Annotated in this window: 56 protein-coding genes and 1 pseudogene (2 of these 57 cut by a window edge); 29 read left to right on the top strand and 28 right to left on the bottom strand. The window is 73.1% G+C overall.

Annotated features, from left to right (window positions below; all coding sequences use genetic code 11):
• From KDK95_RS05050 to KDK95_RS04990, 13 genes are all read left to right on the top strand, one after another.
• Positions 1-336 carry the 3' portion of a DUF6069 family protein gene (locus tag KDK95_RS05050; protein WP_212516821.1) on the top strand. The gene continues 165 nt to the left of window position 1, outside the view, so the window shows 336 of its 501 coding nt (coding positions 166-501); the start codon falls outside the window, past its left edge; its stop codon occupies positions 334-336.
• A 359-nt stretch (positions 337-695) separates the two neighbouring features.
• Positions 696-872, top strand: a complete 177-nt coding sequence (locus KDK95_RS05045; protein WP_212516820.1) for a hypothetical protein — start codon at positions 696-698, stop codon at positions 870-872.
• Positions 865-1539: a cytochrome b N-terminal domain-containing protein gene (locus KDK95_RS05040; RefSeq protein ID WP_212516819.1), complete on the top strand. Its 675-nt coding sequence runs from the start codon at positions 865-867 to the stop codon at positions 1537-1539. The genes KDK95_RS05045 and KDK95_RS05040 overlap by 8 nt, the downstream gene beginning before the upstream one ends.
• On the top strand, positions 1536-2498 hold the full coding sequence (locus KDK95_RS05035; RefSeq protein WP_212516818.1) for a hypothetical protein: 963 nt from the start codon (positions 1536-1538) through the stop codon (positions 2496-2498). Before KDK95_RS05040 ends, KDK95_RS05035 begins: the two co-directional genes overlap by 4 nt.
• A 104-nt stretch (positions 2499-2602) precedes the next feature.
• The gene (locus tag KDK95_RS05030; protein ID WP_212516817.1) at positions 2603-3295 is read left to right on the top strand and encodes a response regulator transcription factor; all 693 of its coding nucleotides are present in this window, start codon (positions 2603-2605) and stop codon (positions 3293-3295) included.
• 3 nt (positions 3296-3298) lie between these two features.
• On the top strand, positions 3299-4642 hold the full coding sequence (locus KDK95_RS05025) for a sensor histidine kinase (protein WP_212516816.1): 1344 nt from the start codon (positions 3299-3301) through the stop codon (positions 4640-4642).
• Between the two features lie 145 nt (positions 4643-4787).
• Positions 4788-6011 (top strand): phosphodiester glycosidase family protein, encoded by a 1224-nt coding sequence (locus tag KDK95_RS05020; protein ID WP_212516815.1) that lies wholly within the window; start codon positions 4788-4790, stop codon positions 6009-6011.
• Positions 6012-6023: 12 nt separating this feature from the next.
• The gene (locus KDK95_RS05015; RefSeq protein ID WP_212516814.1) at positions 6024-6335 is read left to right on the top strand and encodes a hypothetical protein; all 312 of its coding nucleotides are present in this window, start codon (positions 6024-6026) and stop codon (positions 6333-6335) included.
• A 2-nt stretch (positions 6336-6337) separates the two neighbouring features.
• A complete protein-coding gene (locus tag KDK95_RS05010) occupies positions 6338-7324 on the top strand; it encodes an FAD:protein FMN transferase (RefSeq protein ID WP_212516813.1) in 987 nt (328 codons plus the stop codon).
• Entirely contained in the window at positions 7321-8385 is a 1065-nt protein-coding gene (locus KDK95_RS05005; RefSeq protein ID WP_212516812.1) for a ferric reductase-like transmembrane domain-containing protein, read from the top strand. The genes KDK95_RS05010 and KDK95_RS05005 overlap by 4 nt, the downstream gene beginning before the upstream one ends.
• Positions 8382-9686 (top strand): NADH-ubiquinone oxidoreductase-F iron-sulfur binding region domain-containing protein, encoded by a 1305-nt coding sequence (locus KDK95_RS05000; RefSeq protein WP_212516811.1) that lies wholly within the window; start codon positions 8382-8384, stop codon positions 9684-9686. Before KDK95_RS05005 ends, KDK95_RS05000 begins: the two co-directional genes overlap by 4 nt.
• Complete coding sequence (locus KDK95_RS04995; RefSeq protein WP_212516810.1) at positions 9683-9895, top strand: ferredoxin; 213 nt, start codon at positions 9683-9685, stop codon at positions 9893-9895. The genes KDK95_RS05000 and KDK95_RS04995 overlap by 4 nt, the downstream gene beginning before the upstream one ends.
• 181 nt (positions 9896-10076) lie before the next feature.
• On the top strand, positions 10077-11687 hold the full coding sequence (locus KDK95_RS04990) for an oleate hydratase (RefSeq protein ID WP_212516809.1): 1611 nt from the start codon (positions 10077-10079) through the stop codon (positions 11685-11687).
• A gap of 261 nt (positions 11688-11948) precedes the next feature.
• Here KDK95_RS04990 and KDK95_RS04985 read toward each other — a convergent pair whose 3' ends face one another.
• From KDK95_RS04985 to KDK95_RS04955, 7 genes and pseudogenes are all read right to left on the bottom strand, one after another.
• Positions 11949-12218, bottom strand: a complete 270-nt coding sequence (locus KDK95_RS04985) for a dsRBD fold-containing protein (protein WP_212516808.1) — start codon at positions 12216-12218, stop codon at positions 11949-11951.
• A 41-nt stretch (positions 12219-12259) separates the two neighbouring features.
• Entirely contained in the window at positions 12260-12706 is a 447-nt protein-coding gene (locus KDK95_RS04980; RefSeq protein WP_212516807.1) for an Hsp20/alpha crystallin family protein, read from the bottom strand.
• A 53-nt stretch (positions 12707-12759) separates the two neighbouring features.
• Entirely contained in the window at positions 12760-13536 is a 777-nt protein-coding gene (locus KDK95_RS04975) for a DUF72 domain-containing protein (RefSeq protein ID WP_212516806.1), read from the bottom strand.
• A gap of 30 nt (positions 13537-13566) precedes the next feature.
• Positions 13567-14466, bottom strand: a complete 900-nt coding sequence (locus tag KDK95_RS04970; protein WP_212516805.1) for a universal stress protein — start codon at positions 14464-14466, stop codon at positions 13567-13569.
• Positions 14467-14985: 519 nt separating this feature from the next.
• A pseudogene (locus KDK95_RS38110) lies at positions 14986-15396 on the bottom strand (CBS domain-containing protein); the annotation flags it as partial.
• A gap of 83 nt (positions 15397-15479) precedes the next feature.
• Positions 15480-16685: a site-2 protease family protein gene (locus tag KDK95_RS04960; protein ID WP_212516803.1), complete on the bottom strand. Its 1206-nt coding sequence runs from the start codon at positions 16683-16685 to the stop codon at positions 15480-15482.
• Positions 16686-16784: 99 nt separating this feature from the next.
• Positions 16785-16994 (bottom strand): hypothetical protein, encoded by a 210-nt coding sequence (locus KDK95_RS04955; RefSeq protein WP_212516802.1) that lies wholly within the window; start codon positions 16992-16994, stop codon positions 16785-16787.
• Positions 16995-17224: 230 nt separating this feature from the next.
• On the opposite strand from KDK95_RS04955, the gene KDK95_RS04950 reads away from it, so the two are divergent.
• The 4 genes from KDK95_RS04950 (at position 17225) to KDK95_RS04935 (ending at position 21418) form a co-directional block, all read left to right on the top strand.
• Positions 17225-17920 carry a CBS domain-containing protein gene (locus KDK95_RS04950; protein ID WP_249160349.1) on the top strand — a complete coding sequence of 232 codons (696 nt, stop codon included), beginning with the start codon at positions 17225-17227 and terminating at the stop codon, positions 17918-17920.
• A 216-nt stretch (positions 17921-18136) separates the two neighbouring features.
• Complete coding sequence (locus KDK95_RS04945; RefSeq protein ID WP_212516800.1) at positions 18137-18688, top strand: manganese efflux pump MntP; 552 nt, start codon at positions 18137-18139, stop codon at positions 18686-18688.
• A 49-nt stretch (positions 18689-18737) separates the two neighbouring features.
• Positions 18738-19460: a response regulator gene (locus KDK95_RS04940; RefSeq protein WP_212516799.1), complete on the top strand. Its 723-nt coding sequence runs from the start codon at positions 18738-18740 to the stop codon at positions 19458-19460.
• A 203-nt stretch (positions 19461-19663) separates the two neighbouring features.
• Positions 19664-21418 (top strand): GAF domain-containing sensor histidine kinase, encoded by a 1755-nt coding sequence (locus tag KDK95_RS04935; protein WP_212516798.1) that lies wholly within the window; start codon positions 19664-19666, stop codon positions 21416-21418.
• Positions 21419-21434: 16 nt separating this feature from the next.
• Here KDK95_RS04935 and KDK95_RS04930 read toward each other — a convergent pair whose 3' ends face one another.
• The gene (locus KDK95_RS04930) at positions 21435-22667 is read right to left on the bottom strand and encodes an acetyl-CoA hydrolase/transferase family protein (protein WP_212516797.1); all 1233 of its coding nucleotides are present in this window, start codon (positions 22665-22667) and stop codon (positions 21435-21437) included.
• 85 nt (positions 22668-22752) lie between these two features.
• On the opposite strand from KDK95_RS04930, the gene KDK95_RS04925 reads away from it, so the two are divergent.
• Positions 22753-25008: a GNAT family N-acetyltransferase gene (locus KDK95_RS04925; protein WP_212516796.1), complete on the top strand. Its 2256-nt coding sequence runs from the start codon at positions 22753-22755 to the stop codon at positions 25006-25008.
• A gap of 18 nt (positions 25009-25026) precedes the next feature.
• Here KDK95_RS04925 and KDK95_RS04920 read toward each other — a convergent pair whose 3' ends face one another.
• From KDK95_RS04920 to KDK95_RS04890, 7 genes are all read right to left on the bottom strand, one after another.
• The gene (locus tag KDK95_RS04920) at positions 25027-25890 is read right to left on the bottom strand and encodes a universal stress protein (protein WP_212516795.1); all 864 of its coding nucleotides are present in this window, start codon (positions 25888-25890) and stop codon (positions 25027-25029) included.
• A gap of 45 nt (positions 25891-25935) precedes the next feature.
• Positions 25936-26622, bottom strand: a complete 687-nt coding sequence (locus KDK95_RS04915; RefSeq protein WP_212516794.1) for a CBS domain-containing protein — start codon at positions 26620-26622, stop codon at positions 25936-25938.
• Positions 26619-28283 carry an NAD(P)-binding protein gene (locus tag KDK95_RS04910; RefSeq protein ID WP_212516793.1) on the bottom strand — a complete coding sequence of 555 codons (1665 nt, stop codon included), beginning with the start codon at positions 28281-28283 and terminating at the stop codon, positions 26619-26621. Before KDK95_RS04910 ends, KDK95_RS04915 begins: the two co-directional genes overlap by 4 nt.
• Positions 28280-29275, bottom strand: coding sequence for a thiamine pyrophosphate-dependent enzyme (locus KDK95_RS04905; RefSeq protein ID WP_212516792.1), 996 nt, complete (start codon positions 29273-29275; stop codon positions 28280-28282). The genes KDK95_RS04910 and KDK95_RS04905 overlap by 4 nt, the downstream gene beginning before the upstream one ends.
• Positions 29272-30486 carry a hypothetical protein gene (gene porA / locus KDK95_RS04900; RefSeq protein ID WP_212516791.1) on the bottom strand — a complete coding sequence of 405 codons (1215 nt, stop codon included), beginning with the start codon at positions 30484-30486 and terminating at the stop codon, positions 29272-29274. The genes KDK95_RS04905 and porA overlap by 4 nt, the downstream gene beginning before the upstream one ends.
• Entirely contained in the window at positions 30476-31078 is a 603-nt protein-coding gene (locus KDK95_RS04895) for a 2-oxoacid:acceptor oxidoreductase family protein (protein WP_212516790.1), read from the bottom strand. Before KDK95_RS04895 ends, porA begins: the two co-directional genes overlap by 11 nt.
• Before the next feature lie 111 nt (positions 31079-31189).
• The gene (locus KDK95_RS04890; RefSeq protein ID WP_212516789.1) at positions 31190-31717 is read right to left on the bottom strand and encodes a universal stress protein; all 528 of its coding nucleotides are present in this window, start codon (positions 31715-31717) and stop codon (positions 31190-31192) included.
• A 390-nt stretch (positions 31718-32107) separates the two neighbouring features.
• On the opposite strand from KDK95_RS04890, the gene KDK95_RS04885 reads away from it, so the two are divergent.
• Positions 32108-32710, top strand: a complete 603-nt coding sequence (locus KDK95_RS04885; RefSeq protein ID WP_212516788.1) for a universal stress protein — start codon at positions 32108-32110, stop codon at positions 32708-32710.
• Between the two features lie 12 nt (positions 32711-32722).
• Positions 32723-33406, top strand: coding sequence for a CBS domain-containing protein (locus KDK95_RS04880; protein WP_212516787.1), 684 nt, complete (start codon positions 32723-32725; stop codon positions 33404-33406).
• A 73-nt stretch (positions 33407-33479) separates the two neighbouring features.
• Here the strand turns inward: KDK95_RS04880 and KDK95_RS04875 are convergent, their stop codons facing one another.
• The 4 genes from KDK95_RS04875 to KDK95_RS04860 all read right to left on the bottom strand — a co-directional run bounded on the left by KDK95_RS04875 (position 33480) and on the right by KDK95_RS04860 (position 39534).
• On the bottom strand, positions 33480-34388 hold the full coding sequence (locus KDK95_RS04875; protein WP_212516786.1) for a universal stress protein: 909 nt from the start codon (positions 34386-34388) through the stop codon (positions 33480-33482).
• Between the two features lie 38 nt (positions 34389-34426).
• Positions 34427-35662 (bottom strand): hypothetical protein, encoded by a 1236-nt coding sequence (locus KDK95_RS04870; RefSeq protein WP_212516785.1) that lies wholly within the window; start codon positions 35660-35662, stop codon positions 34427-34429.
• Complete coding sequence (gene ppdK, locus KDK95_RS04865) at positions 35659-38361, bottom strand: pyruvate, phosphate dikinase (RefSeq protein ID WP_212516784.1); 2703 nt, start codon at positions 38359-38361, stop codon at positions 35659-35661. Before ppdK ends, KDK95_RS04870 begins: the two co-directional genes overlap by 4 nt.
• 132 nt (positions 38362-38493) lie before the next feature.
• Positions 38494-39534 carry a zinc-dependent alcohol dehydrogenase family protein gene (locus KDK95_RS04860; RefSeq protein WP_212516783.1) on the bottom strand — a complete coding sequence of 347 codons (1041 nt, stop codon included), beginning with the start codon at positions 39532-39534 and terminating at the stop codon, positions 38494-38496.
• Between the two features lie 136 nt (positions 39535-39670).
• On the opposite strand from KDK95_RS04860, the gene KDK95_RS04855 reads away from it, so the two are divergent.
• The 4 genes from KDK95_RS04855 to KDK95_RS04840 all read left to right on the top strand — a co-directional run bounded on the left by KDK95_RS04855 (position 39671) and on the right by KDK95_RS04840 (position 43187).
• Positions 39671-40135: a CBS domain-containing protein gene (locus KDK95_RS04855; RefSeq protein ID WP_212516782.1), complete on the top strand. Its 465-nt coding sequence runs from the start codon at positions 39671-39673 to the stop codon at positions 40133-40135.
• 66 nt (positions 40136-40201) lie between these two features.
• Positions 40202-41092 (top strand): universal stress protein, encoded by an 891-nt coding sequence (locus KDK95_RS04850; protein ID WP_212516781.1) that lies wholly within the window; start codon positions 40202-40204, stop codon positions 41090-41092.
• Positions 41093-41363: 271 nt separating this feature from the next.
• Positions 41364-41972, top strand: coding sequence for a DoxX family membrane protein (locus tag KDK95_RS04845; RefSeq protein WP_212516780.1), 609 nt, complete (start codon positions 41364-41366; stop codon positions 41970-41972).
• Positions 41973-42176: 204 nt separating this feature from the next.
• A complete protein-coding gene (locus KDK95_RS04840; protein WP_372463264.1) occupies positions 42177-43187 on the top strand; it encodes a zinc-dependent alcohol dehydrogenase in 1011 nt (336 codons plus the stop codon).
• Positions 43188-43267: 80 nt separating this feature from the next.
• On the opposite strand, the gene KDK95_RS04835 is transcribed toward KDK95_RS04840, so the two are convergent.
• The 3 genes from KDK95_RS04835 to KDK95_RS04825 are packed head-to-tail and all read right to left on the bottom strand — an operon-like array spanning position 43268 to position 44744.
• Positions 43268-43537, bottom strand: coding sequence for a DUF1876 domain-containing protein (locus KDK95_RS04835; protein WP_212516778.1), 270 nt, complete (start codon positions 43535-43537; stop codon positions 43268-43270).
• A 39-nt stretch (positions 43538-43576) separates the two neighbouring features.
• Positions 43577-44476, bottom strand: coding sequence for a universal stress protein (locus KDK95_RS04830; protein WP_212516777.1), 900 nt, complete (start codon positions 44474-44476; stop codon positions 43577-43579).
• A gap of 10 nt (positions 44477-44486) precedes the next feature.
• Entirely contained in the window at positions 44487-44744 is a 258-nt protein-coding gene (locus tag KDK95_RS04825) for a hypothetical protein (RefSeq protein WP_212516776.1), read from the bottom strand.
• Between the two features lie 179 nt (positions 44745-44923).
• Between KDK95_RS04825 and KDK95_RS04820 the strand changes: the two genes are divergently transcribed.
• From KDK95_RS04820 to KDK95_RS04805, 4 genes are all read left to right on the top strand, one after another.
• Entirely contained in the window at positions 44924-46111 is a 1188-nt protein-coding gene (locus KDK95_RS04820) for an NAD(P)/FAD-dependent oxidoreductase (RefSeq protein WP_212516775.1), read from the top strand.
• A 135-nt stretch (positions 46112-46246) separates the two neighbouring features.
• Positions 46247-46426 (top strand): hypothetical protein, encoded by a 180-nt coding sequence (locus KDK95_RS04815; protein WP_212516774.1) that lies wholly within the window; start codon positions 46247-46249, stop codon positions 46424-46426.
• Entirely contained in the window at positions 46423-47157 is a 735-nt protein-coding gene (locus KDK95_RS04810) for a cytochrome b N-terminal domain-containing protein (protein ID WP_212516773.1), read from the top strand. The genes KDK95_RS04815 and KDK95_RS04810 overlap by 4 nt, the downstream gene beginning before the upstream one ends.
• Entirely contained in the window at positions 47154-48107 is a 954-nt protein-coding gene (locus tag KDK95_RS04805) for a hypothetical protein (protein WP_212516772.1), read from the top strand. The genes KDK95_RS04810 and KDK95_RS04805 overlap by 4 nt, the downstream gene beginning before the upstream one ends.
• Before the next feature lie 41 nt (positions 48108-48148).
• On the opposite strand, the gene KDK95_RS04800 is transcribed toward KDK95_RS04805, so the two are convergent.
• Positions 48149-49777, bottom strand: a complete 1629-nt coding sequence (locus tag KDK95_RS04800) for an oleate hydratase (protein WP_212516771.1) — start codon at positions 49775-49777, stop codon at positions 48149-48151.
• 118 nt (positions 49778-49895) lie between these two features.
• On the opposite strand from KDK95_RS04800, the gene KDK95_RS04795 reads away from it, so the two are divergent.
• The gene (locus KDK95_RS04795) at positions 49896-52313 is read left to right on the top strand and encodes a glycoside hydrolase family 65 protein (protein ID WP_212516770.1); all 2418 of its coding nucleotides are present in this window, start codon (positions 49896-49898) and stop codon (positions 52311-52313) included.
• Here the strand turns inward: KDK95_RS04795 and KDK95_RS04790 are convergent.
• The 5 genes from KDK95_RS04790 to KDK95_RS04770 form a co-directional block, all read right to left on the bottom strand.
• Positions 52307-52930, bottom strand: a complete 624-nt coding sequence (locus KDK95_RS04790) for a CBS domain-containing protein (protein WP_212516769.1) — start codon at positions 52928-52930, stop codon at positions 52307-52309. The genes KDK95_RS04795 and KDK95_RS04790 overlap by 7 nt on opposite strands.
• A 299-nt stretch (positions 52931-53229) precedes the next feature.
• Entirely contained in the window at positions 53230-53886 is a 657-nt protein-coding gene (locus tag KDK95_RS04785) for a phosphoribosyltransferase (RefSeq protein WP_212516768.1), read from the bottom strand.
• 33 nt (positions 53887-53919) lie between these two features.
• Positions 53920-54123 (bottom strand): DUF1918 domain-containing protein, encoded by a 204-nt coding sequence (locus tag KDK95_RS04780; RefSeq protein WP_212516767.1) that lies wholly within the window; start codon positions 54121-54123, stop codon positions 53920-53922.
• A gap of 80 nt (positions 54124-54203) precedes the next feature.
• Positions 54204-54380 carry a hypothetical protein gene (locus KDK95_RS04775; RefSeq protein WP_212516766.1) on the bottom strand — a complete coding sequence of 59 codons (177 nt, stop codon included), beginning with the start codon at positions 54378-54380 and terminating at the stop codon, positions 54204-54206.
• Between the two features lie 19 nt (positions 54381-54399).
• A protein-coding gene (locus tag KDK95_RS04770; RefSeq protein WP_212516765.1) for a V-type ATP synthase subunit D crosses the window boundary here: on the bottom strand, positions 54400-54641 show its 3' end. Its footprint extends 436 nt past the window's final position; 242 of the gene's 678 nt are visible here — the last part of the coding sequence; the start codon falls outside the window, past its right edge — the gene reads right to left on this strand; the stop codon is at positions 54400-54402.

The raw sequence follows: 54641 nt of genomic DNA, 5'->3' as shown, positions 1-54641 counted from the left end.
GACTACGCGCACTTCAAGTTCGCCGACTACGGCAAGCTCACCGTGGTCGGCGTGGTGATCGCGTGCGTCGCCTGGCCCGTCGTCACCCGGGTGTGCGCCGCCCCGCGCTGGCTGTTCCTGCGGCTCGCGGTGCTGGTCACGCTCGTGTTGCTGCTGCCTGACGTATACATCCTGTACCTGGGTCAGCCGGGGAACGCGGTCGCGGTCCTGATGGTGATGCACCTGGCCATCGGCGCGGTGACCTACGCCTCGCTGGTGGGGATCGCGCCGGTGCGCGAGGCGGCCCGCGGCGCCGGGGCGCGGGCCGAGCGGAACGTCGGGGCCTCGGTCCGGTAGCGGCACCTCTCGCGGATATCCCGCGAATAGGCTCTCGAACGAAATGTTAAGAAGTTGCAAGCCAGTGCATTGATTTATTGACGGACTCTATCCTTCTGGGTATTTTTTCGGGTGTTCCCCCGAATTCCCCGGAGGCCTTCGGGCCTTTTCAGGCGATGCCGGGGGAGTGCCGCCGCGGCCTACCCACATCCGCGCGCGGCCGCCGGCCGGGACTGGTCTGTCCGCGGTCGCGCCGCGCTTCGCCCGAGACGCCGGCCCACCCACACCGCCGCGCCCGGGCTCCCAGAAGGAGCTTTGCCGATGACGAGCGAGACCCGCCCGCCCGCGCACGCGTGCGCGCCCTCCGCGGGAGGCGCCCGATGACGTCCCGCGTCACCGCCGCCCCGATCGACCTCGACGGTCCGGGGCACTACCTGAGCTGGTCCTTCATCCAGATCTCCGCCGCGAACCTGCTCATGATCGTGCTGATCCTGCTGGTCTTCGTCGCGGCGCTGCTGCTGCCGTTCCCCGGCCGGGGCGGTGACGAGGATGACTGACCAGCTCGTCGAGAAGCCGACGGCCCCCGTCTCGCCCGAGGGCGGAGGCTGGACCGGCGCGCTGCGCCGCCGGGTCGAGCGCACGCTGCCGCTGGAGAAGCTGATGGCGGACCGGCAGCCCGCCTACGTCGCCTCGTGGATCTACGTGTTCGGCGTTCTGACGCTCACCGCGCTCTGCGTCGTGATCGCGAGCGGGATCGTGCTCGCGGTCAAGGGCCCGTCCTGGTGGCACGTTTCCGGGTTCGGGCACTACCTCAACAGCGTCCACCTCTGGGCCGTCGAGCTGCTGATGACGTTCATGTCGATCCACCTGGTCGGCAAGTTCTTCATGGCCGCGTGGCGGGGACGGCGCGCGCTGACCTGGATCACCGGGGCCGTCGCCTTCGGCGCGTGCGCCTTCACGGCGCTCACCGGCTATCTGATCCAGCAGAACTTCGAGTCGCAGTGGATTGCGACCCAGGCGAAGGACGGCCTCAACGCCATCGGCGTCGGCGCGTACTTCAACGTGATGAACTTCGGTCAGATGGTGCTGTGGCACGTGGCGCTGCTTCCGCTGGCCGTGGGCGTGGTCGTGCTCGGGCACATCGTTCTCGTGCGCCGGCACGGCGTCGTGCCCCCGCTGGCCCCGCGTGACACCGCCCGGCCGCCGCGGACGGAGGCGTCATGAGGCTACGTGTGCGCACCGCCGCCGAGCCCGATCCGTACAGCTACGGCTCGCGGCACTACGACCTGGTCAAAGAGTTCGTCATCGCCCTCGGAGCCGTCACCGCGCTCGTGCTCGTGCTGGCCGCCGCGTTCTCCTCGCCCGACCGGAAGCCGGTGACGATCGCCGCCTGGGCTCAGGCCGACCCGGCCGACTTCGCCGCCACCGCGCTCGCGGAGCTCGACGGCACGAGCGCGACCGCCGGCTACGGGCCGCCGTACAACACGGCCTCGACCGGCCAGCGGCTCGGCCCGATCGCGCTGGCCGAGGCCGCCGGGGTGACCCATCCGATCGCCACCGCCCAGGCGTTCGTGCTCACGCCGCTCGAAGCCGTGCCGCAGAGCCCGGCGGTGCAGCAGGCGGTGAGCAGCTACGTGTCGGCGTCCGCCGCCCGGCAGGCCGCGTGGACGGGGGCGTACTCCGATGCGCTGACCGCGGCGGGCGGCGATCCCGCGAAGGTCAAGCCCGGCGGCTACGGTCCGGTGCCCACCCTGCTCGGTCGGCTGGCCGACCAGGCGCGCTCAGGCTCGCTCGACAGCCAGCTGATGTCCGAGCAGGGGTTCTACAACACCGACTACACCCTGCCGCTGCTGTTCCTCGCCGACGGCTCGTACCTGGCCGCCGACGCGCGGGGGCAGCACCTGGCAGGTGATCAGTGGGGGATGATGAACGAGGTGGGCGACTATCCCGGCCAGACGTGGCTGGCGCCCTACACGTTCTGGTACCAGATCGCGCCGTACGACTCCTCGGGCAACGGCGACGCGCTGGTCTGGGGAACGATGGGCGTGCTCGGTGCGGCGTTCGTGCTGGTGCCGTTCATCCCCGGCCTGCGCTCGGTCCCGCGCCTGATCCCGGTCTACCGCGTCATCTGGCGCCGCCACTACGCACGCCGGGCCGCCGCTCTGCCGGATCCGCCAGGCTAGCCGTCCGTTCGGAACCTGCAAGCGCGGTGTTCAGATGTTGTGAGGAATAGCGGGCGGCTGCGCGGAGTGATTCGCGCGGCCGCCCGGCGGGCTACCGTGGCAGCGTGAGTCTCAATACGCTTCCGGTCGAGCAGCCGCTGCGCGTTCTCGTGGTGGAGGACGACGACGGGATCGCCTGGCCGCTGCGGCGCGGCCTGTCGCGGTCCGGGTACCAGGTGGAGCTGGTGACCACGGCGGCGGCGGCGCTGGCCGCGGCGCCGGCCGACGTCGTGCTGCTCGATCTGGGCCTGCCGGACATGGACGGGCTCGAGGTGTGCCGCCGGCTGCGCGAGTACAGCGACGCCGCGGTGATCGTGGTGACCGCGCGCAGCGAGGAGGGCGACCGGGTCGCGGCGCTGGACGAGGGCGCGGACGACTACCTGGTCAAGCCGTTCGGGCTGGCGGAGCTCGAGGCGCGGATCCGGGCGGTGCTGCGCCGCGTCCGTCCGACCGGTTCTCAGTCCTACAGCGCGGGCCCGGTCACGCTCGATCCGCGCGCCCGCCGGGTGACCGTGCGCGGGCAGGAGGTCGCGCTCACGCCCAAGGAGTTCGACATCCTCGAGTGCCTGATCGCGGACGCGGGCCGCGCCGTGTCCCGGCACGAGCTGCTCACGCGCGTATGGGATGAGCACTGGTACGGCCCGGGACGCGTGCTGGACGTGCACATCGCCGCGCTGCGCCGCAAGCTCGCCGTCGAGGGGCTGATCGAGACCGTCTACGGGCACGGGTTCCGGGTCAATCCCGACGTCGGGGACTGAGGGATGTCGCGCCGCATCGCGCTGGTGATCTTCGGGCTGCTGACCGCGCTGCTGATCCTCGCCGTCGTGCCGCTCGGGCTGTCGCTGACCGCGAACGAGCAGGCCTCGTTCCGCTTCGGCACCGAGTCCGGCGCCCGGCAGCTCTCCGCCCAGGCCGAGGAGTACCTCGCCGACCACAAACCGCCCACCGAGATGAACCACGCGCTCTCCGAGGCGACCGAGCGCGGCGACTGCGCCGCGGTCTTCCGCCCCTCCGGAGCGGTGGCCGGCTCGACCGCGTGCCCGGCGGACCTGTCCGCGCAGGCCGCCGCGCTCGCCGCGGCGGTCCGGCCCGGCCAGGACGACGCCGTCACCGCGCAGCACGGCGACTGGCTGGTGGCCGCGGTCCCGGTCGGCGACGACGGCAATCTGACCGGCGTCGCGGTGCTCGCCCGCAGCGCGGACCCGGTCGAGGACCGGGCGACGGCCGTCTGGGGATGGCTGGCCGGCACCGCGCTGCTGGTGCTCGTCCTCGGCGCCCTGTTCGCCAGGCGGCTCGGGCAGTGGGTCGCCCGGCCGCTGACCGTGCTCGGGGCCGCCGCCACGGACTTCGGCGAGGGCTACCTCGAAGCGCGCGCACCCGCGAACGGCGGGCCGGAGGAGGTGCGCGAGCTCTCGACGGCGTTCAACCGGATGGCCGAGCGCATCGAGTCTCTGATCGGAAGCCACCGCGACTGGGTGGCCGACGTCTCCCACCAGCTGCGGACGCCGCTGACCGCGCTTCGGCTGCGGGCCGACCTGCTCGCGGAGGAGGCGCCGGAGCCGCTGGCGGCGGAGATGGCCGGGCTGCAGGCCGAGCTGGCGAGGCTGGCCGGACTGGTGGACGGGCTGCTGGCCGTCGCGCGGGCCGAGGGCGACGTCCCGAGCCCGCAGACCGTGCGCGCGGACTCGGTCGCGGCCGATCGCGTGGCCGCCTGGGAGCCGGTCGCCCGCGACCGCGGCCTCGAGCTCGGACTTGAAGCGTCCGGGCCGGTGAAAGCCCGGATCGGGCCCGGCCATCTGGACCAGATGCTGGACAACCTGATCGCCAACGCGCTCGACTCCGTGCCCGACGGCGGTGCCGTCCTGATCTCGCTGTCCGGCGGCCGGGAGACGGTCGTGGTGCGGGTGGCCGACGACGGTCCCGGGATGAGCGAGCAGGCGCGCGCGAACGCGTTCCGGCGGTTCGGCCGCTCGGGCACCGGCGGCAGCGGTCTCGGGCTCGCCATCGTGCACCGGCTGGCCACGGTCAACGGCGGGCGCGTCGCGCTGGAACCGACTCCCGGCGGCGGCCTGACCGTGCTGATCGAACTGCCCGCGGCCCGCTGACGCTCACCCGCTCAGGCGCGGTCCGGGAGCGGGGCCGGAAATCTTTGTACATCCTGAACACGTTCGGAACAGGTCTCCGTCATGCGGCGGCGCACCCTGGAGACAAGGGCCTTCCACCATGGACGGACCGGTTCAGGAGGCACGCATGCGGCTCGGACCACTCTCCACGGAGCGCCACGCTGCCGCGGACGGAGGCCGTCCGGAGTCCGGGCGCCGGCGCCGCGGCGTGCTGCGCCGACTGCCGCCGCGCGTGCGCGGACCCGTGAAGTGGTCGTTCCGCGCCGTCATGGCCGTGGTGCTGGTGATCGCCGTGTACGTCGGCGTGACGATCTACCCGTATCTGAGCGGGCCTGGCACCGACAGCGTCGCGGCCCGCGTCGCGGAATGGGGCCGCGACCACCATCTGAGCTGGGCCGTCTCGTGGCTGGAGAACGAGACCTACACCGCGCCGCCCACCGGCGGGAACCTGAGCGCCGCGCAGCGCAAGGCACTGCTCGGTGTGGGCGCGCCGCACCCGCACCCGACCGCGTCCTCCGCCGCCCCGGCCGACCTGCCGACCGCCATCCCCGCGCAGGCCGCGAACCCGCTTCCGGGCGAAGGGGTCTGGCATCCGGTGACCTACGAGGCCGGCACCCCCGTGATCGAGGAGGCGGCGCTGCGCCCGGACGCCCAGCACACCTCGGAGCTCGCCTACGCCGCGTGGATGAACCAGAAGGCGCTGAGCTTCAACCTCCACCCCGGCTACCAGCAGCCCGGCGGCAGCTGGCCGGTCCCCGACCAGCTGACCGGCTCGGCGCTCAACGGGCTCGTCGCGACCTTCAACGGCGGATTCAAGGTCCACCCGAACGACGCGCTCGGCGGCTACTACGCCGACGGAACCACGGCGAGCCCGCTGGTGACCGGCAAGGCGGCAGAGGTCTTCTACCGGGACGGCTCGCTGAAGATCGGCGTCTGGGGCTCCGGCCTGACGATGACCCCCGACGTCGTCGCCGTCCGCGAGAACCTCAGCCCGCTGGTCGAGGGCGGAGCCGTGCAGGTCGGCTCAGAGGCGGGATCCAGTGCGCAGTGGGGCTACACGATCAACAACGACTACTACATCGCCCGCTCCGGCGTCGGGATCACCGCCTCCGGCGACATCGTCTACGTCAGCGGCGCCGCGCTGTCCGTCCAGACGCTCGCGCAGCTGCTGAAGGCGGCAGGTGCCGTGAACGCGATGGAGCTGGACATCAACCCCGACTGGGTCTCGTTCATGACCTACAGCGGCCACGCGTCCGACCCGAACCCGGCCAAGCTGTGGGACTTCACCCAGCCCGCCGACCGGTACCTCCAGCCGGCCAGCCGCGACTTCGTCTCCGTGCACCTCCGCTGAAGGGCAGATGCCATGGATGCCAGCACGCGCAAGAACATCGCCGCCCGTGACGCGGCCCTGACGAAGACCAGCCGCGTCACGCGCCGTATCGCCGTCGCCGCGACGGCCGGCAGCCTCGTCCTGATGGCCGGGTTCGCCCACCTCATCCCCACCCATCTTCCGCACCTGTCCGACAACGGCACGAGCGGGAACGGCACCAGCGGGACCAGCACGGGAAACGGCGGCGGGTCCGGGACGGGGAGCAGCAACGGCGGGTCCTCGGGGACCGCACCCGGAAGCGGCAGCGGCTCCGGCCCCTCCCAGGTCACGTCCGGCGGATCGTGACCATGCGACCCGCTCTCGACCGCGACGCCGAGCTCGCGCCGAACCCGTTCGGCCGGACGGGCTTCCCGCTGTGGGGCGGCGAGGCGGTGATCCTGACCACCGACCCCGATCCTTCCGCGGTGGAGGCGGCCGGTGGGATCGCGCGCGCGCAGAGTGCCGCCATGGACGAGGCGTGCAGCCGCTTCCGCCCCGACAGCGAGCTCGCGCGCGTGAACGCGCAGGCCGGCCAGCCGGTCGTCGTCGGGCCCTTGTTCGCCGAGGTCGTCGCCGCCGCCCTGCGCGCGGCCGCGGCCACCGAGGGAGACGTCGACCCCACCTGCGGTGCCGGGCTGGAGGCGGTCGGGTACGACCGGGACATCGAACTGCTGCGGGACAACGGCGTGCGGATCACGATGCGCGAGCGCGTCCCGGCGCCCGGATGGCGAAGCGTGGAGTGGGATCCCGGAACCCGCACGCTGCGGACCGTGCCCGGCTGCCACCTGGACTTCGGCGCGGTCGCGAAGGCGCTGTGCGCCGACCGCGCCGCCGCCGCGGCCGCGCGGGCGCTCGGCTGCGGGGTGCTGGTCAGCCTCGGCGGAGACATCGCCATCGCCGGTCCCGCGCCCGACGACGGCTGGCAGGTCAAGATCGCGGACGACCATCGTGCGGCGGCTGACGTGCCCGGGCCGGTGATCAGCGTGCGCGGCGGCGGCCTGGCCACCTCCAGCACCACCACCCGACGCTGGCAGAGTACTGACGGCACGGCTGTGCACCACATCCTCGACCCGCGCACCGGCGCCCCGGCCGAAGCGCCCTGGCGTACCGTCAGCGTCACCGCGGCCACCTGCGTGGACGCCAACACCGCCAGCACCGCCGCACTCGTGCGCGGTCACGGCGCCCTCGCGTGGCTCGGCCGGCAGGGCCTGCCGGCCCGGCTCGTAAGCCACGACGGGCGCGTGCTCACCCTCGGTGGCTGGCCGCCCGACCCGGCCCCGGGCGGCACGGCATGAGCGTCCAGGCCTCGACGATCGTCACCGGCACGACCCCGCTGTGGTACGCCGCCCGCGCCACCGGCGTGATCAGCCTCGTGCTGCTGAGCACGGTCGTCGTGCTCGGCATCGCCCAGCAGACCAGGGCCGCGAGCGAACGGTGGCCGCGCCTGGTCGTCTCAGGCATCCACCGCAACCTCTCGCTGCTGGTGTGCGTGTTCCTCGCCCTGCACATCGTCACGGCCGAGGCCGACACCTTCGCCCCGGTCGGCTGGTGGGCCGTCGTGATCCCGTTCGCGTCGGCGTACCGGCCGCTCTGGCTCGGCTTCGGCACCGTCGCCTTCGACCTCTTCCTCGCCCTGATCGTCACGAGCCTGCTGCGCACCCGGATCAGCCAGCGCCTGTGGCGGGCCGTGCACTGGGCCGCCTACCTGTGCTGGCCCACCGCCGTCGTCCACGGCCTGGGCACCGGCACCGACCCGCGCAGCCCGGCGATCCTGCTGCTCACCCTCGCGTGCATCGCCGCGGTGCTCGCGGCGGCCGCCTGGCGGCTGGCCGCGAACTGGCACGTCCACACCGCGATCCGCGCCACGGCCGGCGCCGCGGGTCTCGCGTCCGTGATCACAGTGGCGTTCTGGGCGCTGTCCGGGCCGCTCGCGCCCGGCTGGTCCGCGAAGGCCGACACCCCGACCCGCCACAGCTCCACGGTGTCCGTGAGCAGCGCGGCCACCGGGATCACGCTGCCGGTCTCCGCCGCGATCACCGGCACCGTCGGGTCCAGCGAGTCCGAGCAGGACCAGCAGACCGTCACCCTCTCCGGCACCGGCGGATCGGACCGCTTCACCATCGCGATCAGCGGACCGCCGCTGGCCGGCGGCGGCGTGCAGATGACCGGCAGCCGCGTCACCTTCGGCACCGCCGCATCCCCGAACCTCTACACCGGAGCGGTCACCGCGCTCGACGGGGACACCATCCAGGCCCGCGTCACCGACGCGTCCGGCGCCACAGCCACGCTGACCGTGGTCGCCACCATCTCCGGAAACCAGCTCAGCGGCAGCCTCCAGGCGACTGCGGGGGGATGACGATGACCAGCACCGCCGACGACGCCCGGCCCACCGCGGCCGATACCGCCCCGAACGCGCCGCGCCTGCTGCTCGGCCACGGCCGCGCACTGACCGAGCACGTGTCCGCGCACGGTCCGCTGCCCGCGCTCACCGGGCCCGAGATCATCGCCCGCACCGAGCAGGCCGGCCTGACCGGGCGCGGCGGAGCGGCGTTCCCCACCGGCCGCAAGCTCGCCGCCGTCGCCCGGGGCGCGGGCCGCAAGGGGACCGTGGTCGTGGCCAACGGCTGCGAAGGCGAGCCGGCGAGCGCGAAAGACCGCACCCTGATTCTGAACGCCCCGCACCTCGTGCTCGACGGCGTCCAGCTCGCCGCCAGGGCCGTGGGAGCGCGACAGGCCCACCTCTGCGTCCACGAGGACGAACACGATATTCGAAACACCCTGACGGCGGCCCTCGCCGAACGCGCCACCGCCCTGCCCGCCGAGGCCCCTATCACGCTGACCCTCGTCCCGCACCGCTACGTCGCGAGTGAGGAGAGCGCGCTCGTGCGCGCGCTGAACGGCGGCCCGTCGCTTCCCGCCCATACGCCGCCACGGCCCTTCGAGCGCGGCGTCGGCGGCCGGCCCACGCTCGTCGACAACGTCGAGACCCTCGCTCACCTGGCCCTGATAGCCCGCCACGGTTCCGCATGGTTTCGCGCCCGTGGCACCGCGACGGCCCCGGGCACCACTCTCGTGACCATCGGCGGCGCCGTGCGCAATCCCGGCGTCTACGAGATCCCGCTCGGCATCACCGGAGCCGACCTGCTCGCCCTGGCCGGCGGGGCCGGCGCGCCCCTGCAGGCGATGCTGTGCGGCGGATACTTCGGCTCCTGGCTGCCCGCCGACACCTTCGCCGGCACCGAGATCTCCGCTCCCGGGCTGGCCGCCGCGGGCTCGGCGATCGGCGCCGGCGTCTTCGTCGCCCTGCCCCGGACCTCCTGCGCGCTCGCCGAGACCGCGAAGATCGCCGCGTACCTCGCCGGGCAGAGCGCGCGCCAATGCGGCCCGTGCCTGCACGGACTGCCCGCGCTCGCCAAAGCCCTGCGCGAACTCGCCGCATCCGGCGGCACCCGGCCCGCCCACAACCTCCAGGCCCTGATGCCCTACATCGAACGACGCGGCGCCTGCCGCCATCCGGACGGAGCAACCCGCCTGATCGCCAGCGCACTGCGCGCCTTCCCCGAGGAAGTCCGCGCCCACGCCGACCGCAAGCGCTGCCCCGCCGTACATCGCGCCGAACAACGCGATCCGCACCAGGGCAGGAGGTACGGCACATGACCCAGGACCAGTCGGGCGGACCCCGCCTGCGGCTCAACCCCATCGCCTGCGACGCGCACGGCCTGTGCCTCCAGGCGTTTCCCGAGATGCTCAGGCCGGATCCCTGGGGCTACCCGATCGTGACCGACGCGCCGGTCCCCCCGCACCTGCTCGCCCACGCGCGCCGCGCCGTCGCAGCCTGCCCCACCCTCGCCCTGAAGCTCGAGTGACGCGTGCCGCGGCGCCGTTCCCGGCCCCGGCGGCCGGGAGAGTCCAACGACCGCGGATTGGGCGGACGTTCGACCCTGTCCTCAGGGGCCCGGCGGGCGGATGACTGAGGTGAGCGGCTGCTCGCGGGAGCGAGCCGGCCGCGCACCCGTCGGGTCGAGTCGAACGGCACGGAGGTCCGCCATGGCCGAGTACACGCACACGCAGCGCCCCGAGGGTTCGGCGGCGTACCTGGTCGGCGGCGGTATCGCCGCCCTCGCCGCGGCGGTGTTCCTGATCCGCGACGCCGGATGGGACGGTTCGCGGATCACGATCCTGGAGCAGTCGCGGGTGGCCGGCGGGTCGCTGGACGGCTCGGGCGGTCCCGGGGTCGACTACGTGACACGCGGCGGGCAGAAGTTCGAGGAGGAGGCGTACACCTGCCTCTGGGACCTGCTCCGCTCGATCCCGACGCTCGACGATCCCGGCCGGTCGGTCAAGGACGAGATCTGGGCGTTCAACGCGAAGTGGCACACCGACGCCGGGGCGCGGCTGATCGGCGCCGGGCACGAGGTGCTCGACGCGAGCGAACTCGGCCTCGACAACCACGACCGCGCGGCCATGGCGCACCTGCTGGCGCTGCCGGAGGCGTCCATCGGCTCGCGGCGGATCGACGAGTTCTTCTCCGAGCACTTCTTCGCCTCGAACTTCTGGGCGATGTGGCGCACCACGTTCGCCTTCCAGAACTGGCACAGCGCGATCGAGCTCAAGCGCTACCTGCTCCGCTTCGCCCAGGAACTCCCGCGGCTCCACACGCTCGCCGGCGTGCGCCGCAGCAGGCTGAACCAGTACGACTCGATCGTGCTGCCCGTCGAGTCCTGGCTCACCGGGCACGGCGTGGCGTTCGAGTACGGCACCCGCGTGACCGACGTGCTCTTCGAGCAGGACGGCGACGGGCGCTCGGTCTCGAAGATCCTGTTCGAGCGCGGCGGCTACCCCGGCTCGTACGCGATCGAGCCGGACGACCTCGTCTTCGTGACGCTGGGCTCGATGACCTCCGACTCGACGTTCGGCGACGGCGAGCACGCCCCGGGGCTCGTGCGCGGGCACGAGGACGGCGCATTCGCGCTGTGGGAGCGGATCGCCGCGGAGAATCCGGGCGCGGGCTTCGGCAACCCCGGCGCGTTCGACCGGGACGTCGACGCGTCGAAGTGGGAGTCGTTCACGATCGCCATGCGCGATCCGCTGCTGCTGCACCGGATCGAGGAGCTCTCCGGCAACCTGCCGGGCACCGGCGGCCTGATGACGTTCAAGGACTCGCCCTGGCTGCTGTCCCTGGCCGTGCCGCACGCCCCGCACTTCGCGCGCCAGGAGGAGGGCCTCTACACGGCGTGGGGCTACGGGCTGCTGCTGGACCGGCCCGGCGAGTACGTCGGCAAGCCGATGCAGGAGGCGACCGGCGAGGAGATCCTGATCGAGCTCCTCGGCCAGCTCGGCTTCGACGACGACCTCGAGCAGATCCTGGCCACCGCGAGCGTCGTCCCGGTGATGATGCCGTACATCACCAGCCAGTTCGCCCCGCGCGCGGTGACGGACCGGCCGGAGGTGATTCCGGCGGGCGCGCGGAACTTCGCCCTCCTCGGCCAGTACGTCGAGATGGCGGAGGACGTCGTGTTCACCGTCGAGTACTCGGTGCGCGCCGCGATGCACGCCGTGTACGGCCTCACCGGCACCGACCGGAAGATCCCGGGTATCTACCACGCGGCGCTGCACCCGGTCGTCGCCCTGCGCACCCTGCACAGCGCGCTCGCCTGAACCGGTTGCCCGGACACCGGATGCCGGGACGTTCGGCCCTGACGCGCGCGGTCCCGGAGCGGTTGTATGGAGTTGACGGCAAGAGCCTGAGACTGAATCGACGCGGAGAAGCGGCACCCCCTCCGCTGCGCACCGCGCGATCGTCAGCCGCGAGCGATGGCGGGGCTCTTGCCGTCGACACGCGCCGGGGGATGTGCGTGAGGGGCTGTCTCTCCCGGGCCCGGACCCGCGGCCGGGGCCCGGACCCGCGGCGGCCGGCGGCTATTCGTGCACGTGCGCGGGACGTCCCTCGACGGCTTCGAGGTCCTCCTCGGTGATGCCGAGCAGGCGCCGGCCGAGGTCGATGAACGCCCGGCCCGTGGCCAGCTCGTCGCCGATGCCCTCGACCTCGGTGTCGGCGGGATTCCGCTTGGCCTTGCCGTACCCGTGGATCGCGGCCACCCCGGTCTCGACGACCGCGTGCGCAGTGGTCTCGGAGTCCTCCTCGACGAGGAAGACGTTGGCGCGCCAGCGCTTCACATGCTCGGTCATGGTCTCCTCCTGTCGTCTCTCCGACGCGATGCCGGGCGGCGTCACGCGCCCTTTCCCGTCGTGACCTCGATCGTGCGCGCGGCCTTCTCGGCGGCCCTGCTCAGCGGCACGTGCACGGTGAGGATCCCGGCGTCGTACGACGCGGTGATCTCGGCCGCCTTCGCGTCCGGGGGCAGCCGCAGCGTGCGGCTGAACGAGCCGTACCGGAACTCGCTGTGGTGCTTCTCCTTCTTCTCCTCGGTCCGCTCGGCGCGCAGGGTGAGCACGTCGCCGGACACGCTCACCTCCACGTCGTGCGCGGGATCGACGCCGGGGAGTTCGGCGCGCAGCACGAAGGCGTCCGGCTCGAAGTGCTCTTCGACCCGGATCGGGTGCGCCGCCACCGCGCTGCGGCCCCACGGGAGGATCGAGGGGAACGAGTCGAACAGGTCCCCGAGGTCCGCCGGGAACGGGATGCTCGGCGTGCTCTTGCGAGCTGACTCGGCCATGATGGGTTCTCCTTCCGGCAAGCGGTCTGCTGGATACCTCAAGCCAAGCACGGTCAGGGCGATGGACTAGGGCCGAAAGGCCCTGATCGAGGGCGCACGGGCAGTCCGCGGCGTTCGGCGATCCGGATGAAGGCCGCCGCGTCGCGGACCGCGGCGGCGCCCGCGTCGTTGTTGAAGTACACGTAGACGTCCGCGCGGGCGGGCCACGCCTCGCGAATCCGCTCGGCCCAGCTCGCCAGGGCCTTCCCGCCGTAGCGGAAGGCCGCGGCCGCCCCCTCGTGCAGCCGCAGGTAGCCCCAATCAGCCGTCTGCCATAGCGGGCTCAGCGGGCGCGAGCGGCGGTCGGCCCAGCAGAGCGCGGCGCCGTGCCGCCGGAGAACGGCGCGCACTTCCGGCCGCCACCACGAGTCGTGCCGCGGTTCGACCGCGACGCGCCGGCCCGGCGGGAAGCAGAGCAGGCACGCATCGAGCGCCGCCGGATCGGCGACGAGGGTCGGCGGCAGCTGGAGCAGGACCGGCCCGAGCCGGTCGCCGAGCCCGGCCGCGGCCTTCAGCAGCCGCTCGACCGGCTCGCGCGGTTCGCGCAGGCGTTTGACATGCGTCAGATAGCGGCTGGCCTTGACCGCCATGACGAAGCCGTCGGGAGTCCGGCTGCGCCAGTCGGTGAACGTCTCGCGGCTCGGCAGCCGGTAGAAGGACGCGTCGAGCTCCAGGGTGGCGAAGGCCGCGCAGTACGTCTCCAGCCACAGCCGCCGCGGAGTCCCGCGCGGATAGAGGACCCCGGCCCAGTCGTCGTACTGCCAGCCCGAGGTGCCGACGATGACGGTCATGGGAACCGGTGATCCGATCGGGGCCGCGGGTCAGTGGATCGGCACGACCGCGACCGGCGCCGGCGAGTGCGCGAGCAGGCCGTCGACGACGTACCCGGCGCCCACGGAGAGCGGCGGGCGGTGCCGGTGCGCGCCGACGACCAGCAGCCCGGCGCCGCGGGCCGACTCGACCAGGATCGGCACCGTGTTCCCGCGCCCGGCCGAGACCTCCGCCTTCACGGTCGGGAAGTCGGCGGCCACCGGCTCGATCAAGCGCTCGGCCGAGCCGGTCTGCTCGTTCCTGGCCTGGCCCGGGTTGACGTCGTACGCGGCGGTGACGCTCGGGTAGAGCGTGCGCGGGTGCCAGACCCGGACGGCTCGCAGCAGCGCGCCGTAGCGCTCGGCCGCGGCGAAGGCGTAGCGGATCGGCGCCTCGGCCTGGTCGGGCTCGACCCCGAGTACGACCTCGTAGATCGTCTCCGGACGGGCGACCTCGCCGCCGTGGACGACGACGAGCGGGCAGCGGGCGTGGGCTGCCAGCTTCCGGCTGACCGAGCCGGCCAGCATCCCGGCGAAGCCGCCGTGACCGCGCGTTCCGGTGACGATGAGCGCCGCCGTCCCGCTCAGCTCGACGAGCGTCTGCGCCGGCGACAGGTCCGAGACCACGACGTACGCTTCGACGTCGGCGAACCGGGCGCGTACCCGTGAGGCCACGCGCTCGACCAGCGCGAGCCCCTCGGCACGGGCCTGCAGCGCGAACTCGCTGGGTTCGAGCACTGACACGTCGGGCACATCGACCGCGTGCGCGAGGACGAGGGGCACGCCGCGGACGGTCGCCTCCCCGGCGGCCCACTCCGCGGCGTTCATCGCGTTCTCCGACGCGTCGACGCCCGCGACCACGGCTCCGGCAGCTACCGCGCCGGGCTCGCCCTGCTCGGGATTTCCTGCCATCGTCGGCTCCTTGGCTCAGGTGGACGTGCGAAGCGCGGTTCCGCCCTACTCGGGCCACGCGTCCCCGCGGGCGTCGGCGCGCGCCAACGCGGCCTCGAGCGCGGCGTACTGGGCTTCCTGGATCGCGGCCGCCGCCAGGGCGGTGGCGAGCGCCGAGTACCTCTCGGCGTACTCCGCGCGGCGCGCGAGCTCCTCGGCGTTCCGCGCCGCCCGCCGGTCACGGGCGTGGGTGCGCATGCTCAGCACGTGGTCCTTCCAGTCGGCCTGGATCTTGCTCCAGCGCTCGACCGCCTCCTGCTCGGCCGCGATCACCCCCGAGTGGAGCCCGTCCGCCATCCGTTCGGCGTCGGTGCGTGCGCGTTCGACCCGGGAGGCCAGCGCGTCGCGGGTCTCGGTCCGCGCCGCCTCGAGAGCCTCGACCGCCACCCGGGCCCGCCGTGCGAGCTCGGCGAGGTAGTCGGACGCGGTGGGCCTGGGCGCGGCGGCCGCGGCGGCCGCCTCCGGCGACGCGGGCTGCTCCGCGCAGATCCGCTCGACGAAGTCCGCGATCTCGTGCTCGGACAGGTGCCGGGCGATGTCCGCCTCGGTGATCATGCCGACCAGCTTCTTGTCCTTGACCACCGGCATCCGCCGGACGCGGTGCGACTCCATGGCGGCCAGCACGCTGCCGACGTCCTCGTCCGCTCCGGCCCAGCGCGGGGTGCCCTCGCACAGTTGGCCGGCGGTGACCTTCGCCGGGTCGTGGCCCATCGCCACGCACTTCACCACGATGTCGCGGTCGGTGACGATCCCGCACATCCGCCCGTCGGCGTCGCTGACCGGCAGCGCGCCGATGTCCGTCTCGCGCATGATCTGGGCGGCGCGGTCCAGGCTCTCGGTCGCCGGGATCCAGCGGACGTCGGTGTGCATGATCTGCTCTGCGGTGGTCATCGGTCGCTCCTCTCGACGCGGTACGCGGCGTGCGCGTCTTCAGCGTCTTGCGCAACAGGGTCGGGAAAAAGGGTCTTTCGTCCTTATTCGTGCCGGGAGACGCGGGCCTCGGATCGGCGCGGGTTCCAGTCGGCGGCCAGCGCCGAACCGTCGCGGGCCGGCGCCGGAGCGCGAAGCCGCTCGCGTTCGACGATCCGCACCAGCCTCGCCCTGGTCACGATGCCGACGATCCGGCGGTCCTCGATCACGACGGCGAGCAGGTCCGCGGCCAGGGGCGGGTGCCTGAGCAGCGGGGCGGCGGGATCGTCGGGCGCGGCCACGTAGGCGGGCGGCACCCTGGCCATCGTCTGGCCCAGTGTCGTGCGCGGCCACCGGTCCCGCGGGATCCGGCCGAGCCCGCCGACGCCGACGACCCCGGCGAGCGACATCTCGGCGTCCACGACGGGGAAGACATCCTGGTCCGATCGCAGCGCGACATGCTGGAAGAACTCGCCGACGGTCATCCAGGTGGCGCCGATCTCGGGGTCCGGCTTCATGACGTCCCGCACCCGGCGGCCGGCCAGCGCGGTACTCGCGCGCTCCGCCGCGCCCTCGGCGCTCGCCGCGTTCGCGACGAACACGCCGATCAGGATGAGCCACAGGCCGCCGGCCTCGCGCCACAGCAGGACCTCGGCGACCCCGGCGGCGGCGAGCACCATGCCGAGGATCCGGCCGGCCTCCGCGGCCGACTGCGCGGCACGTGCGCGGTTCCCGCAGCGCCACCACAGCGCCGCGCGCAGGACGCGGCCCCCGTCCAGCGGCGCGCCCGGAAGCAGGTTGAAGAGGCCGAGCAGCACGTTCATCGCCGCCAGCCACCCGAGCTCGGCGACGGCCACGGCCGGCCACCCCGCCGCGTGAACCGCCGCGGCCACGCCGCCGAAGAGCGCCGCCGCGCCGAAGCTCGCGGCCGGCCCGGCCACGGCGATCCAGAAATCGGACCGGGCGCTCGGCGGCTCGTCGCCGAGCTCGGACACTCCGCCGAGAGCCCAGAGCGTGATCGATCGGACCGGCACCCCGTAGTGCCGGGCCGTGAGCGCGTGCGCGAGTTCGTGGGCGAGCAGGGCGGCGGCGAGCGCGAGGGCGCCGACGATCGCCGCCGTCCAGCGGGCCGTGGCCGGAACATGCGCGACCATCGACGGAAGTACCTGGTCACCCAGAACCCAGCCGAACAGCAGGACCATGATCAGCGCGCTCCAGTGCGCGCCGATCCGGATCCCCGCCACCCGGCCGAGGGGAAAGGTCTGCTTCATCGGCGTGCATCCCTCCGCTCGGCACACCTCCAGCACAGCGCCGTGACGGCCCGCGGTGCAGAGGCGTCGGTCCCGGACGGGAAGGACGTCGGTCCCGGCCTAGAGCCCGGCCGAGACGAGCAGGTCGTGCGCGAGCCGCGCGCCGTCCTCCGCGGCGTCCATCCGGGGCTGGTCGGCGACGGGGTTGGGCGCGAGCCCGTCGGCCAGGGCGCGCACCGCCGCGGCGAGCGTCCTGACCTGGTTTTCGAGTTCTTCGATGCGTCGCGCGGGCTCGAAGCTCTGGCTCGCGCTCATGGTCTCCTCGGACATGGTCCGCTCCTTTCACATCGACTCCGACGATAAATGATCGGCGAGCCCGGCGGCGGGCGGACGGGCCTGTCGTCCACCGCTGCACGGGACTAAAGGCCTTTGTGTGCCGGGCACCTTCCGGGGGACGGTTGAGGGAGCAGGTCAGGAGGGGAATCCGAGCCCGGCCGGAGTGAGCGGGCGATCCCCGAAAGACGTGAACGACCATGCGGCACAGGAAGATCTCGAGTGTGATGACGTCGGCGGACCAGACGGTCGCCGTGCCCGACGACGCGGCCTACCGGGACATCGCGGCGCTGCTGGTCGAGCGCCGGTTCAGCGCGGTGCCCGTCGTCGACCCCCAGGGCCGCGCCATCGGCGTCGTGTCCGAGGACGACCTGCTCGCCAAGGAGACGGAACTCGAGGCCGAGCAGGAGGAACGGCACCGGTTCCCGCTGGGCGGACGGTCCGCGGAGCGTGCCCGGCGCGAGATCGCCGCCACGACGGCCAGGCGGCTGATGACCTCGCCGGCGGTGACGATCGGCGTCGATCAGGACGTCGCGGAGGCCGCCCGGATCATGCTGGACCGGCACGTCAAGCGCCTGGTCGTGACCGATGAGCAGGGTCGGCTGCAGGGCGTGGTCAGCCGGCGGGACTTGCTGAAGGTGCTCGCGCGCAGCGACGAGGAGATCCGGCGGGAGGTTGCGGAGGACGTCCTCCACGGGATGTTCCGGATCGACAAGGCCGCCGTACGCGTACGGGTCGAGGACGGCGTGGTCCACCTCCGCGGACGCGTCGGAACCCGCGGACAGGCCCGGCTGCTGTGCGAGGTGGTCGCCCGGACGGACGGGGTCGTCGCCGTCGCCGACGACCTCTGGCTCGAGGACGACTCGCCCGGCGAGGGCGCACGCACCGGGCCGCGGGGCGTCTTCGAACCGCCGGAGCCGTAGAGCGGCGAGGGTGCGCGCACTCTGGGCCGCGGGGCGTCCTTGAACCGCCGGAGCCGTAGTGCGGCGGGGGTGCGCGCACTCTGGGCCGTTGGGGGTCTTCGAATCGCCGGGACCGTAGTGCGGCGACGGCGGGCACCGGGCCGCTGGGGGTCTTCGAACCGCCGGGGCCGTAGTCGGCGCGGTGCGAGGGCGGGAGCGGACCTCTAAGGTGGCCTGGTGCTCGCGCTGCTGCTGTCGGCCTTCGCCCTGGGGTTGGACAACTTCGCCGTCGCGATCGGCATCGGCATCGCCGGGGTCGACGCGCGTACGCGGTGGCGGGTCGGAGTGGTGTTCGGCGTCTTCGAGGCGGGGATGCCGATTCTCGGGGTGGTCGTCGGCCGAAGTCTCGCGACCGCGCTCGGCGCGAATGCGCACTGGCTGGGTGCGGCGCTGCTGATCGCCACCGGCGCGTACGGCGTCTACGGGACGCTGCGCGGCGACGACGATGAGGAAGAGGCGGCGAGCGCGGCCGGCCAGCCGCTCGGTCGGCTCCTGCTGACGGGACTCGCCCTGAGCATCGACAACCTCGCGGTCGGTTTCTCGCTCGGTGCCCGCCACGAGTCGCTCGCCGCCGCCGCGATCGTCATCGGGGCGGTGAGCGTCACCCTGAGCCTGGTCGGCCTGGAGCTCGGGAACCGGATCGGCTCCGCGGTCGGGCGCCGCGGTGAGCTGCTCGGCGGCTGTGTCCTGATCGTCGTCGGCGTACTGGTGGCCGCCGACGTCATCTGAGTCCCGGCCGTCGAGTGCCTCGCGGGCTCGGCGGTCGTACCGTGGGGTTATGACGGAGTCTCCGAGCACGCCAACGCAGCAGCGCGGTTCGTCCGACGCCCCGGCGCGGATCTTCCTGTTGGATGATCACGAGGTGGTTCGCCGGGGTATCAAGGATCTGTTGGAGGTTGAGGGGGAGTTCGAGGTGGTGGGTGAGGCGTCGACGGCGGCTGAGGCGTTGGCGCGGGTTCCGGCGCTTCGGCCGCAGGTGGCGGTGTTGGATGTGCGGTTGCCGGATGGGGACGGGGTTTCGGTGTGCCGGGATCTGCGGTCGCGGATGCCGGAGTTGGCGTGTCTGATGTTGACGTCGTTCGCGGATGATGAGGCGTTGTTCGATGCGATCATGGCGGGGGCTTCGGGGTATCTGCTGAAGCAGGTTTCGGGGACGGATCTGGTGGGGGCGGTGCGTACGGTTGCGGCGGGTGGTTCGCTGCTGGATCCGAAGCTGACGGCGGCGGTGATGACGCGGTTGCGGGCGGGGGATCGGAAGGATCCGCTTGCGGCGTTGACGGCGCAGGAGCGGCGGATCCTCGATCTGATCGGGGACGGGTTGACCAATCGGCAGATCGGGGAGCGGATGTTTCTGGCCGAGAAGACGGTGAAGAACTATGTCTCCTCGCTGATGGCCAAGCTCGGGGTGGAGCGCCGGGTGCAGGCCGCCGTGCTCGTCTCCGAGCTGCACGGGGAGCCGGGGCACGGTCGGCACCCCGGTTCGGGCGGCGCCCAGCGCTGACGATCCTGGCACGTACGGAGGCGTACGCGGGCGAACTGGGCGCGGAACCTGGCACGTACGGAGGGGTATGCGGGCGCCGGCCCGAGCCGGGCGATTCACGTCTCGCGGGATCCGCAGCGCCAAGGTTAGTGTGGAGACACGGGGCGGCCCTACCGCGCGCAAGCTTCCATCGTCTGCACGCGGCCGCGCCGGTGGAGCGGAGGGTGTCGGTGGACGATCGGTTCGGCGACGAGGTCTCCCGGGTGCTGCCTCAGTTGCGCATCGATGAGTTGCTGGACGAGTTGCAGACCCGGTTGGCGGCGGTGCGTTCCTCGCGGGATCGGGTGCGCCAGTTGCTGGAGGCCGTGGTCGGTATCGGCAGTGGCCTGGATCTGGAGACGGCGCTGACCCGGATCGTGCAGGCCGCGGCGACTCTGGTGGATGCGCAGTACGGCGCGTTGGGTGTGCTCGGGGGTGATGAGCGTCTGGCGCGGTTCATCACGGTGGGGGTCAGTGAGGAGCAGATCGCGAGGATCGGGCCGTATCCGGAGGGTCATGGGCTGCTGGGTGAGTTGATCCGGCGTCCTGAGCCGTTGCGTACGGAGGATTTGGCCACGCATCCGCGTTCGTATGGTTTCCCGGCGAATCATCCGCCGATGCATTCGTTTTTGGGTGTGCCGATCCGGGTGCGTGATGAGGTGTTCGGCAACCTGTACATGACCGAGAAGCACGGGGGTGCGCCGTTCGACGCGGATGACGAGGCGGTGTTGGCCGCGTTGGCCGCGGCGGCGGGTGTGGCGATCGACAACGCCCGGCTCTACGACGAGGCGCGCCGGCGCCAGGCGTGGCTGGAGGCGACCAACGAGCTGACCCGCAGCCTGCTCTCCGGCAGCGACCCGAGTTCCGCGCTCGCCGAGTTCGTGAGCCAGGCGGGTGCGATCGCCCAAGCGGACTTGACGCTCGTAGCCCTGCCGGACTCCGAGGGCGAGGACCTGGTCCTCGTGGCTGCGAACGGCCTCGGTGCGGAGAGCCTCCGCGACACCGCACTGGACATCGAACATTCGCTGTTCGGCTCCGTGTTCAAGTCCGGGCGGGTCGAGAACGTCGCCGACGCGGCCGCCGATCCGCGGTCCAAGTCCGATATCGCGCCGGACACGCCGCTCGGGCCCATGATCATCGTGCCGCTCGGCGACGCCGGCCAGGTGCGCGGGGTGCTGGCCGTGGCCCGCGCGGAGGGCGGCACGGCCTTCGACGACGCGGTCGTCCAGCTCGTATCCGGTCTCGCGGTGCAGGCGGCTGTCGTGCTCGAACTCGCCGACCGCCGCCGTGACAGCGAACTGCTCTCCCTGTACGCCGACCGCGACCGGATCGGCCGCGACCTGCACGACCTCGCGATCCAGCGGCTGTTCGCCACCTCGATGTCGCTGCAGGGCGCCTACAAGATCACCCAGAAGCCGGCCGTCGCGAAGAGGGTCGCCCAGGCGATCGGCGATCTCGACGACACCATCAAGGTGATCCGCTCGACGATCTTCGCCCTGCACGCTCATGAGCTGGCGGAGGAGGATGCTCCGAGCGTGCGGGCGCAGACGATCGAGGCCTGCGAGCGCGTCGCCGAGCAGCTCGGCTTCAGCCCCTCGGTCCGCTTCACCGGACCGGTCGACACGCTGGTGCCCGAGGACGTCGCCGAGCACCTGCTCGCCGTCCTGCGCGAGGCGCTGTCCAACGCCGCCCGGCACGCGCGGGCCGGGAAGGTCGACGTCGAGGTCGCCGCCGACGGCACCCATGTCACCCTCACCGTGATCGACGACGGCGTCGGCATCCCGGCCGGCGGCCGCCGCAGCGGCCTGGCCAACCTCGCCGAACGCGCCCAGCAGCTCGGCGGCCGCTTCAGCGCCGAACCGGGTGTGGATGGCGGGACGGTGCTGGTGTGGGATGTGCCGGTCGAGCGGAACGCGACCGGGGATCAGCTCTCGCTGTAGTGCGTGGGCCCCTGGCCTAGAGCCCGAGGCGGGCGGCCTGCTCGCGCAGATGGCCGCGGGCGTCGCGGTGCGCGGCGTGTTCGATCAGGTTCGCCGCCTGCTCGCGCTGGGAGTGGCCGATCAGGTCGGCGCAGCCGTTCTCGGTGACGATCGCGGTGTGCTGGAAGGAGGTGACCGGGGCGGCCAGCTGGCCGACGATGGTTGAGGCGCCGGACTTCGCGTGCCAGGAGGGGAGCGCGATCACGGCCTGGCCGCCGGGGGAGTGCAGCGCGCCGACGACGAAGTCGGTCTGGCCGCCGAAGCCGGAGTGGATCCGGCCGTGCGCGTAGGAGGCGTTGGCCTGCGCGTAGAGGTCGACCTGGAGCGCGGTGTTGACGGAGGTCATCGCGTATTGCGCGCTGATGGAGGAGGGGTCGTTGACCGTCTCGGTCCGCAGCAGCCGGATCCGCGGGTTGCGGTCGACCCACGCGTAGAGCTCGGCCGAGCCGAACAGGAAGGACGTGGTCAGCTCCGTGCCGCGCTCCAGCGCCCCGGCCCGCTCCAGCCCGAGGATGCCGTCGCTGATCATCTCGGACCAGATGCGCAGGTGCCGGTGGCGGCCGAGCGCGCTGAGCACGGCGTCGGGCACGGCGCCGATCCCGGCCTGCAGCGTCGCGCCGTCGCGGACCATCGCGGCGACCCGCTCGCCGATCAGCGCGGACGTCTCGGGCTGCCTGCCGGCCTGCGGATCCGATACCGCCAGCGGTTCCTCGGCCTCGATGGCGATGTCCACGGCGTCAAGCGGGATCTGCGCGTCGCCGTACGTGTAGGGCATCAGGGGATTGATCTGCGCGATGACCAGGCCGCCGCGCCTGCGGCACTGCTCGATCGCGGCGGGCAGCACGTTCACCTCGATGCCGAGCGAGAGCTGTCCGTCCCGGGGCGGGGCGACGTGCAGCAGCACGAGGTCCGGGCGGTGCGCGGTGGCCAGCATGCGCGGGACCAGCGAGAGCCGTGCGGGCAGGTAGTCGAGGTCGGGCAGGGCGCGCATTCCGGGACCGACGAAAGGGGTTTCGTGGCGCACGCCGTCCCGGGTCGGTATGCCCGCCTGGGCGCCCAGCATGAACAGGCGGTACTCGGGCACGGCCTTGTCCACGGCCTCCAGCAGCCGCCACGGGGTCGCGTGGTTTCCCGCGGCGACGACGCGCGGCCGCAGGGAGGCGTGCACGTCGAGGTGGGCGGCGAGCTGCGCGGGGTCAACGATCCTCATACCTTGAAACCTAGGGGCCGGCCGCGCGGCCCGGCAGGGACCAAAGACCCTCCCCATCAGGGCTGAGCGGCATGAGCCTGGGGGTATGGAGACCGAGATCGACCGCGCGGACGCCTACGCACTTCTGACCGACGGACGCTGTGTCCATGTGCGCTCGGTGACTCCGGACGACTGGCAGGCCGTGTACGACTTCGCCGCCACGCTCGGACGGCAGAGCCTGTCCCGCCGCTTCTTCACCGTGCCGAGCCATCCCGGCGAGACCCTGGCCGACGTGCTGTGCTCGCCGCGCGTCGAGCAGAACCCGCCGACGCAGGGCGCGCTGATCGCGCTGCTGGACGGGACGCCCGTGGGCGTGGCCGAGTGGTACCGCACTCGCGGCCAGGACGAGGCGGAGATCGCCTTCGAGGTCTCCGATGTGCTGCACGGGCACGGCGTGGCGACGCTGCTGGTCGAACACCTGATGCTGGCAGCGCGCCGGGCCGGCATCCGCCACTTGACCGCCGTCACGGTGGGCGAGAACCAGCCGATGGCCGACGTGTTCGTCGGTCTGCACGTGCCGGTCGGCCGGAGCTGGGACCACGGCGAGTGCACGTGGACGATCCCGCTGGACCATGTGGCGCTCGACGGCGAGCCCGCGCTGGAGGCGATGGCGCGGCGCGAGTCGGTGGCCGACGAGGCCAGCCTGCGGCATCTGTTCGCGCCCGCCGCGATCGCGGTCTGCGGGGCGCAGGACGACCCGACGGCCGCGATGGTGCTGCGCAACCTGGAGGGGTTCGACGGGACCGTGTCACGCGGCGGCGCGCGCGGCGAACTGCTGACCGCCGAGGTCGGAGCCGACCTCGGCGTCGTCACCTCCCCGCCGGAAGACGCGGTCGCGGCGGCCCGGCGGTGCGCCGGGATCGGCGCGAAGGCACTGATCGTGACCGCGGTGGGCTTCCCGCCGGCACTCGGCCGCGAACTGCTGAGCGTCTGCCGCGAGTCGGGTATGCGGCTCGTCGGACCCGGAAGCCTGGGCGTCGCGTCCTTGCACGGAGAGCGACGTTTCAGTGCCCTGCTGTCAGGGCTCGTGCCGGAGCCGGGCGACGCGGGTGCGGCCGTTCAGTCGGGCGGAGTCGGTCTGGCCATGCTCAGCCATCTGCGGCGGCTCGGCATCGGTGTGAGCACCTTCGCGGCCGTCGGCGAGAAATACGACGTGAGCGCCAACGACGTGCTGATGCGCTGGGAGCGGGACGAGCGGACGCGGTTCGGGCTGCTGCACGTCGAGTCGTTCGGGAATCCGCGCAAGCTCGCCCGCACCGCCCGGCGGGTCTCGCGGCGCATCCCGCTGCTGGCGGTCGATCCCGAGCAGGCGCCGAGCCAGGCTCGCACCGCGCTCTACGCCCAGGCCGGGATCATCGCGTTGCCTTCGCTCGGCGCGCTGGTGAACGCCGCCGCGCTCGCGGAGCACCAGCCGCTGCCGAGCGGGCCCCGCGTGGCAGTGGTCGGCACCACGCACGGCATGGTCACGCTCTCCGTGCAGGCCTGCGTCAAGGCCGGCCTCGACATCGCGGAATCGGTGAACCTCACCCCGGCGGCGGACAGCACCGCACTCCAGGACGCCGTCGTCCGCGTCGCGGCGAAAGGTACGGCGGACGCGGTGCTCGTGGCCGTGGCGCCGACGGTTCCGCACGAACTCGACCCGCTGACCGCCGCGACCGCCGTCCGGTCGGCGAGCGCGGAGACGGTCGTTCTGGCGGTTCGGACCGATCAGCCCGAGTCCGTCGCGGTCCTCGGATCGGACGTGCGCATGCCCTCGTACGACGATGCCGCCGCGGCCGCGCAGGCGCTGGCGGCGCTGGCCCGCGCGCATGAGGCCATGGGCCGGCCGCCGCACGAGGCGACCGTTCCGGAAGGCGCAGACCCCGAGGCGGCCGAATCGCTCATCGAGGACTGGCTGCGCGACGCTCCGCTCGGCCGCGAGCTGGATCCGGCCGAGTGCGCGCGACTGCTCGACGCGGTCGCAGTCCCGGTCGGGACGGCGGGAGCGCGGCCGTCCATCGTGACGGTGTGGCAGGACCCTGTCTTCGGGCCGCTGCTGTCCGCCGACGCCCGGGACGGCCGGGAGGCGATGACGGTCCTCGTACCGTTCGACGCCGCGGTTTCGGCGGCCGTGGCGTCGCACGTCCATGTCGGTGAGGATCTGCTGTCGAGGCTTTCCGCGCTGCTCGAAGCATGCCCCGAGCTCGCCGCGCTGCGACTGGAGCTCAGCGGCGGGAGCGCCGTGCCGACTTCGGGCGCGGTGGGACCGGCGCCGAACGACAGCCCGTATCTGCGGAGGCTGCGTAGGGCGCCGGTCGAGTGAGTGCGCGTGCCGACTCCGTCAGCTGATCGGGACGACGGCGACCGGGGTGTCCGCGTGGGAGAGCAGTCCGTGGACGATGTGTCCGGGTCCGAAGGAGAGCGGTCCGCGTCGGCGGTGCGATCCGACGACGATGAGTCGGGCGCCGCGTGCCGCTTGGGCGAGCGCGGGGACGGGCACGCCCAAGCGGGGGTCGATGGTCACCTCGTTGTCGGGGTGGTTCTCGCGGACCGGCTTGAGCAGTGCCTCGACGTCCTCGCTGACGGTCTGCCGCGTCGGCTCGTACTGCCCGCTGCCGGTCATCAACGGATCGAAGGCGCGCACGGCGCGGACGGAGAGGCCGAGCAGTGTCGCGAGGCGGAAGGCGTATTCGATGGGTGTGGGGTCCTCGTCTTTGCCGATGCCGAGCACGAGTTCGGGCCGGGTTTCGAAGGGTACGTCGATGCCGATGACGACGATCGGGCACGGGGCGTGGGCGGCGAGCTTGTTGCTGACCGAGCCGAGCAGCATGCCGGTGAAGCCGCCGTGTCCGCGGGTGCCGGTGACCAGCAGGTCGGCGTCGAGCGCGAGTGCGGCCAGTGCCTGCGCGGGCTCGCGTTCGGACATTTCGGCCACGACCTGCAGGCCCGGGTGCCGTTCGCGGGCGCGCTTCGTGGTCCGTGCGAGGATGCGCTCGCCCTCGCGGTGGCGCCGCGCGCGGTGTCCGGTGGTCTCGGTGCTCCGCGGTGCCTGGATCGGATCGGGCAGGTCGAGGGCGTGTGCCACGGTCAGCCGGGCGTCGAGCGAGGCGGCCAGCGACGCGGCCCAGTCGAGGGCGCGCACGGCGTTCTCCGAGGCGTCGACACCGACCAGGATCCGGCCGATCTTCTCAGTGCTCGTGCTCATCGTCGGCTCGCCTCCCCGACCGGTACCCGGCCGTCGTGCGCGCGCTCAGTCGTTCCAGGCACCTTCGACTCCTTCCGCGCCTTCCGCGGCGTACACGAGTTCGTCCTCGACCGCCACGACGCCGTCGATCCGCCGGACGCAGGCGCGGATCGCGTGCGCGTCGCCTCGGGTGCGCAGCTCGCCGCGAAGGCTGACCACGCCGTCGCGCACGGCCACGGTCCAGCGGTCCGGCACGTAGCCGAACTGGTCGCCCAGCAGGGCATTGACGTCGTCGCGGATCTCCTCGTCGCGGCGCAGGTAGGGCTGGAGCAGATCACTGCGGCTGACGATGCCGAGCAGCAGTCCGCTCTCGTCGACCACCGGCATCCGCCGGATCCCGCGCATCTCCATCCGTGCGGCGGCCGTGGCGGCGCCCTCGCGCGGCCCGGCGGTGATCGCCGGCGAGGTCATCAGCTGCACGGCGGTCAGCGCCCGCGCCTTGTCCAGGTCCTCCGGCGGCTTGCGGTGCAGTGCGGATGTGCCGGGGATCGGGCCGTTGGCCCGGATCTCCTTGGCCAGCAGGTCGGATTCGGTGACCACGCCGATCACGCGGCCGGTGGGGCCGAGCACCGGCACCCCGCTGATCCGGTGCAGGCTCAGCAGTTCGGCGACGGCCTTGTACGAGGTGTCGGGGCGGACGGTGACGACCCGGTCGGCCGGTGTCATCACATCGCGCACGATGCGGTTCTTCATGATCGGGCCTCCTCGGCCTCGGTTGGCTCGGGAACCATGGCGATGGCTCCGGCGGGACACTCGGCGGCGCACAGGCCGCAGCCCTTGCAGTGGTCGAGATCGATCTCGTAGAGCGGCCGGCCCTCCGCGTCGAAGCCGAGCTTGCTGATCGCGTTGTCCGGGCACACGCCGTAGCAGTTGTCGCAGCCGAAGCAGTTGCCGCAGGACAGGCAGCGGCGCGCCTCGAAGAGCGCGTCCGCCTCGCTCAGCCCGTGCACCACCTCGGCGAAGGTGTCGGCCCGCCGTGCCGCCTCCAGCCGCGGGCGGACGGTGGCGGGGGCGTCGCTGTAGTACCAGCTGTTGAGGCTGTCCAGGGGCACGGGCCGCTCGTCGGCCGCGTGCGTCGGAGGAGTCAGGCCCCGCAGGTACCGGTCGATGGCGCGTGCGGCCCGGGCGCCGTGCCCGATCGCGTGCGTGGCGGTGCGCTCCCCGCCGATCGCGTCGCCGCCCGCGTAGACGCCGGGCCGGCCGGTGGCCAGCGTGTCCGGGTCGACGGCGACGGTGCCGCGCTCGACGCGGACGTCCGCCGCGGGCGCGAGCCAGTCGAGCCGGCTGTCCTGGCCGAGCGCGAGGATCACGGCGTCGGCGCGGAGGGTCTCGTGCTCGCCCGTCGGCTGCGGGAATCCGCTCTCATCGAGCTCCATCCGCTCGACGGTGACGACGCCCGCCTCGGCCCGCGTGATGGTGCTCAGCCAGCGCACCCGGATGCCCTCGGCGAGCGCGTCTTCGAGTTCTTCCTCGTGCGCGGGCATGCGGTCGCGGGTGCGCCGGTAGATGATGACCGGGTCGCTCGAACCGAGCCGGCGGACCGTGCGCGCGACGTCCATCGCGGTGTTCCCGCCGCCGTAGACGGCCACTCGGCCGAGCGCGATCGGTTCGCCGTCCTCGACCCCCGCGAGCACGCCCAACGCGTCGAGGACGCGGGCGCCGTCGCCGGCCGGGATCTCGGCGTGCTTGCCGACGGGAGCGCCGACGGCGAGGAAGACGGCGTCGAAGCCCTCCTCGTCGAGCGCGGAATCCAGGTCGCGCACCGATCGATCGGTCTCGAAGGTGACGCCGAGGCCGGCGATGCGCGCGATCTCGGCGTCCAGCACCTCGCGCGGCAGCCGGTAGCGCGGGATGCCGTAGCGCAGCATGCCGCCGACCTTGCCCTCGGCCTCGCGCACGGTCACCTCGTGGCCCAGCAGCGCCAGCTGATAGGCGGCGGACAGGCCGGCCGGCCCCGAACCGACGATCAGGACCCTGCGGCCGGTCGGCGCGGCGGCGGGCCCGGCGCTCCAGCCCTGCCGGATCGCCTCGTCGCCGAGGAAGCGCTCGACCGAGTTGATGCCCACGGCCTCGTCGAGCTGCCCGCGGTTGCACGCGCTCTCGCAGGGGTGGTAGCAGATCCGGCCCATGACGGCGGGCAGCGGATTGTCCCGCATCAGCCGCCGCCACGCGGCCTCGTAGGAGCCGTCCTCGGCTGCGTAGAGCCAGTCGCGCACGGCCTCGCCGGCCGGGCAGGAGGCCTGGCAGGGCGGCAGCGCCTGCCGGTAGACCGGCTGCTCGACCCGCCAGGCGCCGGTCTCGTTCGGGCCGCTGCTGCCGGGATCCAGCGTGATCGCGAAGGGACGAGTGGTCATGAGACTGGCTCCAGCCCGTAGACGCGGATGTTGCGGTCGGCGATCTCCTGGATGCGCGCGACGAGGTCCGGCCTGCCGGGCTCGCCGAACAGGTGCGCGTACCGGCCCTGCGCGCGCAGGTACTCCTCGACCGGGACCCGCCGCCGGATCGGGCTCGCCGCGACCAGCTCGCCGTCCATCGCCTCGATCAGCGGGAACAGGCCCGATTCCGTGGCCAGCCGGGCCAGCCGGACGGTCTGCGAGCCGGGTGCCCCCCAGCCGAGCGGGCAGGGCACCAGCACGTGCAGGTAGCGGGGGCCGTGCAGGCTCATCGCCCGCTCGACCTTGGCCTCCAGGTCGCGCAGGTCGGCGACGGTGGCCGTGGCGACGTAGGGGATCCGGTGCGCCATCGCGATGGCGGGCACGTCCTTGCCGTGGCCGAACTCGTTGCCGGGGTGCCCGGGGGCGACCGGCGTGGTCGCGGTGCGCGCGGCCGGGGGAGTGGCGCCGGAGCGCTGCACTCCGGTGTTCATGTAAGCCTCGTTGTCGTAGCACACGAACAGCACGTCGTCGCCGCGTTCGAACATGCCGGACAGGCAGCCGAGGCCGATGTCCACGGTCCCGCCGTCCCCGGCCTGGCCCAGCACCCTGACATCGGTGCGCCCCTGCGCCCTGAGCGCGGCGGCCACCCCGGACGCGACGGCCGGGGCGTTGCCGAACAGGGAGTGCAGCCACGGCACCCGCCACGCGCTCTCCGGGAACGGGGTGGTGGTCACCTCCAGGCAGCCGGTGGCGTTGACCACGACGAGCTTGCCCTCGGCGGCGCGCATCGCGGTGTCGAGCACGTAGCGCGCGCCGAGCAGCTCGCCGCAGCCCTGGCAGGCGCGGTGTCCGGAGACGATGCTGTCGGCGCGGTGGGCGTCGGACTGGTTCGAGCGGGCCGAGGACGGCAGCAGCCGGTTGCCCACCGCGAACGATCCGACCTGGTAGAACTTCACCTTCGTGGCGCTCATCGCCCGTTCTCCCTGGCGTGGACCCTGCGCAGCAGGTCGTGGTCGAGGTCGAGGAACTCCATCGGCGGCAGGCGCCGGGCCGTCGCGTCGGCGATCAGCTTGCGCAGCGCCTTCGCGGTCACCGGCCGTCCGCCGAGTCCGGCGATGACGGTCGTGATCCGGGCGTGCGCGCCGACGCCCGCCGCGGCCAGCTCCGCGGTCAGGATGCCGCCGGAGCCGACGGAGAGGGCGCGTTCGAGTACGACCACGTGCTCGGCGTCCACCAGCAGTTCGCGCAGTTTGCCCGCCGGGAAGGGCCGGAAGCAGGTCAGCTCGACGGCGCCGACCGCGAGCCCGCGTCCGCGCGCCTCGTCGACGACGTCCTCGAGCGTGCCGAGCACCGAGCCCATCGCGACCACGACGGTCCGCGCGTCCTCCAGCCGGTAGCCGCGCGCCAGATCCTCCGCGGGCCGGCCGACGAGCTTCGCGTACCGCCGGGCGAGCTCCGGGAAGCGCTGGACCGCCGTCTCCATCCGGTGGTGCGCCAGGTAGCGCACCTCGGTGAATGCCTCGGGCCCGACCATCGCGCCGATCGAGAGCGGGGCCGCCGGGTCCAGCACCTGGCAGGGGGCGTAAGGGGGCAGAAACCCGTCGACGACCTCCTGGCCCGGCACGTCGAGCGGCTCCACGGCGTGCGTGAGTACGAACCCGTCCATGCACACCATCACCGGCACGGACAGCTCCTCGGCCAGCCGGAACGCGATCGGGTGCAGGTCGCACGCGGCCTGGCTGTCCCGCGCGTACAGCTGGATCCAGCCGCTGTCGCGCTGCGAGAGCGAGTCGCTCTGGTCGTTCCAGATGTTGATCGGCGCGCCGAGCGCCCGGTTCGCGACCGTCATCACGATCGGCAGCCCGAGGCCCGAGGCGTTGTACAGCGCCTCGGCCATGAACAGCAGCCCCTGGCTGGAGGTCGCGGTGTACGTGCGCGCCCCGGCGGCGCTCGCCCCGATGCACACCGACATCGCGCCGAACTCCGACTCCACGGTGACGAACTCGCAGTGTTCCAACTCTCCGCCGCGCACCAGGGCGCCGACGCCCTCGACGATGTGCGTCTGCGGGGAGATCGGGTAGGCGGGCACGACCTGCGGCCGGCAGCGCGCCACGGTCTCGGCGACCGCGCGCGAGCCCTCGAGTGGCCTGCGCGCCGCGGCCAGGGTCGGCTCAGGCGACATGGTGGACCTCCCGTGAGGCGGTGGTGGCGTTCGGCGCATCGACCTCGTCGGCCTCGCGCGCGGCTTCGGTCAGGTACGTGTAGGCCTCGTCGACGGCGTCCCGGTTGGCCTGGGACACCGGCCCGGAGAAGCGCTTCCCGACGGCGGTGTGCACGGCCTCGAGGCTGACGATCCCGGAGGCCGCGGCGAATGCGCCGAGCATGGGGACGTTCGCCATCGCGCGGCCGGTCCGGGCCAGCGCGATCCGGGCGGCCGGCACCGTGCGCAGCTGTGGAACCCCGGGAACGGCCAGCGGCGCCGTGCTGTCGACCAGCACCAGCCCGCCCGGCCGTAGTCCGGTGAAGATCCTCGGCCGGTTCAGCAGTGTCGCGTCCAGCACCAGCACGGCGTCCGGAGCCTCGACGGGCTCGCGGCTGCGGATCGGCGCGTCGCCGATGCTGCAGTACGCCTCGACCGGCGCGCCGGTGCGCTCGGAGCCGAAGCTCGGGAACGCGAGGGCGTAACGCCCGTCGTAGATCGCGGCCCACGCGATCAGCTCGGCGGCGGTGACGACACCCTGGCCGCCGCGCCCGTGCACTCTGATCCGGTACATCGCCGTCTCCGCTCCTCGACTCCCGTCACTGCGATCCTCTGCCGCGCCGGGCCGCCGGAGCAGAGTCGTCGGGTCCGGCCTCCGCGGGACCTTCGGCCCGTCCGGCGGGACTCAGGCGCCCTGGAACGGCCGGCCGCGCAGCTGCGGCACCTCGGTCTCGAACCGGTCCCAGACGTCGGCCCGGTGCCTGCGCAGCTTGCGCAGGGAGCGGCGGGTGGCCCGCTGCATCTCCGGCGGCGGCACGACCAGGACCTGGCAGCGCGCGTGCTTGAGCAGCGAGCGCGCGACGGATCCGAACCACGCGGCCCGCAGCCTTCCCCTGCCGTCGTTGCCGACCACGATCAGGTCGCGCGGGTCCGACGCGTGCCGGGCGAGCGCGCCGCTCGTCGAGTCGAACGCCACGATCCGGGTGACCTCGACGCCCGCCGGGTAGCCGCCGAGCGCCTCCTCGAACGCCGCGTCGACGTACTCCATGTCGACTATGCCGATCCCGGGCATCGCCCGGACCGCCTGAAGCGGCACGTTCCTACTCCGCGCCTCGCCCGCCGCGACGCGCAAGGCCGCGTAGCCGGAGAGCGATTGGTCGACGCTGACGACGACCCGCGGGTGCTTCGAATTGTCCTGTTCCGGCTTCTCCATGGCTGCCGCGCTCCTTCCGAGAGTCCGTTCGGCGCCGCATGCGCGTCGGCCGAGGGGGGGTTCGGCTCGATGTGACTTCAGGCAAACACCGCCGCGGCCGCCCGGGCAGGGCCGAGGGTCCCGGCTTCGGCGGGTCGGACGGCCGCAGGGCGGCCGTGCCCGACGTACCCGGCCCGATCCCTCGGCCGGGCAACCGTTTCCCCGCCGGACCGGCCATGGACCCTGGAGCCGTGTGCCGTCGGCGGTGGCAGGGTCCTTCGTCCCGCGTCGGCGGTGCGCGGATCGCCGACGGCCGGGCAGCCGCGCCGCGCGCAGAGCTGCCCTCAGGCCCCCGCCGCGGCGGGACGAAGGACTCTGTCCTCCCCGTCGCCGCGGCGCCACGTTTGAGGTGTGAGGCAGCGGTCCGCCGGCGCGGCGGACGTGAAGGAGTTGATCACGGTGACCACGATTCACCCGGCCCCGGTCGTCGTCGGGCTCGACCTGACCGGCGCCTCCGCGGACGCCCTCGTGTGGGCGGCGCGGGAGGCGGCGGCGCACGACGCCCCGCTGACGGCGGTGTACGTCATCGATCCGCGCGGCGCCGACGCGGTGTACTCGGATTCCGGCGCGCGCTCCGTGGTACCGCCCGACGAGGCCGTCGAGCGTATTAAGGAGCTGATCAGGCAGTCGGGTGTCGGCCCGGTGGAGCGGGTCTTCGAGGTCGGCGTGCCCGGCCGGGTGCTGGTGCACCGGTCACGCGGCGCGCGGATGCTCGTGCTCGGCCAGGCAAGCGGCCACCACCATGGGCTCGGCGACGCCTACCGGCCGGCGCCGGAACTCGGCCCGGTGGCGCGGGCCTGCGTCGCCTCCGCCGAATGCCCGGTCGTGATCGTGTCCGAGCATTCCGTCGGCGCGGCGACCGTGTACCGCGGCGCGCCGGCGGAGCGCGAACCCCTGATCGGCGGCCGGGCGCTCTACCCGTACCAGGGCCGCATCCCGGTGGTCCACCACTGAAGGAGGATTTCGATGAAGACCCACCTGGTGCGCGAGATCATGACGAAGGACGTCGTGAGCGTGCGCACCTACACCCCGTTCCGGCTCGTCGCCTCGGCCATGCTCGGCCACGACGTCGGCGCCGTGCCGGTGGTCGACGCCCTCGGGCATCCGGTCGGCATGGTCTCCCGCACCGATCTGCTGGCCAAGCGCGCCCACCTGGGCCACGGGCCGCTCGGCTCGGTCTGGGAGCGGATCACCGCGCGCGGCCGGCGCACCGAGGCCGCCGCGCAGGGGGCCACGGCGGCGCGGCTGATGTCGCACCGCGCGGTCACCGTCACGCCGGAGGACACCGTCTTCCGCGCCGCCTACCTGATGCGCCGGCACGACGTCTCGCACCTGCCCGTCGTGGACAAGCGGGGGATCGTGGTCGGCATCGTCTCGCGCGGAGACCTGATCGGCGAATTCATGCGCGAGGACAAGCCGATCCGCGAGGACGTGCTCACCGAGGTCCTCGCGGGGCGCATCGAGGATCCGGACGAGGTCGAGGTGACGGTCGAGAGCGGCGTGGTGACGCTGGAGGGCCGGGTCCGGATGGCCTCGGACGCGCTCTACCTCGTCGAGGCCTCGCGGCGGATCGCGGGGGTGGTCGACGTCGTCGACCTGCTGCGCTGGACCACCGACGACCGCAGGCCGCAGGTCAGTCCGCTGTTCTGAATCCGACACGGCGACGCGTCGAGGGGCGGGTCCTTCGGACCCGCCCCTCAGCGCTGCGCGCCGTGTTCACTGTTCACTGCGCTGCCGTCGAGGTGATCGGGACGACGGCGACCGGCGTCGGCGAGTGGGCGAGCAGCCCGTCGACGACGTAGCCGGCGCCGACGGCGAGCGGTCCGCGGCGGCGGTGCGAGCCGACGACGATCAGCCGCGTGTTGCGGGCGGTCTCGACGAGCACGGGGACCGGGTTGCCGCGCGCCGCGGTGATCTGCACGTGCACCTCGGGATACGAGCTGTGGAACGGGGCGAGCAGTTGCTCGACCGCCTTGCGCTCGTCGGCCTGGAACTCCTCGTACTCGGCGAAGAACGGCCCGGCCGGCGCGGCGTAGGTCGGGCGCGGGGACCAGGCGCGCACCGCGTGCAGGCTCGATCCGTAGCGCTGGGCCGCTTCGAACGCGAACCGGATCGCCGCCGCGGACTCGGCGTCCTCGACACCGAGCACGACCTCGTCGATCAGGTCCTCCGACTCGTAGCCGCGCACCACGACGAGGGGGGTGTGCGCGTGCGCGGCGAGCCTGCGGCTGACCGAGCCGAGCAGCATCCCGGAGAACCCGCCGTGACCGCGGGTGCCGGTGACCAGGAGCGCGGCGTCCGAACTCAGGGTGTTGAGCGTCCGGGCGGGCGCCAGGTCGGAGACCTCGGCAACGATCTCCAGGCCGGGGAACTCGGCGCGCAGGTCGGCCGCGGCGGATTCGGCGAACTCGACCCCGGCCTTGCGTTCCTTCAGCGCGAACTCCGGCGGTTCGAGGGGGAGTGAAGCGTCGGTCGGCAGGTCCAGCGCGTTCACCACGGTCAGCGGCGCGTGCCGGGCCAGCGCCTCGCGCGCGGCCCACCGCGCGGCGCGGGCGGCGTTCTCCGAGCGGTCCACACCGACCACCACCGGTCGGCGCGGCTCCTCCTCTTCTCTGATCTCGTTCTCGGTCATGGCAGGCTCCAGGCATCTCGAGTGAGTACTTCTCACCTCTACGGTCTCGCCGGGTGAGCCCTCCGGTCAGGGCCGATGGTCCCGCCCTGGGCGGGACTCGCGTCAGCGAGGTCGTAGGTGTGGGCCAGCTCGGTGCGCAGCGTCGCGAGCGCCTCCGGCCCGATGTCCGGGTCGCGGCGCCGGGCGGTGCGTTCGGCCCGCCGCAGGTCCAGTTCGACGGCGGTCCGGTTCAGCTCCTCGGGCCGGATCAGCCTGACCGCGCCGACGGTTCCGTCGGGCAGCACGTCGAAGCGCTGGTAGAGCAGTCCGGAGGGGCTCTCGACGGCGGCGAAACCGCGGCCCGCGCGTGCCTGCTCCGGCGGCTGCGGGCGCGGCGGATCCGGCACCTGGTAGCCGTCGATCAGCACGACCGCCTCCTCGATCGCGTGCACCAGTTCCACGGCGCGGATCAGCGCGGAGCGGTACGGGTTGCGCTCGGCCGCCGTCAGGCCGGCCAGGTCGGCGGCGGCTCGGGCGGCCGGATGCAGGAAGCGGCCGCAGAGCGCGTTGCGCGCCAGCGGGCCGGTGAGCGAGGCCTTGGCGCCGCGCAGAGCGGCCCGTCCGGCGCGTGGCGGCCCGCTGCGCGGACGGCTGATGTACGACTCGAACTCGCTGAGCGGGAAGCCGAGCCCGGTACTGGTCAGCACGCCGACCCCGCCGTCGAGCGGATAGCGGGCGCGGCCGTGCGCGACCGGGCCGGGGACCGGATCGTCGAGCACCAGCAGGGGGATGTCGAGCATCGACGCCGGCACGTCGATTCCGGCGATCCAGCCGACGGTGCGCAGGGCCGCGTCGACCGTGTCCTCGAGCCGCCCGCGCACCACGGTCAGCGCGGCGGGTTCCGGCGGGTGCGCGGGACCGCCGACGCGCAGCGCGTCCTCGCCGACCGCCTCCGCCAGCTCCAGCCCGGCGAGGTGCAGGTCGAGCCCGCGGCGCACGGCGGCGGCTTCGCGGTCGACCAGGTCGGCGGCGCCCGAGTGGCCGAGCAGGTCGGGGATCTGCACGCGGTGCAGGTGCGTCGTGTGGCCCTCGATCCAGGCCGCGCAGCCCAGCAGCCGCCGGAGCACGTCGACGGATACGGCGGCCTCCCGGCGGTCGGCGGCCTCCAGCGCGCGGCAGGCGCACGTCCGGTACGCCGTCCGCTCGTGCCCTTCCTCCATCCCGTCGAACAGCGCGACGACCTGGGCCGGCCGGCGCCCGCGCACGGCGGCCTCGATCGCCCGGGACGTGGTCATCGTGTGCCGTCCCCGTCCGGGTCCTGCCGGTGCAGGACGGCGGCGCGTCCGGACTCGAGCCTGGCCACCGGGACGCGGAAGGGCGAGCAGGACACGTAGTCGAGCCCGAGCGCGTGGAACAGCCGGATCGAGGCGGGGTCGCCGCCGTGCTCGCCGCACACCCCGATCTCCAGGCCGGGCCGCACGGAGCGGCCGAGCCGCACCGCCGTCTCGATCAGCGATCCGACGCCTTCGCGGTCGACGGACTCGAACGGCGAGACGGTGAACACCCGCCGGGAGAGGTACTCGGGGAAGAACGCGCCCTCGGCGTCGTCCCGGCTCATGCCCCAGGTCGTCTGCGTCAGGTCGTTGGTGCCGAACGAGAAGAACTCGGCGTGCTCGGCGATCTTGTCGGCGGTCAGCGCGGCGCGGGGCAGCTCGATCATCACGCCGACCTCGACGGCCAGCGACGGATCGACGTGCCGCAGCACGCCGACGGCCTCCGCGCGCGCCAGCTCGAGCTCGCGCGCGTCCGCCACCAGGGGGATCATCAGGTGCGCGATCGGGCTGCCGCCCTCGCGCCTGCGCAGCACCATCGCCTCGGCGAGCGCGCGCACCTGCATCGCGTACAGGCCGGGCACGACCAGGCCGAGGCGCACGCCGCGCAGGCCCAGCATCGGGTTCTGCTCGTGCCAGCGGCGCACGGCCGCCAGCAGCCTCTCGCGCTCGGGACCGGCCCCGCCCGCCGCGACCTCGACGGCCAGCTCGGTCAGGTCGGGCAGGAATTCGTGCAGCGGCGGGTCGAGCAGCCGGATGGTGACCGGCAGCCCGTCCATGGCGGCCAGCAGGCCGGCGAAGTCGGCGCGCTGCAGCGCCAGCAGCTCGCCGAGGCGCTGCGCGCGCTCGTCCGGGTCCTCGGCCAGGATCAGCCGCTCCACGATCGGCCGCCGCGTGCCGAGGAACATGTGCTCGGTGCGGGCCAGTCCGATGCCGCGCGCGCCGAACCGCCGGGCCCGGGCCGCGTCCTCGGGGGTGTCCGCGTTGGCGCGCACGCCGAGCCGGCCGCGCCGGTCGGCGATCGCCAGGATCCGGGCGACGGCGCCGACCACCGGGTCCGTCAGGGCGCTGTCGTGGTCGCCCTCGAAGTAGCGCACCAGCGGGGAGCCGATCACCGGGACCTCGGCCGGGTAGAGCGCGCCGCTCGCCCCGTCGACCGAGATCAGCTGGCCGGAGCGGATCTGCGCGCCGCTGTTCGGCCCGGCCACGACGCGGGCGAGCCCGGCGCCCTCGTCGATCTCCAGCTCCTCGACGCCGCACACGCAGACCCGGCCCATGCCGCGCGCGACGACCGCCGCGTGCGAGGTCTTGCCGCCGCGTCCGGTGACGATGCCGGCCGCGGCGATCATCCCGGGCAGGTCGTCCGGGTTGGTCTCGCGGCGGATCAGCACGCACGCCTGGCCCCGCGCGGCGAGCGCCACCGCTCCGGCCGAGTCGAAGACCGCGCGCCCGACGGCGGCGCCGGGGGAGGCGGGCACGCCGGTGACCAGCGGGGCGAACGCGGTGCCGGCGTCCAGGCAGGGGAACATCAGCTGGGCGAGCTGCTCGCCGGAGACCCGGCGCAGCGCCTCGTCCTCGCCGATCGCGCCCTCGTCCAGCAGGGTCGCGGCGATCCGGAACGCGGCGGCCGGGGTGCGCTTGCCGACGCGCGTCTGCAGCATCCACAGCCGGCCGCGCTCGACGGTGAATTCGAGGTCGCACATGTCGCGGTAGCGCTCCTCGAGCCGGTCGGCGACGCTCAGCAGCTCGGCGTGCGAACCGGGGTCGATCTCGCCGAAGCGTTCCAGGCTCAGGGTGTTGCGCGTGCCGGAGACGACGTCCTCGCCCTCGGCGTCCGTCAGGTAGTCCCCGTACACGCCGGCGGCGCCGGTGGCCGGATCGCGGGTGAACGCCACGCCCGTGCCGCTGTCCGGCCCGAGGTTGCCGAACACCATCCGCATCACGGTGACGGCGGTGCCGAGATCCTCCGGGATCCGCTCGCGCCGCCGGTAGACCCGGGCGCGCTCGCCGTTCCAGGACTCGAACACGGCGCGCACCGCGCCGATCAGCTGCTCGTGCGGGTTCTGCGGCACCTCGCGGCCGCTGCGCTGCCTGGTCAGCTGCTGGAATCGCCGGGTCAGGGCCCGCATGCCGCCGGCGCCGAGCACGCTGTCCGGCGCCGAGGGCGGGGCCTGCGCGTTCCGCTTGGCTTCGGCGAGCGCGCGCTCGTAGACCTCGCCGGGCACGCCGTAGACCGTGCGCCCGTACATCTGCACCAGGCGCCGGTAGCAGTCCCACGCGAAGCGCTCGTCCTCGTAGAGCTTGCCGAGCCCGTCCACGGTGGCGTCGCAGACCCCGATGTTGAGGATCGTCTCCATCATGCCGGGCATCGAGAACCTCGCGCCCGAGCGCACGGACAGCAGCAGCGGCTCGTCCGGGTCGCCGAGGCGGCGCCCGGCCCGCTCCTCCAGCATGCTCAGGTGGGCGTCGATCTGCTCGGGCAGCCCGGCCGGCATCAGCCCGGTGCGCAGGTAGCCGCGGCACGCGTCGGTGCTCACCGTGAATCCGGGCGGCACCGGCAGGCCGAGCCTGGTCATCTCGGCCAGGTTGGCTCCCTTGCCGCCGAGCAGGTCGGCCATCTCGGCGCGGCCCTGGGAGAAGTCGTACACGTAGACGCGGTTCATGGCGCGTCTCCTCTCGATGCGGCTCGATGCGGTGGACGGGGCGTACGGCCACCAGCGTGGTGCGGGAACGGCGGGCCGGTCAGAGCGGACCGGCCCGCCGCGGCCGGGACGAAGGTCGCCCGGCCGCCCGCCTCACGTGCGGAACAGCGCGACCTTCAGCGCGCCGGTCTCCGCGGCCCGGTCGAACACGTCGTACGCGTCCTGCATCTCGTCGAGGCCGAAGCGGTGAGTGACGAACGCGCCGGAGTCGAAGCGCCCGGCCGCGGTCATCCGCAGCAGCGTCGCGGTCGAGAAGGTGTCGACCAGGCCGGTGGTGATCGTCACGTCCTTGATCCACAGGTCTTCCAGGTGCAGCACGGCCGGCTTGCCGTGCACGCCGATGTTCGCCACGTGCCCGCCCGGCCGCACCAGCCGGGTGGCCAGCTCGAAGGTCTCCGGGATGCCGACCGCCTCGATCGCCACGTCGACGCCGAGCCCGTCGGTCATGGCCATGACCTGCTCGGCGCAGCGCTCGTCCGGCGGCAGCGAGGCGTCCGCGCCGAAGTCCTTGGCGGCGTCGCAGCGAGCCTGCGCCTTGTCGATCGCGATGATCCGGCTCGGACTGAACAGCTTCGCGGTGGTGATCGCGGCCAGGCCGATCGGGCCGGCGCCCACCACGGCCACGCTCTGACCCGGGCTGACCCGCCCGGCCAGCACGCCGACCTCGTACGAGGTGGGCAGGATGTCGGCCAGCAGCAGCGCCGCCTCGTCGGTCACCGAGTCCGGCAGCCGGTACGTCGAGGTGTCGGCGAACGGGACCCGGACGTACTCGGCCTGCACGCCGTCGATCGTGTGGCCGAGGATCCAGCCCCCGCCGCCCAGGCACTGCCCGTAGCGCCCGACGCGGCAGTACCCGCAGCGGCCGCACGCGCTGATGCAGGAGGCCAGGACCCGGTCGCCGACGCGCACGCCGGCGACCCCGGTGCCGGCCTCCACGACGGTGCCGACCGCCTCGTGGCCGAGCACCCGGCCCGGCGTGGTCTCGGGCACGTCGCCCTTGAGGATGTGCAGGTCGGTGCCGCAGATGGTGACGGCGTCCACCCGGACGATCGCGTCGGTCGGGTCGATCAGGGCGGGGTCGGGGAACTCCTGCCAGGAGCGCTTGCCCGGCCCGTGGTAAACCAAGGCCTTCATGTCGTCCTCCATGGATATAGGGGCCTCTCCCGTCCACGCTCGCCCGCACCGGCGCGATCGCCCAGGGACCAACGTCCCAGCCTTTGAAGGCTGCTCGTCACTGCTGCCGCGGGATCCGCCGCCGCACGCTGAAGGCATGACCGCGACGAAGACTCCCGGAATCGGCGACGCGACCGCCCTCCCCGCCGGCCCGACCGCCCGCGACGTGATGAGCCCGGTGGACGGCGTGATCGGCGAGGACGCCACGCTGCGCGAGGTCGTGCGCGGCTTTCTGGACGGCCAGGGACGGCATCTGATCGTGGTGGACCGCGACGGCCGCTGTACCGGCGTGCTCGGCCCGCGGCACATCGCCCAGGCCCATCGCTTCGACCTGCTGCGGGACGAGGAGATCCCGATCTCCGAGCTCTGCGGCGAGCCCTGGGTGGCCCTCTCGCCGCCCGACTCGCTGGAGACCTGCGCGCAGATGCTCGTCGAGTACGACCTCGACGCCATCCCCGTGCTCGACGAGGACCGGCGCGTGCTCGGCGTGGTCACCGCGCACGACGTCGTCCGGGCGGGCGTGGGCCGGCCAACGAGCCGCCGCCCGCGCCGACGCGGGTGACGGATACGCGGGTGACGGATACGACGCGGCGGGCGCGTCCCACCGGTAGCGGCGAAGGAGGAAGCCATGTCGGAGATCCGAACGGCGGCGGGCGCCCGGAGGCGTCCGGTCGTCGTCGCCGTCGACGGGTCCGCATACGCGCAGACCGCGGCTTTGTGGGCGGCCGAGGAGGCGCTGAGACGCGGTACGTCGCTGAGCGTGGTGACCGTGGTCGAGTCCATGGCGGAGAGCGGCCGGCTCATGGCCGAAGCGCTGGCGGTCGGCGCGGGCCACCCGGCGGCGCCGGCGCTCGCGCTGCTCGACGACACCGCGACGGGGCTGATGAAGGCGCACCCCGGGCTCGTCGTCGAGCAGGTCGGCCGCATGGGCGAAGCCGTGCTCGCGCTCGAGGCGCTCTCCGAGGACGCAGCGGTACTGGTGGTCGGGTCGCGCGGGCGCGGCGGATTCGCCGGGCTGGCCGTCGGCTCGGTCAGCATGCACCTGGCGCTCCGGTCGCGTTGCCCGCTCGTGGTCGTACCGCAGGGGCATCGCGCGGCCGACCACCCAGGCCCGACGGTCGTCGGCATCGACGCCCACCTGAGCCCGGATGTTCTGCGCTACGGCGCCGGGCACGTCAGGCGCACGGGAGGCCGCCTGCGGGTGGTGCACGCGTGGCACCCGTATCCGGCGCGGTCCGCGGCCTACGTGAGCGACACCGACATCACCGCGCGCCGTGCTCAGGAACGCATCGCGGAACGCCTCGCCGCCGAGAGCCGGGGGCGGCGCGCCCTCCGCGCCGAGATCAAGGTGCTGCGAGGCCGCCCGGCCGACGTGCTGATCGCGCAGTCGGCCGACGCCGACCTGGCCGTGGTCGGCTCGCATCACAGGCGGCTGACGCTGCCCGGAGCGGTCGGACCCGTTCTGCACGAACTGCTGCTGCATGCCGAGTGCCCCGTCGCCGTGGTGCCCGTGCGCTGATCGTCCCGCCCCCCGGACGGGAAGCATCGAGCAGCAAGCTCGGCCGCCTCTGCGCAATCGACCACCGGCTGCCGGACGCCGCGCTCCTGTCCCACCTCGACGCCGCCTTCCGCCGCCGCGATCTCGTCGGCTCCTGAAGAGCGCCGCGCGAGTGACTCAGGGCCCGTCGACCCGTGACCTTCGGCCCGCTGCGCCGGACCCGCGCCGGCGCGACGCTGATATCGGAAAACGAATCAATCATCAATCCCCTTCTCCGAGGAGCGTGAGTGAGATGGCGACGCACATGCCGCACGTCCGCATCGCCCACCCCCGGCAGGCTGAGAGCGACCAGGCGTCCGCCGGCACCGCAGTCCTGACCGACACCTTCGTGCGCGACGCGTCCATCGCCCTGATCCGCGTCGGCACCGGCTTCCTGTTCCTGTGGGCCTTCCTGGACAAGACCTTCGGGCTCGGCTACTCCACCCCGTCCGGCAAGGCCTGGATCCACGGCGGCTCGCCCACCAAGGGCTTCCTGGCCAGCGTGAACGCCGGTCCGTTCCAGTCCTGGTTCAACGCCTGGGCCGGCCACATGTGGGCCGACTACCTGTTCATGATCGCCCTGGCCGGCATCGGCGTCGCGCTGATCCTCGGCATCGGGGTCCGCTTCGCGTCGCTGTGCGGGATCGTGCTCGTGACGTTCATGTGGTTCGCGGTCTTCCCGCCGGCCAAGTACGGCGCGGGCGGCGTGGCCACCGGATCCACCAACCCGATCGTGGACGAGCACGTGATGGACGCGTTCGCCCTGCTGGCGATCGCCGTGTTCGGCGCGGCCAACCGCTTCGGACTGGGCGCCTGGTGGGCCAGGCTCCCCCTGGTCTCCCGGCACCGCAGCCTGCTGTGAGCCGCGAACGGCGGCGGGGTCCGGGCCGCGACGGCCCGGACCCCTTCGCGTGACCGGAACCCCTGCCGGAGGAGCACAGAACCACTCCGCGGCGGACTTCGAACCCTGTCAGGGCACGCGCCGCCGCGAATTCGCCGCTCCGCCACGGCGAACAGCCGGCGGAGCCGATCTGAGAGGACGGAATTCGTCATGACCACGACAACCATGCAGGCGGCCGTCGTCCCCGCGCTCGGCGCTCCGCTGGAGATCCGGCGGGTGCCGGTCCCGGAGCCCGGTCGCGGCCAGGTGCTGGTGCGGATGGAGGCCTCGGGCCTGTGCCACACCGACATCCACGCCGCGAACGGCGACTGGCCGGTCAAGCCGGCCGCGCCGTTCATCCCCGGCCACGAGGGCGTCGGCACCGTCGAGGCGCTCGGCCCCGGCGCGGACATGCACCTGATCGGCGAGCGCGTCGCGATCGCCTGGCTCGGCTCCGCGTGCGGGGCCTGCTCCTACTGCCTGTCCGGCTGGGAGACGCTGTGCGAGAAGCAGCAGAACAGCGGCTACTCCGTCGACGGCGCGTACGCCGAGTACGCGGTCGCCGACGACAGGTACGTCGTCTCCGTCCCGGACGGCATCACCCCGTTCGACGCGGCCCCGCTCACCTGCGCCGGGGTCACGACGTACAAGGCCCTGAAGGTCTCCGGGCTACGCCCGGCCGAGACCGCCGTGATCTACGGGATCGGCGGCCTCGGGCACCTCGCGCTGCAGTACGCCAAGATCTTCGGCGGCCGGGCTATCGCCGTGGACGTCGACGACGAGAAGCTCCGGCTCGCCGCGCACCTCGGCGCGGACGAGCTGATCGACGCGCGCGCCGAGGACGCGGCCGCCATGGTGCACAAGCTCGGCGGCGCGGACGTGGCCATCGCCCTCGCCACCTCCCCGCGCGCCTTCGAGCAGGCCTACGGCTCGCTCCGCCGCGGCGGGCGCCTGGTGTGCGTCGCCCTGCCGGCCGACGACCGGATGACGGTCCCGATCTTCGACACCGTGATCAACGGCAAATCGATCATCGGATCGATCGTCGGCACCCGCCAGGACCTCGCCGAGGTCTTCGCCCTGCACGCCGCCGGGCGTACCGAGGTGGTCGCCGAACCGCGCCGGCTCGATCAGGTCAACGAGTGCTTCGAGGCCGTGCTCGGCGGCAAGGTCCCGGCCCGGCTCGTCTTCGAGTTCTGATTCCGGCCCAGCGCGAGAACCCGTGCCCGCCGACATTCGCCGGCGGGCACGGGTTCTCGCACCGGTCCGATGCCACGCCGCTACTCGCTCACGTGCACCGGGTGTCCCTCGACCTGCGCGATGTCCTCCTCGGTGATTCCCAGCAGCCGACGGCCAAGCGCGATCAGCGCCCGGCCCGCGGCGAGCTCGTCGCCGATGCCCTCGACGTCGAAGTCGGCCGGGTTCCGCTTGGCGCTCCCGACGCCGTGGATCGTGTTCGCACCGGTCTCGAGCACCGCGGTGGCCGCGGTCTCGCCGTCCTCCTCGAACAGGAAGACGTTGGCGCGCCAGCGTTTGACGTTCAGGTCCATGATCTTTCCTTTCTCGCTCGGATCCTCCGCATCGAGGTCTCAGGGCTCCGGCACGACGGCGACCGGGGTGGGGCAGTGGGCGAGTACGCCCTCGACGACGTAGCCGGGGCCGACCGAGAGCGGGCCTCGGCGGCGGTGCGCGCCGACCACGACCAGCCGCGCGGCGCGGGCCGCGTCGACGAGCACGGGGACGGAGTTGCCCTCGCTGACCGTCATCCGCAGCCGCACGTCCGGGAACTCGGCCCGGTGCGGCTTGACGGCGGCCTCGATCTCGGCGATCGCCTCGCGCCGGGAGCGCTCGGGGTCGCCGACGTACATGGCGCCCAGCCCGGCGACGCCGGTGTACATGGCGTTCGGCCACCAGGCGCGCACGGCGACGAGATCGACACCCTCCCGGCGTGCGGTCTCGAAAGCGAAGCGGGCGGCGGCCGGGACGGGATTGCGCCCGATGCCGAGCACGATGACGTCGCCGGCCTCGGGCAGCGCAGGCTCCTCGCGTACCACGACGACCGGGCAGTGCGCGTGCTCGGCCAGTTTGCGGCTGACCGACCCGAGCAGCATGCCGCTGAAGCCGCCGTGCCCGCGGCTGCCGGTGACCAGCAGCGCGGCGGTCCGGCTGAACTCGACGAGCGCGTGAGCGGGGTCGAGGTCGGTGAGCTCGACGTCGAGTTGCAGGTCCGGGAAGTGCGCGCGCACCCCGACCACGGCCTTGTCCAGCAGCGTGGTCCCCTCGGCGCGGCGGCGCTGCGCGTAGCCGGTGGGCTCGATCGGCGGGACGGCCGAGTCCGGCAGGTGCAGCGCGTGCACGAGGGCGAGCGTCGTCTTGCGCCGTTCGGCTTCGCCGGCGGCCCAGAGCGCGGCGCGGGCGGAGTTCTCCGAACCGTCCACGCCGGCCACGACCGGTCGCGGGTTCTGCGTGTCATCGGTGGACGCGGTCATCGCGGTCTCCTCAGTCGGATTCCCAGGAACGGGGCATGATCAGGCGGCCGTCGGCGCCGAACACGACGGCGCCGGCCGCGCGCAGCGCGCCTCGGCGCTGCAGGAAGTGCTCGTCGCACAGCAGCAGCTTCTCCGTCGCGCCGGGCATGCCGGGCCGCGGCACCGAGGCCTCGACGGTCGGCCGGGCCGCGCAGCAGGACGCGTGCTTCGCCCCGACCTGGGGCGCGCAGGTCAGCCAAGGACCCGAGGAGGACGTCGAAGCAGCCATGCCTTCACCCTGCGCCGGCCCGGCGAAGGCGCTCAGAGCCGAAGGTCCTGAGCCCGCGGGGACCAGCGGTCCGACTTCGGCCGCCCGCCGCGCGTCACGCCGGAGGCAGGACGAAGGGCCTCGATCCGACGTGCCGCACGCCCCTGCGCACCCGGCGTCCGCCGACGCACGCTGGCCGCATGAAGAAGCGCATCGTCATCCTCGGCGGAGGCACCGGCGGAACGCTCGTCGCCAACCGCCTGCGCCGCGCGCTGAGCCCGCAGGACGCGGAGATCGTCGTCGTCGATCTGGACGACGAGCACGTCTACCAGCCCGGCCTGCTCTTCGCGCCGTTCGGCCCGTTCACCGTGCACACCCGCCGCCGGCTGGTGCACGCGCGGCACGGCGCGCTGCACCCGGGCATCGAGTTCCGCAAGGCCCTGATCGACCATGTCGACCTCGACCGGAACCGGGTACTGCTCGACAACTGCGTCTGGCTCGACTACGACGTGCTCGTCGTGGCCACCGGCGCCCGCCCGGTGCCGGAGCGGACCGAGGGGCTGAGCGCGGACGGCGCGGCGGAGCGGGTGCACGGCTTCTACACGCTGCGCGCCGCGGAGCGGCTCAGCCGCGCGCTGCGGGAGTTCGCGGGCGGGCGGCTGGTCGTCGACGTCGCCGCGATGCCGATCAAGGGCCCGGTCGCCCCGCTCGAATTCTGCTTCCTCGCGGACGAGTACTTCCGGCACCGCAAGCTCCGCGAGAAGGTCGAGCTGACCTTCGTGACGCCGCTCGACGGCGCGTTCGCCAAGCCGGTCCTCTCCCGCACGCTGGAAGGCCTGCTGCGGGACAAGGGAATCGAGCTGGTCACGGGGTTCGCCGCGGGCGAGGTGGACGGCGGCGGCGAGGGACCGGGCCGCCTGGTCGCCCGCGACGGCCGCGAGGTTCCGTTCGACCTGGCGGTCGTGGTCCCGCAGCACGCGGGCGCCGCGTACGTGCAGCGGTCCGGCGACCTCGGCGACGAACTGGGGTTCGTCCGCGTCGACCCGGAGACGCTGCGCTCGCTCGCCAAGCCCGACGTCTTCGCGCTCGGCGACGCCACCGACGTCCCGACCGCGAAGACCGCCTCCGTGGCGCAATCCGAGGGCGAGGTCGTCGCGGCCAACGTGGGCGCCCACCTCGCCGGCCGTGAGCTGCCGGCCCGCTTCGACGGCCACGCGAACTTCCTTGTGGACGCGGGTTCCGGCCCCGCGTCGCCGCCCGGCCACCTGGAGAAGCTCGCGGCGCGGCGCCTGTACTGGCACGAGATGCTGGCCGGCCGCCGGACCGCGGGCATCGACGTCGGGGCGCTCCCGCACACGGCCCCCTCGGGACAGGACCTTCGGCCCTGACCGTCGGCGGCGGACGGACGCAACCTGAAGGCGTTCGGCGGTCAGTGCCCACCGCTCGGCGCTTGCAGTGCCAGGCACTCGAAGCATTCAATGCCCGCTCCCCGCTCGGGAGCTCGACGAAAGGCGGGTCCGGCAATGTCGGCAGTCACGCAGGGCGCCCTCGCGGCCGCGGTGGACCTCAACGGTCCCGGCCACTATCTGAACTGGGGCGTCATCCAGATCTCAGCGGCGAACCTCGTGATCATCGGCGTGATGATCGTGGTTTTCGTGCTCGCGCTGCTCCTGCCCTTCCCGAAGGGTCGTGGCCGCAGATGAGCATCCGCGACCGAGCAGATCTCGTCCAGCCGGGCGAGTCGACCGAGCCGGACGAGGCAGCCGGCTGGACCGCGGCGGTGCGCCGCAGGCTGGTTCGTGAGCTGCCGCCGGACACGATGCTGCCCGACACGCAGCCGAAGTACGTCGCCTCGTGGATCTACGTGTTCGGCGTGCTGACCCTCGCCGCCTTCCTGGTGGTGCTCGGCAGCGGCGCGGTGCTCGCGATCCAGGGGCCGTCCTGGTGGCATACCTCGGACATCGGCCACTTCTTCAACAGCCTGCACCTGTGGAGCGTCGAGCTGTTCATGGCGTTCATGGTGATCCACCTGTGGGGCAAGTTCTTCATGGCCGCCTGGCGCGGCCGGCGCGCACTGACCTGGATCACCGGCGCCGTCGCGTTCCTCGGGTCGATCGGCACGGCGTTCACCGGCTACCTGACCCAGCAGAACCTCGACTCGCAGTGGATCGCGGTGCAGTCCAAGGACGCGCTCAACGCGGTCGGGATCGGCGCCTACTTCAGCCCGATGAACTTCGGCCAGATGCTCATGTGGCACATCGTGCTGCTGCCGGCGTTCGTCGGGATCCTCGTCGTGCTGCACGTCCTGATGGTCCGCCGCCGCGGCGTGGTCCCGCCGCTGCCGCTGCGCGACAGGCCCGCCGAGGCCGAGCCCGGGACCGCGTCCGAGGCCGGCCGCGAGGCCGAAGCCGCCGAAACCGAGGAGCAGCCGTGAGCCGCAGATCACGCGCCGCCGAGCCGGACCCGTACAGCTTCGGCTCGCGCCCCTACGACCTCGTCAAGGAGTTCACGATCGCGCTGGTGGCGGTTCTCGCCCTGTCGATCGCGCTCGCCGCCGTCTTCTCCTCCCCGGACAAGCGGCCGGTCACGATCGCGACGTGGGCCAAGGCCGACAGTGCCGACTTCACCGCGACCGCGCTCGCCGAACTGGACGGCACCAGCGGAACCGCGCAGTACGGGCCGCCGTACAACAACGCGTCCGAGGGCCAGAAGCTCGGGCCGGTCGGCCTGGCGAACCTGATGGGTGTCACCAGGCCGATCGACACCGCCCAGGACTTCGTCATCCGTCCGCTCCGGTCCGCCGCGCAGACGGCGATCGTCTCCTCGGCCGTGGCGCGGTACACGGCCGCGAGCGGCGCGCAGCAGAACACGTGGACCGGCAACTACTCGAACGCCCTCGACAAGGCGAACGGCGACCCGACCAAGATCGCGCCCGGCGACTACGGACCCGTCCCCACGATGCTGACCGCACTGCTCGCGCAGGCGCGGGCCGGATCGCTCGACGGCCAGCTGCTGACCGAATCGGGCGTCTTCTACCAGACCGACTACACCCTGCCGCTGCTCTTCCTCGCCGACGGCTCGTACCTCGCCAACCTCGCCGGCCAGGACCACCTCGCGGGTACGCAGTGGGGCATGATGAACGAGACCGGCAACTACCCGGGCCAGGCGTGGCTGTGGCTCTACACGTTCTGGTACCAGATCTCGCCCTACAACAACTCGACCAACGGCGACGCGCTGGTCTGGGGCACGATGGCGGTGCTCAGCCTGGTGTTCGTGTTCCTGCCGTTCATCCCCGGCCTGCGCTCGATCCCGCGCTACATCCCGGTGTACCGGCTGATCTGGCGCGAGCACTACCGCGACCTGCGAGCGCGCGGAGGCACCTGACGGACCGGCCCGGTGGAAGGAGGGGCCCGGTGAAGCGCCGTTCAACGCGGCTGCGGCGCCGGGCCTCCGGCGGTTGCGAGCGTCGCGAGCGCGTCGTCCAGGTCGCCCGCCCTGCCCGTGTCCGCCCCGAGCTCGTCGGCGCCCGGCAGTTCGCGGTCGATACCGAGAAGCGCGTAGACCGCCCGCATCGCGGAGCGCACGGAGTACTCCATGCTGAACGCGAGCGCGCCCGGGATCTCGACGTACTGGCCGAGGAAGGCGAAGTTGCGCGCTCCGGGCGGAATCTGCTCGGGCCGGTCGCCGGGACGGCGCGTCGCGAGCGGGCTTCCCGCGTAGGGCAGCATGATCGAGCGGACGTTGGTGTTCATGCGCACCGGCAGCGCGCGGCGTTCGAGGCCGAGTTGGCCGATCGTCTCGTCGAGCAGTTGGCGCCCCGTCGCGCGGAGCATGGTGGCCGACGTGTGCGCGCCGGGCGTGGCCAGGCGCATTCCGTAGCCGAGCACGGTGTGCGTGTGCGGCAGTTGCCCGGTGAAGTGCGGTTGGCGCGGCACGGTCAGGGTCAGCAGCCACGGCGAATCGCGGAAGGTGACCGGACCTCCGCCGCCGTCCGGATCGCCGGTGAGGTGGCTGATGAACCAGGTCAGATCCGAGGTGGTCGTCGTCAGCGTGAACGAGAGCCACGCGGTGTCCTCGACGTGCGAGGTGAACGCTTCGGGCCGGCCGAGATCCGGCTGGTGGCGAGCGACGGACTCCCACAGCCGCCAGGTCGGGTCACGGCGGGTCGCGTCGAAGGCGGGCGGGTTCTCGTCGTCGCCGTGGGAGGCGTTCGCGGCCATGGACCCGAGGGTGACCAGGACGCGATCGCGTCCGCCGAGTTCGATGGTGTGCTCTCTGCCGCGGGTGGAGCACGTCAGGGCGGTGGCGCGGCGCCCTCCGCCCGGCTCGCTCGCGATGGGCATGTCGGTGACGGTGGTGCCGAAGGTGAAGGCGACGCCCTCGCAGCGCAGCCAGTCGTAGAGCGGTCGGACGATCGAGTCGTACTCGCTGCGCCGCGTGCGGTGCACGGTGGGCAGGACGGGCAGCCGGCGCAGATCGGGCAGGTGGAGCAGCAGGGCGCGCTTGAGATCCAGCGCGCTGGATGCCGGCCGCAGCCGGAAAACCGTCGTGCACAGCAGCCAGAAGTCCCCGGCGAGCAGGTGGGCGGGCACCGCCTGGTCGATGCGCGTCTCCGCGAGCCGCGCATCGGATCGGTCGAGCAGGCCGCGCAGCGCGGCGCGGTCGGCGGCGCCGAGCCGGAGATCGGGACGGGCGACCCGGTGATCGGCGTCGACGAGTCTGGCTTCGAGCGCGGTACGCGGCCTGCGCTCGGCCGCGCGCATCTCGTCGAGCGGAGTCCGGCTCGGGTCGGCGAGGGTGGGAACGGATCCCAGCAGGTTCCACAGGCACGCGTGCTCCCTTTCGTCCACGCCGCGCACGGCGGCGCCCACGTAGAGCGTCGGGTGCCCGGGCGCGTGGCCGGACACGAGCGCGCCGCCCGGCCGGTCCGCCGCCTCGAGGATTCTGATGTGCCGCCCCGGCACCCCGCCGTCCCGGATCAGGAACGCGGCGGCCGCGAGGGACGCGATGCCGCCGCCGACGAGCAGGAAGCGGTCCGCGGGTCGTCCGTCCATGGCAAGCCTCCCGAACCGCGGCGAGAATGTCCTATAAGTTCGATATTTCCATTCTTGGCAGCGGGCGGACCACGCCGTAGGGCCGTTGGTCCCGCGCCCGCCGGAGCGGGAGGCCGCGATGCCCGGCTGGTCCGTGGCTTACGACGGGATCGATCCGGAGAAGGAGAGGATCCGGGAGACGCTGTGCACGGTCGGCAACGGCTACTTCGCCACCCGCGGGTCCGCGCCGGAGGCCGTGGCCGACGCCGTCCACTACCCGGGCACCTACGCCGCCGGCTGCTACAACGCGCTCACCGACACGGTCGCCGGACGCGAGGTCGTCAACGAGAGCATGGTGAACCTGCCGGACTGGCTGGCCACGCGGCTGCGGTTCGGCGACGGCCCGTGGTTCGACGCCGGCTCGGCGCCGCTGACCAGCTACCGGCAGACGCTCGACCTGCGCCGCGGCGTGCTGGTGCGCGATCTGGCCTTCCGCGACGCGGACGGGCGCTCGACGCGGATCGTGCAGCGCCGGTTCGCGCACATGGAGTTCGAGCACGTCGGCGCGCTGCAGACCACCGTCCTGGCCGAGGACTGGAGCGGCACCCTGACCGTGCGCTCGGTGCTGGACGGCGAGAGCGCCAACGCCGGGGTCGAGCGGTACCGCGAGCTGTCCGGGCGGCACCTGCGCGTCGAACGGGCCGAGGTGCTCGACGGGGACACGGCGCTGGTGGAGACCGAGACCGTGCAGTCGCGCCTGCGCATCGCCCAGGCGATCCGCACCCGCGTCGCCCGGGACGGCGACGGGAGGGCGCCCGAGTTCCGGCCGGTCGCCGACGGGAGCCTGGTGGGCCACGACCTGATCGTGCCGCTCGAAGCGGGCCGCCCGGTCACCGTCGAGAAGACCGCCACCCTGTTCACCGGCCACGACCGGGCGATCAGCGAGCCCGCCGAGGCCGCGATGGACTGGCTCGGCCGCCTCGACGGTTTCGACGCGCTCCTCGTCCGGCACACGCGGGCCTGGCGGCACCTGTGGCAGCGCTGCCGCGTCGATCTCGGCAGGGACGAGGAGGCGGCCGAGGCGCTGCGCCTGCACGTCTTCCACCTGCTGCAGACCGTCTCCCCGAACACCGTCGGCCTGGACGCGGGTGTGCCGGCCCGCGGCCTGCACGGCGAGGCCTACCGCGGGCACGTCTTCTGGGACGAGCTGTTCGTGCTGCCCGCCCTGACCACGCGGCTGCCGCACGTGGCCCGCTCGCTGCTCGGCTACCGGCACCGCCGGCTGCCGGCCGCGCGCTGGGCCGCCCGCGACATCGGGGCGCGCGGCGCGATGTACCCCTGGCAGTCCGGCGCGGACGGGGCCGAGACCAGCCAGTCAGTGCATCTGAACCCTGATTCCGGGCGCTGGCTGCCCGACGCGACCCACCTGCAGCGCCACGTGGGTCTCGCGGTCGCGTACAACGTCTGGCAGTACTACCAGGCCAGCGGCGACCGCGAGTTCCTCGTCGAGCGCGGCGCGGAGATGGTGCTCGAGATCGCCCGCTTCTTCGGCTCCATCGCGTGCTACGACCACGCCCGCGACCGGTTCACGCTGCGCGGGGTCGTCGGACCCGACGAGTTCCACACCCGCTATCCCGGAGCGGAGACGCCGGGCATCGACGACAACGCCTACACGAACGTGATGACCGCCTGGCTGCTCGAACGGGCCGGAGCCCTGCTGAAGATGCTGCCGACCGCCCGGCACGCGGAGCTGTCCGAGGCGCTCGGCCTGACCGCCGAGGAGATCGAGCTCTGGGGGCACGTCGCGCAGCGGCTCTACGTGCCCTTCCACGACGACGGGGTGATCAGCCAGTTCGCCGGCTACGACAAGCTGGACGAGCTCGACTGGGCCGGCCTGCGCGCCCGGCACGGCGACATCCGGCGGCTCGACCGCGTCCTGGAGGCCGAGGGCGACGACGTCAACCGGTACAAGGCGTCGAAGCAGGCTGACGTGCTCATGCTGTTCTACCTGCTGTCCGCGGACGAGCTGCACGGCCTGATGCGGCGGCTCGGCTATCCCTGGGAGCCGTCCTCGATTCCCCGGACCATCGAGTACTACCTGGCGCGCACCTCGCACGGATCGACCCTCAGCACCGTGGTCCACGCCTCCGTGCTGGCCCGGTCGCACCGCCGCGAGGCGCTGCGCTACTTCCTGGAGGTTCTGCGCAGCGACGTCGCCGACGTGCAGGGCGGCACCACCGCGGAGGGCGTGCACCTGGCCGCGATGGCCGGGTCGCTCGACGTGCTCCAGCGCTGCTTCGCCGGAGTCGAGACCCGCGGGGACGCACTGCACCTGGACCCGTTCTGGCCCGCGGAGCTCGGCCACCTCGAATTCACCATGAACTACCGCGAGCACGCGCTGACCGTGCGCATCAACGGCGACCGCGTGCTCGTGGACGCGGTGCCCGGCGGCCATGCGCCGATCCGCGTGCGCTGCCGCGGCGAGTCGGCGCTCCTGGCGCCCGGCGGCCGCGTCGCGTTCCCCGGCTCGGCCGAGGGCGCGCTCGCCGGTCAATAGGCGGCGCCCGCGGGGTCGGGGCTCTGTCCGCCGAGCTCTCCGCCCCATTCCGTCGTCGGAATCAGCACGCGGACTCCCGGTGCCGCGTTCACGCGCTGCTCGAGGGTCCGGGCCGCCTGGATGTCCGGGACGCGGGCGTGCAGGCGGACGACGCCGTCGTGCACGTCGAGAGCCAGGATGGATCCGCCGCAGGCGTGCACGATGCCGACGATCTCGGTGCGCAGCTCGGACTCGTCCTCGCCGAGGGCGCTCGCCACACCGTCGCGGGCGACCATGCCGACCACGTGGCCCGAGCGGTCGACGACCGGCAGGTGGTGGACGCGGTGGCCGAGCATCAGCGCCTCCGCCTCGGCCGCCGTCTGGTCGGCCCCGACGGCCACCAGCGGGGCGCTCATCACCGCCGCGGCCACCGGCTCGCGGGGGCCGGGATCGCGCAGCAGGTCGCCCTCGGTGACCAGGCCGAGCAGCAGCCCGTCCGCGTCGACGACCGGGACCGCGCCGGTGCTCCCGTCGGCGAGCAGCTCGGCGACCTGCTCGAGCGGGGCCCCGGGCGGGGTCGCCTGCGCCGGGCACGTCATGAAATCGCGTACGCGCGTCTGCAGCCGGGTTCGCTTCATGCTCCAAGTCGAACCCCGGCGGCGCCGGAAATCCAGAGCCGTTGGGCCCTAGGACGCGTCAGGGCGTTCGCCGAGCCTGGGATGTGGCCGCACCCGAACCCGTGCGAACGGAGCCAGCCCATGCCGCGCGCGATCGCCAGGCCGCGGCACCCGCCGCGCAGGTCGGTCCCCGTCCAGCGGACGACCGCCGATCCCCGCGAGCCGCTTGGCGCCGTTCCCGTTCATCGTGTGGGGCGCCGACGAGCTGCGCCGGGCGTATCTGAGGTCGCGTTAGATGCCGCCAGCCGACCGACGCCGGCCTAGGGCGCGACGCGGTCGAGCGCCTCCCCGGCCTGGCGCAGGATGCCGCGGACCTCTTCGTCGGTCGTGGCCGGGAAGTCGTCGTAGAACTGGCCGACGGCGTAGAAGCGCCGCGGTTCGTCGAGGCAGATCAGGTCGTCGGCGACCTCCCGAAGCCGGCGCGTCCACCCGCGCGGTGCGACCGGCACGGCCAGCACCACGCTCTCCGCTCCGCGCTGCCGGGCGATCAGGCAGGCGGCGTGCGCCGTCGCGCCGGTGGAGACGCCGTCGTCCACGATGACCGCGGTCCGGCCTTCGAGCGACAGGGGTGCGCCGCCGTCCCGGTACCGGTGCGAGAGCCGGACGAGTTCCGCGCGCTCGCGGACCTCGACCGCCGCGATCTCCTCGGGGTTCAGGCGCAGCGAGCGCACGGCGGCTCGATTGATCACGCGAAGCCCGTCCTCGCCGATCGCGCCGAAGGCGAGCTCCGGACGGGACGGGACGGTGAGCCGGCGAACCGGGAGCACGTCGAGCGGGGCGCGCAGCACCGCGGCGACCTCGGCCGCGACCGGCATGCCGCCGCGCGGCAGGCCGAGTACGACCACGTCCTCGAGGCACCGGCGCGCGACGAGCGCGGCCAGCCGCCTGCCCGCCTCGGCGCGGTGGGCGAACGTCATGATCCTCATCTCCCGGCTTCGCCGCGCCGCCGCTCAGGCGGGCGCGGGGTGCTCATAGGGCACGACGTGCGCGTCCGGGCCGGGGAAGACGAGCGCCTCGTGGCCGTTCTCCTCCCAGCGCACCAGGAACGGCGGCTCCCCGTCCGCGCCGCGCACCTCGAGGATCTCGCCCTCGCTCACCCGCTCGTCGAGGTGCTGGGACATGATCACCAGCCTGTCTCCGACCTTCGCCTTCACCGTCGTCTCCCGTCTCGTCTCAGCGTCCTTCCATCACCCTCATGCAATCACCGCCCTGAGGGTCCGGCCAGGGTCGAAGGTCATGTGTCCTTCCGGCGCGTGCTCTCCTTCGAGCTCCGGCTGTAGAGCCCGCGCATGTAGCGCAGCAGGGCCTCGTAGCGGCGCTCCGCCGCGTCGCTCGCCCGCCCGGCGCGGCTCACGACGTCGTTCTTGGCTTCCCGTCCGGCCTTGCCGGAGTCCGCCGGCGTCCCGTTCATGGCATTCTCCTTGCTCCGATTACAACCGATTGCCTTGACTGTTCGCATTCTCGCGCCGATCGGGCGCGTCCACCCGGGTCCTTCGTCCCGTGTCCGCGCCGAGGTGCCGGCGCCGCAGGCCGTCCTCGAAGTCGGCCTGCTCGAGGCTCAGCTCGAGCAGGGCGAGGCTCTCGCGCAGCGCGGGGATCCAGTGCCGCTGGAGGGTTCGGACCTGGCGGCGCGTCGCGGTGACCGCGTCGTCCACGATGCGCACCGCCGCCT

Source organism: Actinospica acidithermotolerans (assembly GCF_018139625.1).
In the GTDB taxonomy this organism is placed as follows: domain Bacteria; phylum Actinomycetota; class Actinomycetes; order Streptomycetales; family Catenulisporaceae; genus Actinospica; species Actinospica acidithermotolerans.
Note: the sequence above shows the minus strand (reverse complement) of the source record. Positions and strands in the feature narration are given on the sequence as shown.

What these genes read in the sequence shown, in the direction of transcription:
- KDK95_RS05045 (WP_212516820.1), top strand. Translation starts at nt 696, where the DNA reads ATGACGTCCCGCGTCACCGCCGCCCCGATCGACCTCGACGGTCCGGGG.
- KDK95_RS05040 (WP_212516819.1), top strand. Translation starts at nt 865, where the DNA reads ATGACTGACCAGCTCGTCGAGAAGCCGACGGCCCCCGTCTCGCCCGAG.
- KDK95_RS05035 (WP_212516818.1), top strand. Translation starts at nt 1,536, where the DNA reads ATGAGGCTACGTGTGCGCACCGCCGCCGAGCCCGATCCGTACAGCTAC.
- KDK95_RS05025 (WP_212516816.1), top strand. Translation starts at nt 3,299, where the DNA reads ATGTCGCGCCGCATCGCGCTGGTGATCTTCGGGCTGCTGACCGCGCTG.
- KDK95_RS05020 (WP_212516815.1), top strand. Translation starts at nt 4,788, where the DNA reads ATGCGGCTCGGACCACTCTCCACGGAGCGCCACGCTGCCGCGGACGGA.
- KDK95_RS05015 (WP_212516814.1), top strand. Translation starts at nt 6,024, where the DNA reads ATGGATGCCAGCACGCGCAAGAACATCGCCGCCCGTGACGCGGCCCTG.
- KDK95_RS05010 (WP_212516813.1), top strand. Translation starts at nt 6,338, where the DNA reads ATGCGACCCGCTCTCGACCGCGACGCCGAGCTCGCGCCGAACCCGTTC.
- KDK95_RS05005 (WP_212516812.1), top strand. Translation starts at nt 7,321, where the DNA reads ATGAGCGTCCAGGCCTCGACGATCGTCACCGGCACGACCCCGCTGTGG.
- KDK95_RS05000 (WP_212516811.1), top strand. Translation starts at nt 8,382, where the DNA reads ATGACGATGACCAGCACCGCCGACGACGCCCGGCCCACCGCGGCCGAT.
- KDK95_RS04995 (WP_212516810.1), top strand. Translation starts at nt 9,683, where the DNA reads ATGACCCAGGACCAGTCGGGCGGACCCCGCCTGCGGCTCAACCCCATC.
- KDK95_RS04990 (WP_212516809.1), top strand. Translation starts at nt 10,077, where the DNA reads ATGGCCGAGTACACGCACACGCAGCGCCCCGAGGGTTCGGCGGCGTAC.
- KDK95_RS04985 (WP_212516808.1), bottom strand. Translation starts at nt 12,218, where the DNA reads ATGACCGAGCATGTGAAGCGCTGGCGCGCCAACGTCTTCCTCGTCGAG.
- KDK95_RS04980 (WP_212516807.1), bottom strand. Translation starts at nt 12,706, where the DNA reads ATGGCCGAGTCAGCTCGCAAGAGCACGCCGAGCATCCCGTTCCCGGCG.
- KDK95_RS04975 (WP_212516806.1), bottom strand. Translation starts at nt 13,536, where the DNA reads ATGACCGTCATCGTCGGCACCTCGGGCTGGCAGTACGACGACTGGGCC.
- KDK95_RS04970 (WP_212516805.1), bottom strand. Translation starts at nt 14,466, where the DNA reads ATGGCAGGAAATCCCGAGCAGGGCGAGCCCGGCGCGGTAGCTGCCGGA.
- KDK95_RS04960 (WP_212516803.1), bottom strand. Translation starts at nt 16,685, where the DNA reads ATGAAGCAGACCTTTCCCCTCGGCCGGGTGGCGGGGATCCGGATCGGC.
- KDK95_RS04955 (WP_212516802.1), bottom strand. Translation starts at nt 16,994, where the DNA reads ATGTCCGAGGAGACCATGAGCGCGAGCCAGAGCTTCGAGCCCGCGCGA.
- KDK95_RS04950 (WP_249160349.1), top strand. Translation starts at nt 17,225, where the DNA reads ATGACGTCGGCGGACCAGACGGTCGCCGTGCCCGACGACGCGGCCTAC.
- KDK95_RS04940 (WP_212516799.1), top strand. Translation starts at nt 18,738, where the DNA reads ATGACGGAGTCTCCGAGCACGCCAACGCAGCAGCGCGGTTCGTCCGAC.
- KDK95_RS04930 (WP_212516797.1), bottom strand. Translation starts at nt 22,667, where the DNA reads ATGAGGATCGTTGACCCCGCGCAGCTCGCCGCCCACCTCGACGTGCAC.
- KDK95_RS04925 (WP_212516796.1), top strand. Translation starts at nt 22,753, where the DNA reads ATGGAGACCGAGATCGACCGCGCGGACGCCTACGCACTTCTGACCGAC.
- KDK95_RS04920 (WP_212516795.1), bottom strand. Translation starts at nt 25,890, where the DNA reads ATGAGCACGAGCACTGAGAAGATCGGCCGGATCCTGGTCGGTGTCGAC.
- KDK95_RS04915 (WP_212516794.1), bottom strand. Translation starts at nt 26,622, where the DNA reads ATGAAGAACCGCATCGTGCGCGATGTGATGACACCGGCCGACCGGGTC.
- KDK95_RS04910 (WP_212516793.1), bottom strand. Translation starts at nt 28,283, where the DNA reads ATGACCACTCGTCCCTTCGCGATCACGCTGGATCCCGGCAGCAGCGGC.
- KDK95_RS04905 (WP_212516792.1), bottom strand. Translation starts at nt 29,275, where the DNA reads ATGAGCGCCACGAAGGTGAAGTTCTACCAGGTCGGATCGTTCGCGGTG.
- porA (WP_212516791.1), bottom strand. Translation starts at nt 30,486, where the DNA reads ATGTCGCCTGAGCCGACCCTGGCCGCGGCGCGCAGGCCACTCGAGGGC.
- KDK95_RS04895 (WP_212516790.1), bottom strand. Translation starts at nt 31,078, where the DNA reads ATGTACCGGATCAGAGTGCACGGGCGCGGCGGCCAGGGTGTCGTCACC.
- KDK95_RS04890 (WP_212516789.1), bottom strand. Translation starts at nt 31,717, where the DNA reads ATGGAGAAGCCGGAACAGGACAATTCGAAGCACCCGCGGGTCGTCGTC.
- KDK95_RS04880 (WP_212516787.1), top strand. Translation starts at nt 32,723, where the DNA reads ATGAAGACCCACCTGGTGCGCGAGATCATGACGAAGGACGTCGTGAGC.
- KDK95_RS04875 (WP_212516786.1), bottom strand. Translation starts at nt 34,388, where the DNA reads ATGACCGAGAACGAGATCAGAGAAGAGGAGGAGCCGCGCCGACCGGTG.
- KDK95_RS04870 (WP_212516785.1), bottom strand. Translation starts at nt 35,662, where the DNA reads ATGACCACGTCCCGGGCGATCGAGGCCGCCGTGCGCGGGCGCCGGCCG.
- ppdK (WP_212516784.1), bottom strand. Translation starts at nt 38,361, where the DNA reads ATGAACCGCGTCTACGTGTACGACTTCTCCCAGGGCCGCGCCGAGATG.
- KDK95_RS04860 (WP_212516783.1), bottom strand. Translation starts at nt 39,534, where the DNA reads ATGAAGGCCTTGGTTTACCACGGGCCGGGCAAGCGCTCCTGGCAGGAG.
- KDK95_RS04855 (WP_212516782.1), top strand. Translation starts at nt 39,671, where the DNA reads ATGACCGCGACGAAGACTCCCGGAATCGGCGACGCGACCGCCCTCCCC.
- KDK95_RS04850 (WP_212516781.1), top strand. Translation starts at nt 40,202, where the DNA reads ATGTCGGAGATCCGAACGGCGGCGGGCGCCCGGAGGCGTCCGGTCGTC.
- KDK95_RS04845 (WP_212516780.1), top strand. Translation starts at nt 41,364, where the DNA reads ATGGCGACGCACATGCCGCACGTCCGCATCGCCCACCCCCGGCAGGCT.
- KDK95_RS04840 (WP_372463264.1), top strand. Translation starts at nt 42,177, where the DNA reads ATGCAGGCGGCCGTCGTCCCCGCGCTCGGCGCTCCGCTGGAGATCCGG.
- KDK95_RS04835 (WP_212516778.1), bottom strand. Translation starts at nt 43,537, where the DNA reads ATGGACCTGAACGTCAAACGCTGGCGCGCCAACGTCTTCCTGTTCGAG.
- KDK95_RS04830 (WP_212516777.1), bottom strand. Translation starts at nt 44,476, where the DNA reads ATGACCGCGTCCACCGATGACACGCAGAACCCGCGACCGGTCGTGGCC.
- KDK95_RS04825 (WP_212516776.1), bottom strand. Translation starts at nt 44,744, where the DNA reads ATGGCTGCTTCGACGTCCTCCTCGGGTCCTTGGCTGACCTGCGCGCCC.
- KDK95_RS04820 (WP_212516775.1), top strand. Translation starts at nt 44,924, where the DNA reads ATGAAGAAGCGCATCGTCATCCTCGGCGGAGGCACCGGCGGAACGCTC.
- KDK95_RS04815 (WP_212516774.1), top strand. Translation starts at nt 46,247, where the DNA reads ATGTCGGCAGTCACGCAGGGCGCCCTCGCGGCCGCGGTGGACCTCAAC.
- KDK95_RS04810 (WP_212516773.1), top strand. Translation starts at nt 46,423, where the DNA reads ATGAGCATCCGCGACCGAGCAGATCTCGTCCAGCCGGGCGAGTCGACC.
- KDK95_RS04800 (WP_212516771.1), bottom strand. Translation starts at nt 49,777, where the DNA reads ATGGACGGACGACCCGCGGACCGCTTCCTGCTCGTCGGCGGCGGCATC.
- KDK95_RS04795 (WP_212516770.1), top strand. Translation starts at nt 49,896, where the DNA reads ATGCCCGGCTGGTCCGTGGCTTACGACGGGATCGATCCGGAGAAGGAG.
- KDK95_RS04790 (WP_212516769.1), bottom strand. Translation starts at nt 52,930, where the DNA reads ATGAAGCGAACCCGGCTGCAGACGCGCGTACGCGATTTCATGACGTGC.
- KDK95_RS04785 (WP_212516768.1), bottom strand. Translation starts at nt 53,886, where the DNA reads ATGACGTTCGCCCACCGCGCCGAGGCGGGCAGGCGGCTGGCCGCGCTC.
- KDK95_RS04775 (WP_212516766.1), bottom strand. Translation starts at nt 54,380, where the DNA reads ATGAACGGGACGCCGGCGGACTCCGGCAAGGCCGGACGGGAAGCCAAG.